We start from the raw sequence: 56,562 nt of genomic DNA on the forward strand, positions 1-56,562 counted from the left end.
AGATCAGCTGCGACTGCGTAGACCTCGTTGGCGTTGTCGACGAAATGGCAGGTGCCGCCGTAGAACTCGATGAGTGAGATCTTCTGGGCGCTCGTCGATCGCGCCATGACTGCGATGAACGGGACGCCGATGAGCTGGGCGAAATACGCCTCGGAGACCGCGGTCGATCCGCTGGAGGCCTCGACGACCGGCCGGCCGGGGCGAATCCAGCCATTGCACAGTGCGTGGAGGAAGAGCGAGCGGGCCAAGCGGTGTTTGAGCGACCCGGTGGGATGGCTCGACTCGTCTTTGAGATAGAGGTCGATTCGCCACGCAGAAGGCAGCGGCACGTGCAGCAGGTGCGTGTCCGAGGATCTGTTGGCATCTGACTTCACCGCTCCGATGGCTCCAGCCAGCCACTGGCGGGCCTCGGAATCGTAGCGGTCGATATCCTCTTCGGCAGGCGCGCTCGTGTGAGCGTGTGAGTCGGTCATGACCTCGAGCTTATGGGATACCTCAGACGATGCGACAGCGCCGGCGCTGAATGGGCCGGCGCTGTCAGCGCTCACTGAATCCCGGCGAGCATCCTCTCGAGCTTGTCGTAACCTTCGCGAATGCCGTGCTCCATACCGGAGGCGACCATGCCGTCGCGAGATTCGAGGGAGTCGAAGACCGACGTCGACTGCAGGCGGGTCCGCCCATCGCCCAAGTCAGTGAGCGTGAGGATCTCGAGGTTCACGGCATCCGGAAAGCCTTCGAAGGTGAAGGTCTGGACGATGCGCTCGTTCTCCCGCACCTCGTGGAAGGATCCGAAGAAGCCGTACTCACCGTTGTCATCGGTCGAGATGTAGCTCCATTTCCCGCCGGTCTTCGCGTCCCATTCGCGGATCGTGTTCGTGATCGTGTCGGGTCCACACCATTTGACGAAGAGTTCTGGGTCGGTGTGGGCGCGGAACACCTTGTTCGGGGTGGCCGCGAAGTCACGAGTGATCGAGACAGTCTGGACGCCATCCGGGACGTCGAGTTTCAGAGTCGAGTAGTCAGTGTCGTTCGTGGTGGTCATGTCATGCTCCCTTGCGTGATGTGGTGGTGGAGATGGTGTCTTCTGTGTCTTCGTCCGCCTTCATCTCATCCAGAACTGCGTCGAGACGTCGGTAGCGGTCTTCGGCCTGACGTTGATATCTCTCGATCCATTTCGTCATCAGATCGAACACATTGTCTTCGAGGTGGACTGGTCTGCGCTGGGCGTCCCGGGTGCGAGTGACCAGTCCTGAATCCTCGAGCACCTTGAGATGTTTCGACACGGCCTGGACGCTGACCTCATAGGGCTCGGCGAGTTCGTTGACCGTGGCGTCGGCGATGGACAGCCTGGCCACCATGTCTCGTCGTGTCGGGTCTGCCAGGGCTGCGAAGACCTTTGTCAGTTGGTCTGCCACTGAACCTCCATCCTGTATTCAACCATAGGGTTGATTAACAAGTTAGCCCTCCGCATCCTCGTTGTCAACCTTATGATTGAATAACATTTCTCCGGGTGCCGGAGCGGCCGCCTCGTCCATGCGAGACCTGAGTGTGGGCATTCTGATGGCGAACCAGGTGGAGATCCCTGCCGCGAGCGCGCTCTCGATCCAAAACATCGAGGTCAGCCCCAAGGGTCCGACTCCCATCGCGGCAAGTGTGGCACCCAGGGGGAGTGCTCCCCAGCTGATGACGCGGGAAGCAGAGTAGACCCTGCCGATGAGGTGCAGTGGAGTCGACTTTTGGCGGACGACGGCGACGATGATCCGCCACACGGTCGAACCACTGCCGGCGAGCACGATTCCGGCTGCCACGACTGCCACGGGTGCATTGAGTGCAGCCGGAAGAACGAGGCCGATCGTGCCGATCGTGTCGATGAAGAGCAGCGACGTGGGCGAGATTCTGGTCTGAAGTCGTTCGGTGAACATCGACGCGATGATGCCTCCGAGTGCCATTGTGGTCAGCAGCAGCCCGTAGCCGGCCGGATCGAGGCCGAGGGGGCCTGGAGCGACGGCGTGCAACACGAAGGTCGCCGTCCAAGCGCCCCAGATTACGCTCATTGCTGCCGTCATGAGCGTCAACTCTCGCTGGAGACGATGTCGCCAGAGGAACAGGATGCCGTCGCGAACTCGAATCTCTGCACCGCCCTCTCCGGTCGAGTTGTCGATTGCGGGTGCGGTGGAGTCTGCTGTTGTGAGGTACTCGGAGTGGGAGCGTCGCATTGAATGCATGAGGCCGAGTGCCGCGACTCCGGCCAGGAGGTAAAGTGCCGCACCGGTGGTGGCGGCAAGTAGACCGGCACTTCCGACGAGTAGTCCGGCGAGCGGCGGTCCGGCGAGTTGATTGTTGATGTTGACAGTGGCCTCGATCCTTGCGTTGGCGCCGACGAGGCGATTGCGACTGACCGTGCGGGGGATGCCTGCGATGAGTGCGGTGTCGACCAGGGTCTCGGCGAACCCGAAGATGAGAGCTGAGGCGAGCGTCACGACAAGCACCCCGGTCTCGAATGCGATGGACAGGGTCAGTCCGATCAGCGCTAGCGTCCTCGCGCTGTTGACGAGCGCGAGCAGGCGGTGAGGAGGAATCTTGTCGACGACCCACCCGGCATGAAGGCCCGCTATCGGCCACCCGATGGTCGCAGCGGTGGTGACCAGGGCAACCTCGCTCGGCTGGCCACCTGCGGCGATTGCGATGAGAGGGAGTGCGGTGATGATGATTCCATCGCCGAGGTTGGCCAAGCCCGCACTGGCCCACAGCCACCGGAACATCGCATTCATTATAACCACCTAAATAGTTGTTGCTGGTAAAGTCTTACCCTGAGGACTTGACCTGTCAAGAGTCATTAGGTGGTAAAATCAGAATATGGAGTTCGAACATGTGGGCAACGCACTGTGCCTTGAGCTGAGCAATTCGGTCCCCAACCGGAGCGAAGATTCAGGGGAACGTGACTGGTTGCGCTCGTCGAATGTTGCTGCAGAGTGGGCGGAGTCTCTGGGGCTGACAATGGTGCGGGGGGCGTCGGCTGATGACCGTGCCGCGTTGAAGGGCTTGCGGGAATCCATCTTCACGGTGTTCACTGCTTTGGCCGATGGTTCACAACCGGACGACCGTGAGCTGCAGTCGATCACGGAAGCGCACGCCGAGGGTCTGAGGCGATACGGTTACACATCGCTGGGAGATCGGATTGTGAGGAAATGGCCTCAACAATGGGACAGTTCGGCACTGCTTGCTGTCTTCGCGGACTCCGCAATAACGGAACTGACTGGTCAGCGCTTGGATCGAATCAGGTCATGCCCGAGCTGTGAATGGCTGTTCTTTGACACGTCGCGCAACCGGAGTCGGCGATGGTGTTCGATGCAGACCTGCGGTGGCAGAGACAAAGCGCTCAGGCACTATCGGAAACAGCGAAGCTGACGCGAACACGAGGCCGATCTTTGTTGTGCGTATGACATCATGCGAGCCGCGATTGTCTTGCGCAGGGGACACAGCGCGCATCTCGAAGTCTCGGCAACGGTGTCGGTCTTGTCGTAAAGTCGCCACTAGCAATGAGTGCAGTGTTGCGAGCGGGGTCTTCGCGCTCGTGGTATTGCCTGCACCACGACAACGACGTCTGGGGAACGACAATGGCAAGTCTGCGACAACAGCTGTTCCGAGTGAAACCCGTGCCACAGCAGGGTGAGGAGGCGGACAGTGATCTCAAGCGCACAATCGGTCTGTTCTCGCTGACCATGATCGGCGTCGGGTCGACCATCGGCACCGGCATCTTCTTCATTCTGTCGGAATCCGTGCCCGTCGCGGGACCGGCTGTCATCTGGTCCTTCGTCATCGCCGGCCTCGTCGCCGGCCTCGCGGTGATCTGCTATGCGGAGCTGGCCGGCAGCGTGCCCGTCTCCGGTTCCTCCTATTCCTACGCCTATGCGACGCTCGGCGAGCTGCCGGCCATGGGGGTCGCGGCGTGTCTGCTCCTCGAATACGGTGTGGCAGGGGCTGCCGTCGCCGTGGGCTGGTCGCAGTACGTCAATCAGCTGCTGTTCAACCTCTTCGGATTCGAGATCCCGCACGCCCTGGCCTACGCCCCGGAGGAGGGAGGAATCGTCAACCTTCCGGCGATCGCGCTGTTGGCCATGTGCTGCTTCCTGTTGGTCCGCGGCACCGGCGAATCGGTCGTCATCAACACCATCATGGTCTGCACGAAGATCGGAGTTCTCCTCTTCTTCGTGCTTGTCGGAGTCACCGGCTGGAATGTCGATAACTTCGCCGATTTCGCACCCTTCGGCTTTTCCGGGGTGGTGGCCGGCTCCGGTCTGATCTTCTTCAGCTACGTCGGCATGGACGCCGTGGCTACGGCCGGCGATGAGACGAAGAACCCGAAGAAGACCATGCCGAAAGCCCTCATCGCGGCACTCCTCATCGTCACCTCGGTCTACGTGCTGGTGGCCGTCGCCGCCCTGTCTGCTCAGCCCTGGCAGGAGTTCGAAGGGCAGAGCGCTGGGCTGTCGGCGATTCTCGAGAACATCGTCGGCGCCCAGTGGCCCGGCACCGTTGTCGCCGCCGGAGCCGTGATCTCGATCTTCTCCGTCACCCTCGTCTCGATCTACGGCCAGACCCGCATCCTATTCACGATGTCGCGCGATGGGATGATGCCCAAGCTCTTCGGCGAGGTCAATCCCCGAACGCTCACCCCAGTCAAGGGCACGATCGTCGTGACCGTGGTCATCGCCATCCTGGCCGGCTTCATCCCACTGAACTTCCTCGCCGAGATGACGAGCATCGGCACCCTCGTCGCCTTCGTCGTCGTGTCCCTGGCCGTCATCATCCTGCGTGTGCGCGAACCCAACCTCGAGCGCGGCTTCAAAGTTCCCTTCTACCCGGTCCTGCCGGTGCTCGCGATCATCGGCTGCCTCTGGATCATCAGCAACCTGCAGGGCATCACGATCGTCGTCTTCCTCATCTGGACCGCGGTCATCCTCGGCCTTTACATCGTCTTCGGCCGCAGATCCTCGGTGCTCGGCAAGCAGCGAGCAGCACAAGACAGCATTGACGGAACTGGTTCCACAGGAGGGAAACAATGAGCATCGTCGTCGGCATCGCACCAGGTCAGGACAACCGACCGGCGGTTGAGCTGGGCATCGTGCTCGCCCGGTCCTACGGGCATCGGCTCGTCGCGGCGGCCATCGATTCCGCCGCCTGGCCGATGAGTCCCGTGCTTTTCGACAGCGAGTATCAGAAGAAGCTTCGCAGCGTCGCCGAGGCTGCCCTGGACGAGGTTCGGGTGTCCCTTCCCGATGACATCGAGTCCGAATGCGTCATCCACGGCGCTCGTTCATCGCGACGTGGACTGCTTGAGGTGTGCCAGAAGGAGAACGCCTACCGCCTCGTCGTCGGCCCCGCTGCCGATGGGACGCCGAGGCGGATCGCGCTGGGGTCCGTCTCCACCGGCCTGCTGCACAGCGCCAGCCTGCCGGTGGCACTGGCCCCAGTCGGATACCGAGCAGCACCGGGCGCTCGGCTGCGGAGGATCACTGCCGCATACAGCGGTTCGTCCACCTCGGCGGATCTCATCCTCGGGGCCGCAGTGGTCTCGGCCGAGTCCGGCGTACCCTTCCGCATCGCCTCGTTCGCTCCACGGTCGAGGGTGATCTCGGCGGCCGGAGTGGGACTCGACGTCGAATCCAGCGTCATCGACGAATGGGCCAACGTGATCCGGAGAGACACCGACGAGATACTGTGCTCGATCGACAACCTCCACATCAAGCCCGGCGAGACCGACGTGGCCATCGGGACAGGACCCGACTGGGCCAGTGCGCTGACTGCGGTCCAGTGGGAAGATCCCGAAGTCATGATGCTCGGCTCTTCCGGTCTCGGGGCGATCAAGCGCGTATCACTGGGCAGTCACGCCATGCGGATCCTGCAGCACTCCCCGGTGCCCATCGTCGTCGTCCCCCGGCGGGCCAAATCCGACTACACGGCAGCGGCGTTCGAGGAATAGAGCAGCTCTCCACTTCTTGCGGGTCCTTCATAGCACCTACATACTTAACGTTGCTTAACGTCGTTGAGTGGGAGTCCAATTGCAGTGTTCAGGCTGCACAGGGACGTGGAGGGTACGGGTGGCAATAATGCAAGAGGAAAAATACGATGAGGCGTCACGCCCTCGTGTCTCTGCCGCCCACGTCGCACGCGCCTGTGGAGTCTCGACTGCAACAGTCAGCTATGTATTCAACGGCAAGACAGGAGTGTCTTCCGTCGTCCGACGCCAGGTGATCGAAAAGGCCAATGAACTCGGATACAGGTCGCCGCTGACCTCCGCGATGCACAATCGCTCCCTGACCCGGGTGATCGGCCTGATCGTGCCTTCAATGGTCAACTACATGCACATGCATTGGGCACAGGCCATCATCGAAGCGGCAGGCGAGGAAGGCTTCGATGTGTTCGTCTCCACCACAGGCGACGATCCGGAACGGCTGAATCATGTGGCTTCGACATTGTCAGCACGCAATGTCGACGGGGTCATCTCCACTGGTGGGATGCGACTCGACGCACGATCATACGGGACTTTGAATAGCGCTCGGATCCCGGTCGTCAATCTCTCCCGCAAGGTCGAGCATGCCAGCGCCAGCTTCATCGGCATTGACGACACTTTGGCGGCACGCGAACTCATGACTCATGTCCTCGGACACGGGGTTACGAAGATCGCGACCGTCATCGGTCCCAGGTTCTCCACCGCCTCGGCTGACCGTGAAAGGGCCTTCATCGACACGGCGGCTGAACACGGAATCACTATCCCAGGTAATTGGAAGGTGAGCACTCGGTTGCACCGGAACGGAGGAAGAATCGCGGCAGAAGAACTCCTTGGCGATGCGGACAACCGGCCAGAAGCCATTGTTTGCGGTTCCGACGAGGTGGCGCTTGGCATCATCGAACACTCTGTTGTCAACGGAATCAGCATTCCAGATGATCTCATCGTCGTAGGAAGCGATGGCCTTGCCCGCTCCCGATCGCCGCTTATGGGAATGACGACGATCGTTCAGCCAGTCGTCGAGATGGCGAAGGCAGCGTTCTCTGTTTTGCTCGACCATATCGAGGACCCCGGTACGCCAGCTCGTGAAGTGATCTGTCGCCACCAAATTCACACCGGAACAAGCTGCGGTTGCCATCCCGATTCGTTCAATGCACTGAATACAACCAGAGTTTGAGCGGCTCGACCATCGAACTGCCAGTTTGCTCACTCTCGAAAAATTAAGGATAACCATGTCGAAATCAGCGACGCTGCGGTCGCCGGAAGTGTTGAATCGAGTGATCTTCGTTCGGCTCATGCCACTGCTCATCGCCGCTTACATCCTGGCTTTTCTCGATCGAAGCAATATCGGAATGGCCAAGGAAAGACTAGAGATTGACCTGGGCATCTCCGCCACCGCATACGGTGTTGGAGCCGGACTCTTCTTCCTGACCTACGCGGTATGCGAGATTCCTTCAAACATGATCATGCACAAGGTCGGTGCTCGGTGGTGGATCATGCGCATTATGATCACCTGGGGCCTGATTTCAGCGGCGATGATGTTTGTTCAAGGTGAGTGGTCTTTCTACATTTTGCGAATGTTGCTTGGCATCGCCGAGGCTGGCCTGTTTCCCGGTGTCATGTATTACCTGACTAAGTGGTTCACCGTCAAAGACCGGGCCAAAGCCAATGGTATGTTCCTCTTGGGAGTCTCGATTGCCAACATTATCGGGGCTCCGATCGGTGGTGTGCTTCTGACGATGGACGGATTCCTCGGCTTGCACGGCTGGCAATGGATGTTCCTTATTGAAGGCGTGCCCGCTTGCTTCTTGGCGCTCCTGGTGTGGAAATTCTTACCCGACAGTCCGAGGCAGGCCAAGTTCCTCAGCCCAGAAGAAGCCGAATGGCTCGAAACGACTATTGACGAGGAGGAACAAGCCGGCGCCTCTGGGGCGTCCAACCACCGTCTCGCCGATATCGTTCGCGACCCGCAGATACTTCTGGTCGTCGGCATCTATTTCGGACACCAGCTCGCAGTGTATGCACTCAACTTCTTCCTTCCGTCGATCATCGGCAGCTGGGGCGAGATGGGCTCGGTCCAGATAGGGTTGCTGACTGCAATTCCATGGGTGTTCTCTGCGGTCGGTGCACTGCTGTTGCCGCGTTTCGCCAAAACTGCAAGCGCTTCAAAGAAGATAGCTCTGGGTTCCATGATCGGAATCATTGTGGGTTTCATCATCGGTGCGCTGGGCGGGCCAGCGCTCGGTCTCATCGGTTTCTGCTTGGCTGCATTCAACTTCTTCGCGCTCCAGCCCATTCTGTTCACGTACCCTGCGACCAGACTCTCCGGAGTCGGGCTGGCAGCCGGGCTTGCTCTCGTCAATACGGTCGGGCTCCTCGGAGGTTTTCTTGGGCCATACATTATGGGCTTGATGGAAGACCTCACCGGATCGGGCGTTTCAGGGCTGTGGCTTATTGTCGCAATCTGTGTGATCGGTGCCTTCCTCATCCCATTCCTCAAGCAAGGGCAAGAGTCCAAGGCCCAGGCAACACGGAGCTCAGGCTCCACTCAAATTCCCACAATCTCGGAAAAATGAAATGAAGGGCGGAAGCATGAGCATTCTCGGTGTCGAAGGTAAACGCGTTCTCATCACTGCAGGGGCAGCCGGAATTGGTCGGGCCATCGCCCAGCAATTCACCGAGGCTGGTGCCGAGGTCTGGGTGACCGACATTGCGGAAGCCGCAGTCGAGTCCGCCCGAAGTGATGGTATGAAAGCCTCCGTGTCGAATGCGTCTGACGAGGGGCAGGTTGCAGACCTCGCCACCGAGGTCGCAGCGGAGTGGGGGACTCTCGACGTGTTGGTGAATAACGCGGGGATCGCAGGTCCGACCGGCGCCATCGAAAACCTCGAGTCGACCGCATGGCTGGCAACTTTCGATGTGAACATCCACAGCCAGTTCTATTGCGTCAAATTTTTTCTGCCATTGCTGCGAACCAGCCACTCTGCCGCGATCGTCAACCTGTCCTCGGCTGCAGGGCGACTCGGCATGGCCGGCCGCAGCCCCTATTCGGCGACTAAGTGGGCAGTGGTCGGGCTGACGAAGACCCTCGCTATCGAACTCGGCGGGGAGAACATCCGCTGCAACGCAATCTGCCCCGGAGCAGTCGGTGGACCTCGGATCGAAGCGGTTATCGAGTCCAAAGCAGAAATGCTGGGGAAGACCGTCGACGAAGTTAACGGTCTCTACACGGGACAGTCTTCGCTGAACAAGCTAGCCGACGCTAACGACATCGGAAACATGGCTGTCTTTCTGGCTTCCGACATGGCCTCTCATGTCAACGGACAAGCCATGGCAGTCGACGGCAATACAGAAAAGCTCTACTGAGAACTAAGGACACATTTATGGCACATGCACGAAAAGTCATCATCACTTCGGCTGTTACGGGAGCCATCCACACGCCAACGATGTCGCCTCATCTGCCGGTAACTCAGGACGAAATCGCCGATGCGGCGATCGGTGCTGCAGAGGCAGGTGCAGCGATCCTTCACCTGCATACCAGAGACCCGAAAGACGGGCGGCCTTCCCAGGACCCGGAGCATTTTGAACCGGTTCTGCAGAAAGTTGCGAGCAACACTGATGCCGTCGTCAATATCACCACTGGTGGTTCGCCACATATGAGTGTCGAAGAGCGTATGCAGCCGGTCACAACTTTCAAGCCGGAACTCGCAAGTCTCAACATGGGCTCGATGAACTTCGGCCTCTTCCCGATGCTCGATAAGTACTCAACGTTTCAGAACGACTGGGAACGGGAGCACCTTGAAAATTCCCGGGACCTAGTTTTCAAGAACACATTCGCTGATATCGAACGCATCCTCGAGATAGGGAATTCGAACGGCACCCGCTTCGAATTCGAGTGCTACGACATCTCGCATCTTTACAACCTGGCGCACTTCCAGGAACGTGGGCTGGCCAAAGGCCCTCTCTTCGTGCAGTCGGTGTTTGGTCTGCTCGGCGGAATCGGCGGACATCCGGAGGATCTTATGCACATGCACCGCACTTCAGAACGACTCCTCGAAGACTTCGAGTGGTCAATCCTCGGTGCCGGGAAGAACCAGCAGCCCTTGGCAACCATGGGAGCAACGATGGGGTCACACATTCGCGTCGGGCTGGAAGATTCCCTGTGGATCGGCCCGGGAAGGCTTGCCGAATCGAATGCGGCGCAAGTGACCAAAATGCGCACGATCGTCGAAGCACTGGGGATGGAGGTTGCCACTCCGGACGAGGCTCGGGCGATGCTCGACCTGAAAGGTGCAGATCGCGTGGCGTTCTGAGAGCCGACCGAATCGGGCCTACGGCTGAGGGCCTTACCTGATTGGGTAAGGCCCTCAGCCGTACCTGCCATCTGACGTTCAGGCCAAGACGCGGGCCGCAATTCCGCAGTGCGGAAGAGATTGTGCGATGTTCCACAAAACAGCCGTCCAATACTTGAACGATTCCAACCTAGGGTGTGAGATGCCGCTAGCGTGGTTCCACCGACTCACCTAGCGCATCCGTCCAACGACGGCCGGACGCGGGAGTCTGTCGAACATGGAAGGAACCGCATGGAATTGTTGCGTTTGGGCCCCATCGGCCACGAGATCCCGGTCGTGCGTGACGACGACGTCCACTACGATCTGCGCCCCCTGACCACCGACATCACCCCAGAGTTCTTCGCCGAGGATGGCATCGGCAGGGTCCGTACCGCACTGGACGAAGGCAGCCTCGATCCCCTCGACGGAGCGGAGGACCTGCGCATCGGAGCGCCAATCTCGCGCCCCTCGGCAGTGGTGTGCGTGGGCATGAACTACGCGGCGCATGCTCGAGAGACGGGAGCCGAACCGCCCAAGGCGCCCGTCGTCTTCTTCAAGATGCCCTCGACGATTGCCGGCCCCTACGACCGACTCGAATTGCCGCCCTATGCCACGAAGGCCGACTGGGAGGTCGAGCTGGGGCTGGTCATCGGCACCCGGGCCTTCAGAGTCGCCTCGACTGAGGAGGCATATTCGCACGTGGCCGGCTATGTGCTGGCCAACGACCTGTCCGAACGCAGGTTCCAGATCGAGGAATCCGGCGGCCAGTGGTCGAAAGGGAAGAACCTTCCCGGCTTCACTCCACTGGGTCCCTGGATCAGGCCCGCCGCCGAGGTGGACCCCGGGTCCCTGCAGCTGCGCAGCTGGGTCAATGGCGAGGTGCGGCAGGATTCGTCGACGAGCGACCTGATCTTCGACGTCGGGCAGATCATCTATCAGCTCAGCCAGACGATGCCCTTCGAGCCCGGAGACGTGATCCTGACCGGCACACCTCAGGGCGTGGCGATGTCGGGGAAGTTCCCGTTCCTGACCGATGGCGATGTCGTTGAGATGGAGATCGACGGCCTCGGTCGCCACCGCCAGGCGGTGGCCGTCACCGGGTGACGACAGCCTAGAAGCATGAAAGAGGGGCGGTACTCCCGATCGGGAGTACCGCCCCTCTTCAGTTACTGCGTGAGGCTGAGGGAATCAGCGCTGCTGGTCGAAGCCGCCCTGTTCCTGGCCGCCTTCGTTTCCGCCACCGAAGCCGCCCTGCTGCTGGCCGCCCTGCTCGTTGTCGCCGCCGAAGCCGCCACCCTGCTGGTCGCTGCCACCCTGGTTGCCTTCGTTGCCGCCGAAGCCGCCCTGTTCCTGGCCACCGGACTGCTGTCCGCCCTGGCCGCCTTCGCTGCGCTCGTTGTCGCCGCCGCCGAAGCCGCCGGATTCCTGGCCGCCGGACTGCTGGCCTCCCTGGGGCTGGCCGCTCTGCTCGTTGCCGCCGCCGAAGCCGCCCTGCTCGGACTGCTGTCCGCCCTGGCCACCTTCGCCGCGCTCGTTGTCGCCGCCGCCGAAGCCGCCCTGGTCGCCACCCTGCTGCTGGTTACCCTGCTGCTGGCCGCCCTGTTCCTGGCCGCCACCGAAGCCGCCGCCCTGCTGCTCCTGGTCGCCGCCGCCGAAGTTCTCGTTGTCCTGTCCAAAGTTTTCCGACATGTTTAGCTCCTTGGTTGATGGCATACGGCCGCGTCTTGCGGCTTGGTTGCCAGTCTTAAACATCAACAGTCCTGCCACAAGGGGGAACAAGGGAAATTGCGTGAAATTGGCTCAAGTCTCAGAGGCTGTTCATTTCCCGCCGATCTTCACAGGAAGCTCGGAGATAACCGTCGCGGTGAATGACGTTTCAACAAGATAGGGTCATCGATTCCACCTCCCGTCAGTCCTCCCGTCACTACTCCCCGTCAGTGGATGGACGCTGGATTCGTCGACCCGAGGACGTCCTGAATTTCGAAATGTCGCTGTTGATCTTGCTGACCTGGCACCATTGCAGAAAGACAGAAACCGGAACAGACCGGTACGGCATCGACCGGCGCAGTCCGGTAGACAGATCCGAGCCCGATCGACGAACAGGAGCATCGACATGACAGCACGTCGTCTTCCACTCAGCGGTGTGCGAGTCCTCGAACTCGGCAACTACATCGCGGCACCCACCACCGGGCGCATGCTTGCCGACTTCGGTGCAGAGGTCATCAAGATCGAGCGCCCCGGCACGGGTGACGAGCTCCGCAACTGGCGCCTCAAGCAGGGCACCACCTCAATGCTCTACCGGACCATCAACCGCAACAAGAAGTCCGTCGTCCTCGACCTTCGCTCAGAGGAAGGCAGGGCCTCGGCTCTCGAGCTCGTGCGTCGCAGCGACATCGTGCTGGAGAACTTCCGCCCCGGAACCATCGAGAAGTGGGGTCTCGGACCCGATGTCCTCGAAGAGGCCAACCCCGACATCATCCTCGTGCGCATCTCTGCCTTCGGCCAGACAGGGCCCATGTCCGAGCGTCCCGGATTCGCCGCCGTCGCCGAAGGCTATTCCGGATTCCGCGAACTCGTCGGCGACCCCGACCGGCCGCCGGTGCGCGTGGGCATCTCGATCGGCGACTCCATCGCCGGTATGCAGGCCGCATTCGGTGCGGTGATGATGCTCTTCGATCGACAGCGCCAGAAGATCGCCGGTGCCGCCGAGGCTGTTACCGGCTCCGATCACAGCTTCGAAGGCAGGGCGTCCCTGGCCGATCGCACCGTCGACGTCGCACTGAACGAAGCCATGTTCTCCGTCATGGAATCCCTCGTCCCCGACTACTCCGCATTCGGTGAGACGCGCACTCGCACCGGCGGCCGGATGGAGGGCATCGCCCCGTCGAACGGCTACCTCTGCGCCGGCGGAAAATCCGTGGTCATCGCCGGCAACGGCGACGGAATCTACAAGCGACTCATGGAGGCCGTTGACCGTCCGGACCTGGGCGAGGATCCCGATCTGCAGACCAACGCCGGTCGCTGGGATCGGCGTGAGGAACTCGACGAAGCCATCGGCGACTGGTGTGAGAAGCGCGATGTCACCGAGGTTGTCGACACTTTGGAGACCGCCGGAGTTCCCGCCGGGCCGATCTACACCGCAGAGGATCTTGTGGCCGACGAGCAGCTCGCCGCACGCGGCATGATCCAACATCTCGATGTCTCGACCGGTGAAGAGACGCTGCCCGACGTGGCCTTCCCGGGAATCACCCCGGTCATCGGCGGCTCCTCGATCCCGATCGACCACCTCGGCCCGGACCTGGGTGAGCACACCGACGAGGTGCTCGAGCAGCTCGGCGGACAGCTGCCCGAGCGCGACTGAACAAACACAACAGCATTGGGCGGCGCCTCAAGCCGGAACCGAACACCCACGTCCGAACTGTCGAGATCCTTCGTCCCATTTAATGGGAGTGATTGTCTTCACTTCTTTGCCGCTTCTCATATAGCGAGCATTTCGCGTCCGCGCTCACCGCAGGGATGTGGGGAACGGCTATGTTGGGTGCAGACGGCAACACGCAAAGGAGCGTGGTGCCGCTCTCGTCCCGGTCTCCGGGAATGAGGCAGATCAATGAAGGAGCTCTCACCATGGTTCGTCCAACATCGGTCACGATTCTCGACACCACGCTGCGTGACGGTCTGCAGATCGAAGACGCCATCGTGCCCACCGACGCCAAGGTCGCTCTGGGCCAGCAGCTCATCGCCGCGGGGCTGAAGGAGATCGAGGTCGGATCGTTCGTCAATCCGAAGAAGGTCCCGCAGATGGCCGACACCGGCGAGGTCCTGCAGCGCCTCCAGCCGTATGAGGCCGAGGGCATCGACTTCTTCACCCTGGTGTTCAACCTCAAGGGCGCCCAACGCGCCGTCGACGCCGGAGCGAAGAACATCAAGCTCGTCCTCTCCGCCTCCGAGGGCCATTCCCAGGCGAACTCCGATGCCCCGATCGTCCAGGCCACGCAGCGTCTCCTCGAGGCCGCGACCTTCGCCCGTGACAACGGTGTGCGCTTCGACATCACCACCGCGGTCAGCTTCATCTGCCCCTTCGACGGCATCACCGACGCCGGCCACCTCGTCGAGGTTCTGCGTCCCTTCGTCGAAGCCGGGGCACACGGCATCGGGGTCGCCGACACGATCGGAAACGCCAACCCATCGTTGGTGTCCAGGAACACCTCGGCGGTCTTGGAGGCCTTCCCGGACAGACCGGTGAGCCTGCATCTGCACGACACGTACAACTTCGGAATGGCCAATGTCATCGCGGCCCTCGACCTGGGAATCTCGAATTTCGATGCGGCCATGGGCGGCCTGGGCGGCTGTCCCTTTGCCCCGGGTGCGGCCGGCAACATCGGCACCGACGACCTTGTTCACCTCCTGCACCGTGAAGGCGTGGCCACCGGAGTCGACGTTGACGCTCTCTCGGCAGTCAGGGAACCGCTGACGGCAGCGGTCGGCCACGAGCTGACGTCGAGTCTGTCTGCTATCCCCGCTGTTCCGGCGGCCTACCATGCTTGAGCAGGGCGAATCCTCGATCGTCGGCGCAGAGGAACTACCGCTGGCTGGCATCCGCGTCATCGAGTTCTCCCATATGGTCATGGGTCCCAGCTGTGGGATGATCCTCGCCGATCTGGGCGCCGAGGTGATCAAGGTCGAACCGCGCGGTGCCGGGGACAAGACCCGCTATCTGCCCGGCTCGGGGTCCGGGCTGTTCCCCGCCTTCAATCGCAACAAGCAGTCCGTCCAGCTCGACATCGCCGAGGCGACCGACCGTGACGTCGCTCTGTCCCTCATCGATTCCGCCGATGTTCTCCTCGAGAACTTTCGGGTCGGGAAGATGGAATCCATGGGCTATGGCTACGAGGAACTCGCCGAGCGCAATCCGCGCCTCATCTACTGTTCCCTCAAGGGGTTCCTGGCCGGACCCTACGGTCAGCGCACCGCCCTCGACGAGGTCGTGCAGATGCTCGGCGGCCTTGCCTATATGACCGGCCCGCCCGGACAGCCGCTGCGCGCCGGAGCCAGCGTCAACGACATCATGGGCGGAATGTTCGGGGTCATCGGCGTGCTCTCGGCACTGCGCGTGCGCGAACGTACCGGTGAGGGGCAGGTCATCAATTCCGCCCTGTTCGAGAACAACGCCTTCCTCGTCGGCACGCACATGGCACAGGCGCAGCTCAGCGGGGAGCCGCTGCGTCCGATGCCCACTCGTCGAGCCACCTGGGCCGTCTACGACATCTTCCGCGACAAGCACGATGACCAGATCTTCGTCGCAGCCGTCAGCGACGGGCAATGGCATGACCTCTGCGACGAGTTCGACCTGACACAGCTGGCCGGTGATCAGGACCTCGAGACGAACCAGGGACGCGTCGATCAACGCGATCGCATCCACCGCGAACTGCAGGCCGCCCTGTCCCTGCTCGATCTCGCTCAGATCGAGGAGAAATGCACCCGCCGCGGACTGCCGGTTGCCCCGGTGAACACCCCGGCCGACCTCACCACCGACGCCCACCTCGTCGCATCTGGTGCTCTGGCCAGCACCGGCCTGCCCAGCGGTGACCAGGTTGATGTTCCCCTGCTGCCGCTGACCTTCGGTGGACGTCGGCTGGGTCTGCGCAGCGACGTGCCCGAACCCGGTGAGCACAATGTCCGCTACAGGGATGGTCCAGCCGATGCCTCGGCGCGGGAGGCCGGCCTCGAGTCGGATTCGAGAGCCGAACCCGTCGACGCCGATGTCGGCGAATCGAAGACACAGTCTCAGTAACACTCCGGTGCCCGGGCTCGCCCCAGGCCTCACCAGCACTCTCGCTGCCACCAGCACAGACATTCCACAACAGCACATATCAGTTGCATTCGAAGGAGAAGCAATGCGGTCAACGGCGATCACAGGACAAGGACGGGCCACCTCGGCGAGCCGGAGGAACAGGGCGGTGAAGCCCGCACTCAAGGTCGGTGCAGTGCTTGCCTCACTGGCACTCGTCGCCACAGGCTGCGGCAACAAGGCACAGGCGCCGGGGGAGGGCAGCGACTACCCGAAGGGCCCGGTGACGGTCAACGTCCCATCTGAACCCGGCTCCGGTTGGGACACCACCGCGCGTGCCCTCGTCGAAGCTCTGCAGAAGGAGGAGATCGTCTCCTCCCCGCTGCCGGTCCAGAACAAGCCCGGCGGTACGGGCTGCATGTGGATGACATCGATGATGCAGCAGGAGAAGGGCAAGGACGACCAGATCGCGATCACCTCGCTGGCCAGCCAGACGATGAAGGCTCGCGGACTCTGCGAATTCGGCCCTGAGGACACTACCCTCATCGCCACGATGTACGTTGAGGACTTCATGGTCGTCTCCCCGGACAAGGGTGACATCAAATCGGTCGAGGACCTGGTCAAAGCGCTGAAGAAGGACCCGCAGAAGGTCACTGTGGCCGCATCCGGCGATGACACGCTGCCGTTCGCACTGTTCGCCAAGGAAGCCGGAGTCGACCCGGCTGACATCAACTTCGTCAACTACGAAGGCGGCGGCGAGCAGACCACCGCCATGCTCAATGGTGATGCGAAGGTCGCCATCGCCGGGCTGAGCGAGTTCCGCTCCGTGCTGGAATCCGGTGACATCAAACCACTCGTGACCTTCGCAAAGGAGCCGCTGCAGGCCCCATACGACTCGGTTCCCACAGCTGCGGATTCCGGTTACGACGTGACCCTTGGCAACTGGCGCGGAGTCTACGGACCGGCCGAAATGCCACAGGAAGCTGTCGACTACTGGGCCAAGACCCTTGAAGAGGTCAGCGAGACGAAGACCTGGAAGGACACCTTGGACAAGAATCAGTGGGCACCCGAATTCCTCACCGGCGACGAAGCTGAGAAGTATGCCAAAGACACAGCCGCCACCGTTGAGGAGGGCGTCAAAGAGACCGAACTGGGCAACAGCAAATGAGGACGCTCACTCCGGCGCTCAGGGGTGATGTCATCACCGGCATCGCCGTCACGCTCGTGGGCGCGGTCTACTACGTTGCGACTTTCTGGATCCAGGAGACGAAGAACATCGTCACCCCGGCGACCTTCCCTGCGATCGTGGGCATCGCGCTCCTCGTGCTCGGCCTCTTCCTCGTCGGACAGGCCCTGTACCGGAGCCAGAAAATCGCCGAGGTGGTCCCCAGCGGAACCACCTCGGCGGGCAGTGCCTCGGCGAGCGGCGGCGCTGACGCGTCCGAGGATGTGGTGGACGTCGAGCCTGCGGGCGTCGTTCTTGATGCTCCCGAGGAACCGAAGTCGAAGCAGGTCGTGCTGCAGTTCGCGCTCTTCTTCATCTACCTCGGAATCCTCATCCCGGTCGGCTTCCTGCTCTCCACGGCGGCCTTCCTGATGACGATGACCAGCATCTATGCCCCGCACCGGTGGGTGCGCAACCTCATCTTCTCGGTGCTCTTCGCCGTCGTCATCTACGTCGCATTCGTCTACGGGCTGGCCGTGTACCTGCCCGTCGGGATCCTGGGATAGGGGGCGGGCATGGATACACTCATCGATCTGGGCGGCGGCTTCGCCTCGGCACTCGAACCTTTGAGCCTCGCTTTCGCACTCCTCGGCGTCTTGTTGGGCACCGTCGTCGGCGTGCTGCCGGGCATCGGCCCGATCTCTGCGATCGCCATTCTCATCCCGGTGTCCTTCGGGATGGAGCCGGTGCACGGACTCATCCTGCTCTGCGGCATCTACTACGGGTCCATGTACGGCGGCTCGATCACCGCCACACTCATCAAAACCCCTGGTGAGGTCGCCAGTGCGGTGACCGCCATCGAAGGCTACGAAATGGCTCGCCGAGGTCGGGGCAAGGCCGCGCTTGCGACCGCAGCAATCGGATCCTTCCTCGCCGGGACCCTGGCGATCATCGGGCTGACGTTCCTGTCTCCCGTGCTCGTGAGACTGGCGAACGTCTTCGGCTCCACCGAATACTTCCTGCTCATGGCCACAGCACTCCTGCTGGCCTCGACGATGTCGTCCGGCTCGCGGGCGAAGGCTCTGATCTCGATCTTCATCGGCCTGGCAGTCGGCCTCGTCGGTCTCGACTTCCAGACGGGCCTGCCGCGCCAGACCTTCGGCATGAGCCTGCTCTCAGACGGCATCGACTTCACGATCTTCGCTATGGCCCTCTTCGCCATCCCCGAAGCGATCCGCAACCTCGCATTGGGGCGCGGAGCCAAAGATGTGATTCAGAGCTTCGGAGACGACAAATGGATGACGAAGCAGGACTGGCAGCGCTCGGCAATGCCCTGGGCCCGCGGCTCGGTGCTCGGGTTCATCATCGGCATCCTGCCCGGAGTCGGCCCGTCCCTGGCCTCGTTCATGTCCTACATCATGGAGAAGCGGATCTCGAAGCGGAAGTCCGAGTTCGGCCACGGTGCCATCGAAGGCGTCGCCGGACCCGAGGCCGCGAACAACGCCGGAGTCGGCGGAGCCATGATTCCGCTCTTCAGCCTCGGCATCCCGGGATCGGCGACGACGGCCTTGCTGCTCTTCGTCTTCACCATGTACGGACTGCAGCCGGGACCGCTGATCTTCCGCGACGAATCGGGCCTGATCTGGACGATCATCGCGAGCATGTACATCGGCAACGTGGCCCTGATCATCCTCAACCTGCCGCTCGTAGGTGTCTTCGTCAAACTGCTGAAGATGCCCAAGGAGATCCTGTTCTCCTCCATCCTCGTCCTCGTGGCCATCGGTGCCTACGCGATCGAATTCAGCCTGTTCGGACTGATGCTGCTCGGCATCTTCGGCGTCATCGGATACCTCATGGATAAGGGCGGAATTCCACTGGCTCCGTCCATCCTGGCCCTCGTCCTGGTGCCGCTGTTGGAGAACAACTTCCGGCGCATGCTCCAGATCTCGGGCGGATCGTTCATGCCGTTGCTGACCCGCCCGGTGTCACTGTCGATCATCGTGCTCATGGTCCTGGGTATCGTCGGACCCATCATCTTCCGCTGGTGGGTGCGCCGCCGCCAGCTGTTGGCCGATGTGAGCGTGGCATGAGAGAGAACACCATGACTGATAGCTCCGCAGCCACTGGCGGCTCCGAGTCCTCTGGCCGCTCCGACGTCTCGGCCGCCTCGGCCAAGGAGATCGGCGTCATCGACCGCAGTGCCGCGATCCTCACGGCACTGCAGGACTCGCCGATGACCGCCGCCGAGGTGTGCCGTCGTCTGGGCTACTCCAAGTCAACGACCTACCGGCTGCTGGCGGATCTGCGCACTCACCGCTTCATCGTCCGTGACAGCAACGGGCTGCTGCGCCTGGGGCCGTTCCCGGGCAGACGCAGCATCGCAACAACGAACTCGGTGCTCGAGCATCTGCGAACCCTGACCAGTGAGTCGGTGCAACTGTGGGTCCGTGTCGGGGAGGATAGGGTGTGCGTGCGCAATGTCGAAGCCGACCACGAACTCCGCGTCTCCCGCAGCGTCGGCACCGTCCTCCCGCTCGTCGACGGCGGATCTGCCGCGCTGGCGCTGTGCGGGCCGGGCAACCCGCAGGAGTTCTACGCCACGAAGCAGGCACGGGTGAAGGGAACCGCCTCGGCGAGTGTGGCCTTCACAGTCGGCGGAGCCATCCTTGCCTTGTGCGTGTCCTACCCACTGACTCGGGAGCCGGACAATGTCGCCGGCGCCTACCGGGCCGTGCTGGGTCAGGCCGCGGTCGAGCTCAAAGGGCTGCTCGAGGACAGCGAAGAGTTCGCAGTGCTCAGGGATATCGCGCGGTTGGCGCTGGGAGCACGTCGGTCTGAATGAGGCGTGGGACGGGCATGAGGTGGTGCTCGGCCCTTCGCCCATTCAGCCCAACGGAATGAGAGCGAAACGCCCCCAGGCCACGAAGATCAGACCGGTCAGGAACAGCAGGTCCCCGAGCAGCTCCCTGTATTCGAGCCTGCGGATCCGCTCGGTTGCGGCCCCCGCCATGTAGAGTGCCATGCCCGATGCGGCGATGGGTACGAGTACGGGTGCGATACCCAGCAGTCCGGGCAGGACCAGTCCGAGCCCGCCGGCGATTTCGATGACCCCCATAAACTTCACGGTGCCGGGGGTGAAGTCCTCCGGCCAGTGCAGTCTGGCGGCATATCTCTCGTGCGTCCAGGTCAGTTTGATGATTCCGCCGGCGATGTAGCCGACGGCCAGGGCGCCTGCGACGATCCACAGTGCGATGTTCATGATTGCTCACTCTCATCATTGAGGTGCTTGGCGGCGAAGGGACAGCGACGGGTTCATGCTGTCGGCATCCCTAACGACACGATGTGTGCCGATGCTGGACCAGTGTAGTCGGCACGGAATCAGACGTCAACGGCACATATCGTGCCGTTAGTGATACCGTGAAGCTATGTCCCCGTCATCGACGCCTCGCCGCCGCGGTTCGGAGCGCACGCTCGAGCTCCTGGATGTCACGCTGTCTCTCGCCGAGGAGGTGGGCTATCGCGGCTTGACGGTCGAGGCCATCGCTCGCCGTGCGGGCGTGGGCAAGCACACGATCTATCGGCGGTGGCCCACGATTGCTGATCTTCTCCTCGATGCTCTCAGCCACGTATGGTCCAGCGAGCTGGACTACCGGTCGCAGGGCGCGATCAGAGCTGACCTGCGCGAGCAGTTCCTGCGCTCGAGCTATGCGCTCTCGCACGCGCCGCTGGGCCCGATCTACCGTGCTGTCATCGCCGCTGCGCAGTCGGATGAGTCTCTGCGAGCGGCCATCCACTCGCGGTTCCTCAAGACAGTCGAGGAGAGCACCTTGGAACGCATCAATCTCGCCCAGCAACAGGGTCAGCTGAAGAGCGACGCCGATCTGGCTGCCGTCGTCGAGGTGCTCGTCGGCTCGCTGTACTATCGATGGCTGCTCACGGACCGTGCTATCGACGAGGGGGCCGTTGACGGGCTGATCGGCATGTTCATGGACGCCTATGGCGAGTCCGGCGTCTGAGGTTGCGCGGCGTTTTCAGGCCGGAGGTTGGCCGAGGTAGAAGCCGGTGGTGCGCTCGGCCGCCGCGGTGGCATCGGCCTCAGGCGTTCCCTCTTTAGCCGATGCTTCACCCCAGCGCCTGCTGGATTCGCGGACGAACGTCTCTCCCGCCTTCGACTGGATGAAGGCCTCTTCGTCTTCGGGTCTGCCCGTTCCTGCCATCAGGTGCAGAGCGAGGCCGAGGAACGCTAGGTCCCAACCCACGCCCGTGGCACCGGGGCCGAACTGGGTCCAGAAATCTGAACCGGCCTCGGCCGAATGGGAGTGCTCCAGCGTCATCCGGGCGCGGTCGCCATCCTCGTCGACTCTCACGGTGACCTGACTCGAGTCTCCACCGAACTCCCAGGTGATGCTGTAGGACCGAGGTGGCTCGCAGGCGGTCACCGTGCCGGAGGCGTTGCCCTCGATGTTGTAGCGGCCGCCGAGGTCGAGGTCCCCGCTGACGGGTGCGAACCAGCGTTCCAGCCGCTCGGGATTCGTACACGCGTCCCAGAGGTCGTCGACCGTGGTCGGATATGACTGGCTGATCGACTGGACCGTGTGCTGGGTGCCGTTGTCGAGTTCGATGGACAGGTCCCGATCGACGTTCTCGGCCTGTGCTGCGATGATCTCATTCTGGTCGGTCATGATCTCTCCTCGGGAGTGGCGGGTGGAGTCGTCGAGTCGGTGGATCGAGTCGGTGGATCGGTCAGTCGTTTCTGCCTCTTGCCGCGCGCGATCTCGGTCGACAATGCGTCGAGCTTCGGTGTCCAGAATCGTTTGAAAGGATCCATCCATTGGTCGACGGCCTTGAGCGGCGTCGGATCTAAGGAATACAGGCGTCTCGTGCCTTCGGCTCGCTGAGTTGCGAACCCGGCTTCGCGGAGCAGCTTGAGATGCTGCGACACGGCCGGCTGGCTGATGCCGAATTCCTCTCCGACCGCGCTGACGACATCGCCTGCGCTCAGTTCGCCCTCCCTGAGGAGCTCGATGATTCTCCTCCGGACGGGATCGCCGAGGATGTCGAAAGCGTGCATATCTGAATTATAAGCATCTATCAATATAAGTCAATGGTGATTTATGGTGTCGAGGGCCTCTTTGGGGGCGATTGTTACCCCCGGTTCGACGGCTTCCTGCAGGAGCTTGAGATGTTGGAAGACCGCTGGCTGGCTGGCTGGTGGTGAGTTCCTCGCTGTTTGCTTCGACGATCTCACCTGGGGGCATCTCTCGTCCGGCAGGATGCTTGAGGAGCCGCCTGCGGATGGGATCCTCGGGGCATCGAAAGCGTGCAAGTTTTGAGTATAGGAACTCTGCAACCAGTTCGAGTCCATGTGGCTATTCGAGGCTCCGATAATAGTCAGATACGGAATCAAGATGCCTGCGCATCAGATTCATCGCAGCCATGGAATCTCGGTCGACGATGGCTTCGAAGAGCCTCGAATGGTCGTGGCTCACGCTCGAACCGATATTGGAGGCAGCGTTGGCATCACCGACGATGTTCTGCAGCGCGTTGAAGAGGGGAATAGTGACGATCTCCAGCAGCGGATTGTGAGCCGCTTCGACGATCTGCTGATGAAAGGTCGAATGGCTGGTGAACGAGGATGCCTCGCTGTGCAGACTCGGGTCGGAATTCCTCAGCTTCTCCAGATCCGCGTCTGTTCGACGGGACGCCGCATATCCGACGGCTGGAACCTCGGTGATATGACGAATCTCCATGAGGTCATCGATGGAGATCGACTCGGATGACGCGAGCAGGGTTACCCCGACTTCGAGCTGGGATCCCAGGTGCCCGACGGTGGGGATCGTGACGAACGTTCCCCCGTTGACTCCGCGAACACTCCTGACCAGATGTTCACTCGACAGAGTTCGTAGGGCCTCACGGATCGTGCTCTGACCCACGGCATACGTTTCTCGGAGCTCAGCGTCTGTGGGCAATCGGGATCCGGCAGCGAACGTTCCATCAAGGATCTGGCGGCGCAGCTTCTCTGCAACGACGGCATAAGCCGTTTTGGATTCGACCATCTCAGACTCCGCCGACTCTCGTCTGGACGACGATTGTATCGATGGTTCCGTGTGCTTCGTACACCTTTTCAGCTCCTCGGTTCAACAGACTTCGACCCAAGACGAGTCGCTGCGCCTGGTTGGTTCCTTCGCAGATCTGGATGATCTTGGCGTTGTGCATCATCCGCTCGACGGGATGATCGATGACGTAGCCCGCACCACCTAGCAGTTGGACCGCATCTGTGGCGATCGCTTTGGCCGCATCTGAGGTAAAAGTCTTCGCCGCCGCGCTGAAGAATCCGAGGTCATGGTCTTTCCGTTGGCTCTTGGACGCTGTGACGTATATCAACTGCCGTGCGGCCCCCATTTTCATCCCTATGTCTGCGAGCATGAAATGGATCCTTTGGAACTCGGCGATTCGATGACCAAATTGCTCCGCTCCTTGACGAGTCCGATTGCGTAGTCCGACGTGCCGTGGGCTACGCCGACGGCCTGTGTTGCAATCGTAATGCGAGCATGGCCGTGAGTGTGCAAAGCGACTTCTAGGCCGTGTCCCTTTTGCCCGACGATCCGATCAGCGGAAATGCGGCAGTCGTCGAAGATGAGTTCTCTTGTCGGGCTGCCCTTGATGCCGAGTTTGCGTTCCTTCGCCCCGAGGCTGAGTTCGGGATACCCGTGCTCGGCGGCAAAGGCCGTGATGTCTCTGCCGCTCTGTCCGCGGGGACCGGTCACCGCCATGACCGTGTAGAACGATGACTCCCCAGCGTTTGAGATCCACGACTTTTCTCCGTTGTGCATCCATTTGTCTCTTCAGAGCAGGAGAGGATCAGCGACAGCGAGCCGAGTTGGTTCACCGCGGGACTGAGAGCGGATGACACGCATGCCCGGGGTGACCTCTTCGATCGTGATCGCTGCGGCCAGTGCCTCGCGTTTTCGAGACAGAGGCGCTGTTGATATGAACGGCAATGAGACTCAGGGAGAGAGCTTCAGCAGCCTTTCCGCCCGTCGGATGACGACGTCGTCGATGAGCTCGCCGTCGAGCATGAAAGCTCCCACTTGCCGCGATCCAGCTTCGGAGGTCACATTCTGAGCCCAGCGCAGTTCTCGCTCGTCGGGAGCGAACACGGAGCGGATGGTCTCGATCTGCCGGGGATGAATACCCATCTTTCCGTCGAATCCGTATGCGGCCGCAGCGGCCGCCGCTTCGCGCAGACCTGGTTCGTCCGTAACGGTCGGATGCACAGAATCGATCACTGCAGTCTTGTGTGCCCGACCGGCGAAGAGGACTGTCATCCTGGCGAAGACGAGCAGATTGTCGAACAGCGCCGCCGAACCCCGTGCCCCCAGGTCAAGCTGCAGGTCAACTGAACCGAGAGCCAGGCCCTCCACACAGGTGTGCGCCGCGATTTGATCGGCTTCGAGAACACCCTTGGCGGTCTCGATGAGGGCGATCACGTGGAACCCTGTCAATGAGGCGAAGGGCTGGCCCGCTTCAGCCATCGGCACCATGACCCTCGTGATTCCGAGATCGCGGACCATTTTGAGGTCCTCGTCGATGTGGTCGGTGCCGAAGCCGTTGACGCGGATGCAGACATCCACCGGGTCGAGCTCTGCGGAACGCAGCACCTCTCGGGCCCGGGCCTTGTCGTCGTGTCGAACCGCATCCTCGAGGTCGATGACTGTCATGTCCGCAGCTGCGATGGCCTTGGCGAATCGCTCTGGTCGGTCGGCCGGGACGAAGAGCCAACCAGGGCCCACAGCTGACATCGCGCGAGTGGCCCCACCCACAGTGTCGTCATGGTCGCGGTGAGGATCAGCCACTGAATTCGCCGATGATCTCGCTCGCCGTGCGCTCGAGAGGCGCGTCGGTGATCGTGCTGCGAATGGACTCCGCACGCTGTGCTCCGAGGATCGGATCGGCACAATCTGAGAACTTCGCGACCACCTCGGAGTTGGTCAGTGGTCGGGACTCATGTCCGCGGTTGATCTGTTCGGACTCATGCAGGACCGTGCCGTCCTTGAGCGTGATGGCAAGGTCGCCGGAGAACGCCTTCGGATACAGGCTGGCCGGATCGTGTTCGACAGTCACCAGCGCCGCCGCCGCGAGCACCTGATCATCCGACCGTGCCGACTCCTCGAGCTCCGAGAAGGTGATCTTCCCGTGTTTCAGGGCCGCGGTGGTGAGGTAAGGCAGGCTGAACTTCGCATCATATTCTCCCCGGGGCCGCAGCTTGTCCTCGACTGGCTCGCAGACGACCTTGCCCGGTACCTCGTGGATCTTCGCCGTGATCGTCTCGATCTTGTCGTAGTCGAACGACGGGTCTTCTCGCAAACGCAGCGCGATGTCGATGAAGGAATGGGTGAAATGGCAGGTCGGGAACGGCTTGACTGCGACATTATCGACCTCCCACACTTCGCCGAGGTTGTCGAAGAGTTCGGTATCCGGTGCCTCGGCGTCTTGGATGTGTGTTCGGTAGAGACCGAAACGACCTTCGTAGATCTCGGTGGGCCCGTCGAATCCGGACGCAGCCAATGCTGCCGCGTGCAGACCCGAGTTCGCTGCCCAACCGGGGTGAAGCCGCTTGGTCGGTGTCCCCTCATCGAGGAACTGCAGAACTCCAGAGGAGAACGATCCCGCGATGCCCTGGGCAGCGACGAGCTGCCTGGCGTTGAGGTCGTGGAGCTTGCCGACGCCGATGGCTGAGCCGAAGGCTCCGAGGACTCCCGTCGGGTGGAATCCTTTGTCGTGGAAGCGTCCGTCGACGGCCATGCCCAGCCGAGCATTGACCTCAATGGCGAGGATGTACCCGAGGAGGAGGTCGCCGAAGCTGATCGACTCGTTCCCGGCGCCGGCACTGATGACCGCAGCCAGCGACGATGCGCTCACATGGGAGACCGCGGCGATGTGTGTGTCGTCGAAGTCGTGGCCGTGGATCATCAGACCATTGGCGATCGCTGCACCGGATTTCGACAGCGTCGAGGCACTGCCGATGACGGGCACATCGCCAGAACCGAGCGTCGACAGTCCCTCAAGGGCAACCTCGGCGAAAGCACTGGTGCTCGCGGCGATGCCGACCCCCACAGAGTCGAGCATGAGATGTCGGGCGCGCAGCTGCACGGTCTCGGGGACGTCGTCGAGACTGATCGAGGAGATCGCGGCGGCGATGGTTTCGGAAATGCTTGTCATGAGTTCTCCTGAGTTCAGATCTTGGTGCGACCGGCGAAGATGGATTTGGCGATCACGGTGTTGAGGACGTCGTTGGTGCCCTCGCCGATGCTCATGAGCGGTGCGTCGCGGTAAAGCCGTTCGATCTCGTATTCCTTCGAATAGCCGTACCCGCCATGGATGGACATGGCTTCGATCGCTGATTCCAGCGCGACTTCGGAACAAAAGACCTTGGCCATTCCCGTCTCACCGTCGGCGCGGCCCTGAAGCAGGGTCTGAGCCGACCAGTACATCAGTTGGCGAGCCGCCTGTACCCGTGTCGCCATGCGACCGACGCGGAGCTGAATGGCCTGGAATTCTGATATCGGCCGCCCGAACGATTCTCGTTCCTGGGCATAGGAGACCGATTCTTCGAGCGCCCGCTGTGCGATACCGACGGATCGTCCGGCGATGTTGATTCGTCCCCACTGCAGTGCCGAAAGGACCTGCTGCATCCCACGTCCTTCGACACCGCCCAGCAGTGCTTTCTCCCCGACCTCGCAGTGGTCGAAGACGATCTCACAGCTCTCGGGACCCTTGTAGCCGAGTTTCTGGATGTCCTTGGTGACCTCGAATCCGGGAGTGCCAGCCTCGACGAGCAGGATGCTCATCCCCTTGTGTGCGGGAGTGGTTGTGGAGTCGGTCTTGACGAGAACGGGCAGCGGATCGGCGTGACGCGCATTTGTGATCCACATCTTCGCCCCGTTGATGACATACCTGTCGCCGACCTTCTTGGCGGTGGTCTTGATGCCCTGCAGATCCGTTCCGGCATCCGGTTCGGTCAGTGCCAGGCCCGTCCTTCGCTCACCTCGTGCCAGTTCGGCGAGGTACGTGGCTTTCTGTTCGTGTGTCCCGTGCTCGGTGATCATCTTTGACGCCATCGTGTGGCTGCCGAGGACTCCGGCGATGCCCATCCACCCTCGGGCCAGCTCCTCGAAGACGATCCCGAACGAGATCGGATCGATGTCCAGCCCGTCATATTCTTCAGGGATCGTCAGTCCGAAAAGTCCCATCTCCTTGAGCTTGTCGATGATGTCCCCTGGGTACTCGCCGTCGGCTTCCATCTGCCGTGCGACCGGGACGATCTCTTTGTCCACGAAGCTGCGCAGTGATGCTTTGAAGTCGTTCTGCTCTTCGCTGAGTTCGAACATGAGCTCATGCTCCTTTGCTTGTCGTCGGAATGTCGAGCTCGGCCAGGAGCTCGGCGCGGTGTTCGTCGATCTGGGGTGCTGCGCGGTTGGTCTGCATTCGTGCTCCGACCCGGGGAGCCGTGGCGATGTTGCGTATCGTTCCCCATCGGCTGTGAGTGGTGTCGAAGATGAGACCGCGCTCTTCCACGAGAGGGTCGGCGAGTGCTTCCGACACGCTCTTGACTTTGGCGACCGGTACGCCTGCCGCTTCGAGCCGTCCGACCCAGTCGTCAGCAGTGCCTTGGGCGAAGATCTCGTCGAGAATCGCCAGCAGTTCGGTCTTGTTCTCGATGCGCCTGTCGAAGTCGGAGAACTTCTCAGCGGTCAATCGCGGGTCACCTGTCACCTCGGCGAGGCGGACGTAGAACTTCTCCTTGGCGCAGCCGACGGTAAGCCAGCCGTCGCTGGCTTCGAATGCCTGGAACGGGACGAGGGATGGGTGGGAGGATTTCGGGGTCCGGGTTGGTTCGAAGCCTTCATTGAGATGCCAGTTGCCGACATAGGTGAGCATAGAGATCGCGGTGTCGAAGAGACTGAGGTCACAGTCGGTGCCGACGCCGTCACGTCGAGCCGCGTGGACCGCAGCGAGCATGGAGATCGCGGCGACCAGCCCTCCGCTGAAGTCGACGAGCGACAGTCCCGATTTCGTCGGCGGTCCGTCGGGCTCACCAGTGATGTCCATCCATCCGGCGGCCGACTGGAGCATGTAGTCGTACCCTGGCCGTTTCGCCGCCTGCCCCTCGCCGCCGTATCCCGAGATGTTGCAGCACACAATCTGCTCGTTGATGTGTCTGAGCGACTCGTAGCTGATGCCGAGTTTGGCGGGGACGTCACCGCGCAGATTCGAGTACACGATGTCCGCGTCGGCGATGAGGCGGTCGAATACCTTTCGGTCCTCGTCGTCATTCAGGCTCAGGGCGATGCTGCGTTTGTTGCGATTGAATGATTCGTAGAACAGTGAGTCCGTTTCCTCGCGGTAGGGAGGCACATAGCGTCCGATGTCGCCGCCGGTGGTCGGATCTTCGATCTTGATCACATCTGCGCCGAGGTCGGCGAGCTGCATCGATCCCCAGGGACCTGCGCCGTACTGTTCGACGGCGATGATGCGGATGTCCTCGAGGGGCTTCATCTTGTCTCCTCCTGCGCTCTTGCTATGGGTGGCCGTGTGCGGCTGCGCTCCGGCGTTGGATCTGGTCATCAGTGCCTCAGCTGTAGTCGGTTACGGTGTCGGCGGACTCCGGAAAGTAGCCCTGACCGATGCCGCTGTCGCGAGTGGCGATCATGACCGAGCGCTTCCAGGTGACCACTGTCGTCCCTTCCTGGTTGAGGCCCCTGGTGGTCATCGAGATAATGCCGGCGTACTCCCGTGACTTCGAACGACGCGCTTCGGTGCAGACGCTCTCCGCATACAGCGTGTCGCCGACATAGACCGGGTGGCGGAACAGAATGTCGGTGAACGCGAGATTCGAGATCGCGTTCTGGCTCATGTCGTACACGCTCAGTCCCAGCACCAGGGCAACAGTGAGGCCCGAGTTGACGATGACCTTGCCGTCGGTGATCGGGTTCTGGGCGGCGAAGTGATCATTGAAGTGGTTCTGATTCGTGTTCATCGTCAGGTTCGTCAGCCAGACGTTGTCCGCCTCGGTGATCGTGCGGCCGAAAGGATGCTGATACACGTCTCCGACGGTGTAGTCGTCGAAGAATCGGCCGACGGTGGCGTCATGGGTGGTCATATCTCTTCTCATTTCTCAGTGGTGTGCGGAACGGATGGCGGTGGGATGGTCAGGAGATCTGCTCGAGGCTGCGGCCACGGGTCTCGACCGGGATGACGAAGACGACGATGATCATGCACAGTGCCATGACGCAGACGAATCCGATGGGGCCGAAGATCCCGAAGCTGACGAACAGACCCGACATCACGAAGGGGACGACGATCGAAGCGCCTCGGGCGAACGTGTAGGAAATGCCCGTGCCGCGCAGTCGGTACCGAGTCGGATAGAGCTCAGGCATGTAGGAATAGAGCACAAAGGTCACGAGAGTGTAGATCACTGTCACGAGCAGAATGCCGATGAGTACGATGACGACGATCGATTGCGCCGCCGCATAGGCCAGGCCGAGTGGAATGACGATAATCGAGAACACAACGATTGCGGTCCGGCGATTGAGCTTGTTGACGAGCAGGAGGCAGACCAGGCCGCCACCTGGAGCACCCAATGCCATTGCTGTCGTGTAGGCGAGGGACTGGGAGACCTCGATTCCCTGTTCGACGAAGAAGGTTGGCATCCAGGAGATGAAACCGTAGACGAACATATTCACACCGACGGCGACCACCGTTCCGAGGATCGCGAGCTGCCAGAACGGGCGCTTGGTTGTCTCTTTGGACTCGGTTGACTCTGCTGTGGGAGCATCGGGCAGATTGTTCGCAATGGTGGTGGCCGAGTGCTTCTCGAACTTCTCGACGATTTCCTGAGCTTCGGCTAGTCGACCTCGCACGACAAGCCAACGAGGTGACTCCGGGCAACGGGTCCTGGCCAGCCATACGATGACGGCGAGGACAGCGCCGATGACGAACATCCAGCGCCAGCCGAAGTTCGAAATCACCACTGCGCCGATCGCCGAGGCGAAGAGCAGCCCTGAATTGACAAGGATTCCAAGGAACGCGGTCCACCGTCCTCTGCTCTTCGGAGGCACGAACTCGCCGAGGATGGCGGCTGCAAGCACAAGCTCGGCCCCGAGACCGATGCCCATGATGAACCGAGTGCCGACGAGGAACTCAAAATTCGGTGCCAATGCAGCGGCGAATCCTGCTACTGCGAAGATGAGGAGATTGATCTGGTAACTCATGCGGCGGCCGAACTTGTCACCGACGAATCCGGCAGTTGCGGCCCCGAGGAGCATCCCGAAGAACGTCATTGACATGAAGACTGCGACTTCGCTGACTCCCGCGAATCCTGTCGAAACAAGCGCAGCGGACACACCGGCTGCCACGTAGACGTCGTAGGCGTCGATCATTGCGCCGGCACCGATATATGCGAATAGTTTCTTGTGTTCCTTGTTCGTCGTGAGCGCATCCATGCGCGCTCCGATCTTCATTTCTTCTGTGCTGGTATCCACGGACATCGTTGTCGTGCCTTTCTCCAGGAGTTTCTTCGGCCGGGTCATTGTTGAGTACGGGTCAATGCTTCGGACTCGGTGGCGGAGCCGCTTCAGACGAGCATCTTCGACAAGGACACCGCGCTGTCGAGGAGTGCACGGTCGTCGTAGGGTCTGCCGATGATCTGGAGTCCTGGTGAGGTCGCATCGTCGGTCGCCGGCAGCGGGATGCTGATGGCTGGTAGTCCGAGGTAGTTGATGGTTCGGGCGTAGGCGCTGGCGCGCATGTAGTCACTGCGCTGTTCGGGATCTGCCGAGTTGAGAGAGGAGGGTGACTTCGGTGCCGGGATCGGGCTGGTCGGAGTGAGTAGGAACCGGGATTTTCCCATCACCGATTCGATGAATTCCGATTGCAAGGCACGGCGTTCGGCGATGGCGTCGGCGTATTCGATTGCGGACACAGATGTACCGCGACTGACTCGTGAGAGCACTTGGTCCCCGAGTCGATCCCAGTTCCAATCGAGCATTCTGCCGACATTGCGGGCCGCCTCGACGCTGACGACGATGACTGCTCGCCGGTTGAGATCAGAATCGTCATAGTCCACCTCCGGAGAGGCGCCAGGCGTGCCGTGTTCTTTGGAATCGATGAGACCGATCTGGGTGAGCGCTGCTATGAACGCTGCCGCGACCGCTGTGTCGCACGTGCGTCTCACCGCGGAGACCGAGAGATGAACGAACCCGGTGAGGGTCGCAGCCGCGGGACGGTCGAGACGGTCGCGGACATCGGTTGGGACCACTTCGTCGTCGGAGAACAGAACGTCAGCGACAGTTCGGACTGAGACGGCGTTTGAGGCGATCAGTCCGATCGTGTCGAGTGACTCCGACAATGGGATGAGACCGGTGGTCGAGAAGACATCGTTACTCGGTTTATAGCCGACCACACCGCAGAACGAGGCAGGAAGGCGGACCGAACCGCCGGTATCGGTTCCCAAGGAAACGTCACATGCGCCGGACGCGACTGCGATGGCAGAGCCGCTTGACGAACCACCTGACAGATATGCTTCATTGCGCGGATTCACACCGTCACCAAGCCAGTGGTTGTGGCCGGTGGGACTCAGGGCGAACTCCGCCATATGATTGGCTCCGACGATGGCCCCACCGGCGGATTCGATCGCCGTCAGCAGGGGTGAGGTGAGCCGTGGACGAAGGTTGTGCAGAGAGGGATTTCCTGCAGTGAGCGGATAGTCCTTGACCGCAATGTTGTCCTTGTGCGTGAAGCGGAAGCCAGCCAACTTGTCAGAGCGGGCGCGCGCTTGGGTCACTCGCTGTTCGGAATAGCGGCGGACGATTCCCGTCCGGGATGAGTCTGCTTCGGAACCGATCCACCGTGGCTGGTCGTTGCGGCTGGTGTCGTCAGTGCGCGTCTGAGATGCTCGCAACCAGGAGAGCGGGGTCGGAGCGACGAACGTTGAGTCGTTCGTTCGGGCGTCTGCAGTCACGAGTGCATCGGAGCGAACGGTGCCTGTCGAATCGAGAAGCTCATTGACCGCTCTGCTGATACGCAGAGAAGGGCTCTCGTCGACCTTCATGTCCTCATAGGCGCTCATGATTTGCCGTTCTGTCGGAATGAGCAGCATCACGCAACATTGCGCGTACTGGACCCGAGCCGGAACTCTGCGTCGAGTTCGTGGCTTGGTGACAGAATTGATCCTAAACCTATGATGTATTCACGTCAATAGCCAATAATGAAGAGAGTTCATGCGGTAATCAACTGTAATGATCTGATTAATATGACCGCGTGCGGTCTAGGCGAGTGCTTCGCGCCGAGCAGATTCCTTCGGACACAGCGGTGGGCCTGCGGTATCTCCGCAGGCCCACGATTCGCTGGTTCCGTCTGCATGAGGCGGTGCCGCCGGCATGAGGCGGTGACAACGCTGCGGCACCGGATCAGTCGATGGAGAGTTCTCCCATCTCGTCCCAGCCCTCACCGTCGATCTGGCGAGAGATGATCTTCGGAGTGGACACGAGGGCGCTGTTCATCGGTCCGCCATCTGCGGTCGCCTTCTGGAAGTGGTCGGACTTCACGTGCGCTTCGGCAGCGTCGTCATCGAAGGCTTCGACGAGCACGTACTCATTGGGATCGTCGAGGCTGCGTGACCAGTCGAACCATTTGTTTCCCGGTTCGGCTCGCGTCGCCTCGGTGAACTCCTTGGTGATCTGCGGCCATTCCTCGGCCTTCTCGGGCTTGACCTGGAACTTGACGACGATGAAGATCATAGGATCCTGCTTTCTCTCTGGTGGTGAACAGCCTTGGTCGACTGCGATTGAAAATGCTGTGGGTGGACGTGGTGCTGGTGTAGGCGCGGTGTGTCTCAGGAGAACTGCATGCCGCCGTCGACGAGCATGGTCTGGCCGGTGATGTAGTCCGAGTCCTCGCTGGATAGGAACGACACGAGGTTCGCGACATCCTCGGGAACCGATACACGTCCGAGAAGGATGTCTCCCGCGTACTTCTTGATTGCTTCCCCTTTGGCCAATCCCTCCTGTTCTCCGAGCTTCTCATCGATGAGATCCCACATCGAGGTTCCCACGATGCCCGGACCGTAGGCGTTGACGGTGATCCCGTGTTTCGCCCATTCCATCGCGGCGCCCTGCGTCAGTCCGCGCACGGCCCATTTGGTGGCCGAATAGGGTGAGAGCAGCGCGAACGGGCGGAAGGCGACGATCGATGCGGCGCCGATGATCTTTCCGCCGTTGCCCTGTTCGATCATCTGCTTGGCAGCGGCCTGGTAGGACAGGAACACGCCGGTGATGTTGACGTTGAGGATCTTTTCGAAATCCTCTTTCGAGTAGTCGATGAGGGGTTCGACCTGAGCGATGCCGGCATTGGCCACGAAGACGTCGAGCTTTCCGCCCACCTCGACGGCGGTGGCCACGAGTGCTTCCACCGAGGCCTGATCGGTGACGTCGACCTCGGCTCCGGTGGCTTTGCCGCCGGCGGCTTTGATGGTCGCCGCCGTCTCCTGTACTCCCTCCTGCATGGTGGGAAGGTCTGCCACGATGACGTGGTGTCCATCGGCGCCGAGGCGTTGTGCGATGCCCTGTCCGATTCCTCGTGCTGATCCAGTGACGACAGCGACGCTGGTGGTCGTGCTCATTGTTGTGCTCCTTCGTGTCTCGTCGTTGAGTAAGCACGATCATTCTGTGCACGAGCGTGTCCAGGAGAATACGGTCCTTCTCATGTGGCGAGAAACTTAGGTCGCCGAGGTGGCGAGTCGGCTTCTCAGCGGGCACCGCCGCGCAGATATCGCGAGCACATCCCCGCGTGCTCGCGCAGTGCGGTGTCGAACGTCTTCGCGCGTCCCGTCGCCTTGCTCGAAGGAGTGCTGATCGCGATGGCTCCGACCTGCATGCCTGTGCCGTTGTGGACGGGCACCGCAGCGCAGGTCTGGCGCGGCAGGAACTCGTCGTGTTCCCAGGCGATGCCGCGTGTGGCCACCTCATTGAGATGGGTGTCGAGCAGGTCCCTGCGTACGATCGTGTGCGGCGTGAGCACGGGCATCCCGCGGGCATCGAGATACTCGGTGCGCTGCGTCTCCGGCATGGCTGAGAGCAGGATCTTGCCGAAGGCGGTGGCATGCGCGGCCTCGTTGAAGCCGAAGCGAAGCGGGCGGAGGCGGGGATGCTTCTCGCAGTCGGAAGAGTAGGTCAGCAGGATGTCCGACCCCCGGTAGATCGCAAAATAGGCGGCCGTGCCCAAGCTGCGATGCAGCTCATCGGTGATCTGACGGATGGGCTGAGGAGCTATGAGGCGCTGTTGGAATGACAATCCGAGTTCAAAGCACTTCGGTCCGAGTTCGAAGCTCTTGTCTTCCTTCAGGTAGACGAGGTAGCTGCAGTCTTCGAGTTCATGGAGCAGGCGATAGACGGTGGGCAGAGGGATCTCGAGACGGTCGGCCACGGTCTTCGCTGAGGCGCTTCCAGAGGAGGACACTGCCTCGAGTACGGAGAAGACCCTGTTGATGACGGTGCTGTTCGACATTCGCGCTCCAATGTTTATCGTCTCGTGAGAATAAGGATAGTGCTCGGTGGTCCAGTTCACATAAGTTGCTTCTGACCGGTTCGGCAAAGGTGCCCGGATCCCCCGGGGCACCAGCAGAGGAGCAAAGGAGCACCCACATGGCATTCCCTGCCAAATTTCCGTCGCTGAACGCGATGGAGATGACCGATGAGGCCCGACAGACTCTTGTCAGAGTGCTGAGAGTGGCATTTCCACATGAGAATTTTCCTGATGGCCCGTACGAACGGACTGCCGACAAGATCCTTGTCGAAGCCGACGCCGAGACCTGGTTTCGGGTGGCTCTCATCCAAGGACTGCAGTCACTTGACCAGCTCTCCGACAAGAGCTTCTGCTCACTGGGTGACGATGAAGCACTGCGGGTGCTGCGCCGGGTCGAAGGCACGGAGTTCTTCGGGTTCGTCCGCCGCACCGCAGCGCTCGGTCTCTACGACGATGAAGAGGTGTGGGAGATCCTGGGATACCAAGGACCGTCGTTCGACCTGGGCGGCTATGTCCATCGAGGATTCAACGATCTGGACTGGCTGCCCGAACCGCGCATCATCTATCCGGAGGGCGAGGACCTGCCGGAACTCGGTCCAGGTGCACACCTGGGACCGCAGACGGTCAACGTGGCAGACGAATCGACGAATCAGCCGAGCGCTGAGCAGGCCGAAATGGGCGAGGTGAAGAAATGATGGCAGCGAAACCAGCGTCCGGTGGCAGTGTCACCGGCTACAGCATCGACAAGAACGACGAAGCAGTCGTCATCATCGGATCCGGTGCCGGAGGTGGCACGCTCGCGTATGAGCTGACGGCCAAGGGAATTCCCGTCGTCGTCCTCGAAGCAGGTCCCCATCTGGGACATGACGATTACGTCAACAACGAATGGGAAGCGTTCAACCAGATGGCCTGGCTGGATCCGCGGACGACGACCGGATCGTGGCGAATCGCGCAGGACTTCCCCAACCTGCCGGCATGGATCGTCAAAGCCGTCGGAGGCACGACGACCCACTGGTCCGGAGCCACCCCGCGTTTCAAGAATCATGAGTTCCGTGCCCGCAGCGTCTATGGACGCATCGAAGGAGCCAATCTCCTCGACTGGCCGATCACACTCGAAGAAATGGCGCCGTACTACGACCGAGCCGAGAAATCGATGGGCTCGACACACGTCCACGGACGTCCGCCCCTGCCGGCGAACAACAACTACAAGGTCTTCGCCAACGGCGCCAAGGAGGTCGGGTACCGTTACTACGCCACTGGCCCCTATGCGACCAATGCCGAGGAATACGATGGTCGTCCCGCTTCGATCCAGGATGGCTTCAACTTCCAGGGAGACAAGAACAAGTCGAAATGGTCGACCCTGGTCAGAGAGATCCCACGAGCAGCGGAGACGGGCCTGCTCGATCTCCGTCCCGATTCTCAGGCCGTCCAGATCACCCATGATTCAGGAGGGAAGGCCGACGCCGTCCTCTACCTCGACGGGGAAGGAAATCTGCAGCGTCAGGCCGCCAAGCTGGTGTGCGTGGCCGGAAACTCGATCGAAACGTCCAGGCTGCTGCTCCTCTCCGGCACACCGAGCTTCCCCGACGGGCTCGCGAACTCCTCGGGACAGGTGGGGCGAAACTACATGCGCCACCTCACCGGGACAGTGTGGGGGCACTTCGACAAGCCCGTGCGAATGTACCGGGGTGAGACCATGGCCGGCGTCATCGCCGACGAGTCGATCCACGATCCCGACCGTGGATTCGCAGGGGGCTACTACATGGAGACGATCTCACTGGGCCCGGCCTTCATGTCGGCATTCGTCGAGCCCGGCGCCTGGGGTCCTGACTTCGCCGCGCTCATGGATCGCTACCTCAACACGGCTGGCATGTGGATCGTCGGAGAGGACCTGCCGCAGGAGTCCAACCGGATCACACTGAACACCACAGTCAAGGATCAGCACGGTCTTCCCGTACCGAACGTCCACTACGACGATCACGCGAACGACCTGGCAATGCGCGAGCACGGCTACGCTGCAGGCGAGAGCGTCTACAGGGCGGTCGGGGCGCAGACCTCGCATCGGACACCGCCGTATCCGTCGACGCACAATCTGGGCACCGCGAGAATGAGCGAACGACCTGAGGACGGCGTGGTCGACAAATGGGGTCGCTCCCATGATGTGAAGAACCTCTTCATCTCCGACGGTTCGGTCTTCACCTCAAGCGCGGCGGCCAATCCGACTCTGACCATCGTCGCACTGGCGATCCGGCAGGCGGAATACATCGCCGAACAGCTGCGGACCCAGCAGCTTTAGGAAGGAACCACATGTCCCTGCTTTCTCCCGCCGACACGGGACTCATCGATCATCTGCGGGCCGCAGCTGATGAGGTCGGCACCCGCGCCAGCGACCGGCTGGCCGCCGCACACGACGCTTCCCACTACCTGTTGACACCGCAGGCCGTGGTGAAGCCGAGGAGCCGTGAGGAGGTGGCGGCACTGTTCTCGGCCTCATGGCAGAGCAGAGTGCCGATGACCTTCCGCTCCGGTGGGACCAGCCTGTCCGGGCAGTCCGTCTCGGACGGGGTGCTCGTCGACACGAGAAGGCATTTCAGGGACATCGACGTCCTCGACGACGGTGCCCGGGTCCGCTGCGGACCCGGGGCCGTGGTCAGGGCTGTGAACGCGCGGCTGCTGCGGCATGGGCGGAAACTGGGGCCGGACCCGGCCAGCGAGATTGCCTGCACCATCGGAGGAGTCGTCGCTAACAACTCCTCCGGCATGGCCTGCGGGATCGAAGCGAACACCTATCGGACGCTTGACTCGCTCGTGCTCGTCCTTCCCAGCGGAACCGTTCTCGACACCTCGGCGGCAGACGCTGATGAGCAGCTGCGGAGACGGGAACCAGCTATCCACGCGGGTCTGCTCGAACTCCGCGATCGGGTCCGGACCGACACCGAGGCGGTCGCGCGGATCACGCAGCTCCACTCCATCAAGAACACCATGGGCTACGGCCTCAACTCGTTCCTCGACCACGACGATCCGGTGCGCATCCTCGAACATCTGGTCATCGGCAGCGAGGGCACACTCGCCTTCGTCGCCGAGGCGACCTTCCGCACGGTGCCGCTGATGGCCCACGCCTCGACAGGTCTGCTCGTCTTCGACGATCTGCCCACGGCCACCTCGGTGCTCCCGGAGATCATCGCCACCGGTGCTGCCACCGTTGAGCTCCTCGACGCTACGAGTCTGCGGGTCGCCCAACGAGACGAGAAATGTCCGGAGGAGATCCGTGGCCTCGACGTGGGCTCGCACTGCGCGCTGCTCGTCGAATTCCAGGAGAAGACTGAGGCAGGCCTCGGCCGGGTCGTGTCTGCGGCGCTGCCGGTCTTCGAAGCATTCTCACTGAGCCGACCAGCCGAGCTCACGATCGATCCGCGACGGCGATCGGCGCTGTGGCACACCCGCAAAGGGCTGTTCACAGCCGTCGCCGGCAACCGTCCCTCTGGGACCGCGGCACTGCTCGAGGACATCGCTGTCCCGGTCGACCGCCTCGGCGAGACCTGCACTGATCTGAGCGAGTTGTTCGAGCAATACGACTACGCCGATGCCGTGATCTTCGGGCACGCGAAAGACGGCAACATCCACTTCATGATCACCGAGGAATTCGGGAGCGGGACCGGCGGCGAGGACTTCGACCTCGACCGGTACGCGGCATTCACCGAGGAGATGGTCGACCTTGTCCTCTCACGTGGGGGAACGCTCAAGGCCGAACACGGCACGGGGCGGATCATGGCACCGTTCGTCAGGCGCCAGGTCGGTGACGACCTCTACGCAGTGATGACACGGGTCAAGGAGCTGGTCGATCCGCAGTCCCTGCTCAACCCGGGTGTCCTGCTCAGCGACGACCCGAAGGCGCATCTGCGCGATCTCAAGACCACCCCGACCACAGAAGCGGAGGTCGATCGCTGCGTCGAATGCGGGTACTGCGAACCGGTGTGTCCGAGTCGCGATCTCACCCTGACCCCGCGTGAACGCATCGTTCTGCGACGCGAGATCACCCGCGCCGAGGCGGCAGGGGACGAGGAGCTGACCCGGACGCTGCGCAGCGAGTACGACTACGACGGGATCGACACCTGCGCCGTCGACGGCATGTGCCAGACGGCGTGCCCGGTCTTCATCAACACCGGGGATCTTGTGCGCAGACTGCGGCAGGAGAACACGAACGCGATCGAAGAGACCGGCTGGAACGCCGCCGCCAAGGCGTGGGGGCTGGTCAGCTCGGTGGGGGGAGTGGCATTAAGCTCCGCGAAGGCGATGCCTGTACCGCTGCCAGCGGCGGCCACGGGCATTGCTCGCAGGCTTCTGGGTGATGACACTGTGCCCAGCTATTCTGCTGATCTTCCGGCCGGAGGCACTAAGCGTGTGGCCGTCTCGGCGTCGAATCCGGACGTCGTGTGGTTCTCCAGCTGTACGAACACGATGTTCGGGCCCGAAGACGGCGGCAGCGGTGATGGGGTTGCCGGTGCCTTCCGTCGCCTGTGCGAACGCGCCGGGATCTCGCTGCGCACGCCACGGGGCATTCCCTCCTTGTGCTGCGGCACCCCGTGGAAGTCGAAGGGGATGGCCGAGGGGTATGCCACGATGGGCAAGTATGTCCGCAGAGAACTGTGGGAGGCCACCGATGGCGGCCGAATCGCCGTCGTCTGCGATGCGTCCTCATGCACAGAGGGGTTGCGGGTGCTTCTCAGTGACGCGAGGGACGGGGCCGAGGCGGCGGAGGAATTCGAGATCATCGATGCAGTGGCCTTCGCCAAGCAGACGCTGCTCCCTGCACTGCAGGACCGAGGTGTGCTCTCGACCGAGCATCGTCTGCCGTCGATCACTCTCCACCCGACATGCTCCTCGACCCAACTGGGAATCAACGAGGACCTGACAGCGCTCGCCGGATCCATCGCCGATGAGGTCAGCGTGCCCGATTCCTGGGGGTGCTGTGCCTTCGCTGGGGACCGGGGGATGCTCCATCCCGAACTCACCGCCTCGGCGACGAAGGACGAGGCGGCCGAGGTCGAATCGATCGGCGCGGACGTTCACGCTTCGACGAATCGGACGTGTGAGATCGGGATGACACGGGCGACGGGGAAGCCGTATCGCCACATCCTCGAAGCACTCGACGATCTTGTGGAAGCAAGCAGTGCATGACACTGTGCGGGTTCCATGCGGATCTGGTTCTGCTGTTGATCCGACCAGACGCCAGGTATGATCCGGATGCCGGTCATACCTGGCGTCAGAGTGGTCGGTGTGATTCGATGCACATATGACTGAAGCATTGAAAACACATCGCGCTCGCCTCGCCGCTGGAGAGGTCTACAACGGACTGTGGATGATGTCGACGAGTCAGGAGCTCGCGAAGATCGGATCGGCCGCAGGGTATGACTATGTGTGCCTCGACATGCAGCACGGCTTCACCCGTCCCACAGATATCCTGCGGCTCACAGATGCCATCCGTGCCAGCGGATCCGCCCTGGTCACTGCCCGGGTTGCGGCGAACCGCTTCACAGAGATCGGGATGCTCGCCGATGCCGGAGTTGAAGCCGTCATCGTTCCGTTGGTCTCCTCCGTCGCTGACGCCGAGGCGGCAGCTGCTGCACTCGACTACCCGAGCCGAGGCGGCGACCGCTCCTGGGGCCCGACCGCCGAGCTCATGCATGATGCGGTGCAGGACACTCGTGACGAGCGCCCACTGCTCTTCGTCATGATCGAGAACAGGGAGGGCCTGGCCAACGTCGAGAAGATCTGTGAGGTTCCCGGAATCGACGGTGTCTACATCGGACCGGCCGACCTCGCCTTCGCAGTCGACTCGCTCCCCGGGCAGTCAAACGACGCCCACGCCGAGGCCGTCGCTCGGATCCGCACAGCAGTTGATGCAGCCGGTGTCATCCCAGGCATCCACTGCGGTGATGGTGCGGAGGCCAGGACTCGCAAGGAACAGGGCTTCCGGTTCATCACCTCGGCGGGGGACATCGGTGCTGCCGGACGTGCCTTCCGGGAGGACTTGGCGACAGCGCGGGGCTGAGCGTCCGTGCTTCTTGCGTAACACATGTTGGAGGTCGGGGATTTCGGATTTGCGATCCGGGGCCCCGACCTCCTTCTGTCATCTCTGAAATGCGTGATGAGCCATGCAAAAGCGACGCCACGAGACTCAATGCTCAATCATTCCTTCAGGGTATTGAAAAATGCGAAAACAATCTTGGACATGCATCGTTACGTCACGAATACTGGAATGCATCACAGTAGTTCCACGTCAAAAATGCACTGCCAATGTCGTTCATGGACCAGGACCCAATGGAGGGATCGCCGATGACAACCACACCTCGCATCGAAGCCGATGCAGTTCAACACGTGGAAGCCGGCCCACCACCGGTGAGTCCGCCGAAACCGCCGAAGCAGTCCCTGATCAAGTCTGAGTCAGTCTCTGCAGGCATCAAAGCAGTCGTGGGGCTCGCTGCGCTGTTCGCGCTCTGGGAACTTGTGGTTGTCATCTTCGACTTCCCGAAGTATCTGCTGGTCGGTCCGATCTCTGCATTCGAGGAGCTTTTCACCAATCCTGGCTATTTCGCGGTCAATGCTCTGACTACCCTGCAAGAAGGCCTCGCGGGCTTCGCCCTCGGTACAGCGCTGGGTGTTCTGTGCGGGGCGCTGCTCTACTATGCCTCGTTCCTTCGGCCCTTCCTCTACCCGGCGCTCATCGCCATCGATACGATTCCGAAGGTCGCGCTGGCGCCCCTATTCATCGTGTGGTTCGGCTTCGGCTTCGAATCGAAGGCTTTTGTGGCCATGGCCATCGCATTCTTCCCGCTCGTCATCAATACATTCGACGGGCTGAATTCGGTGCCCAACGAACTTCAGGATCTGGCGCGTATCAACCGTGCATCGAAGTTGAAGAAGATGATGAAGATCGACTTCATCTATGCGCTCCCTTCGATCTTCACCGGCGCGAAGATCTCAATCTCGCTTGCCGTCGGCGGTGCGGTCGTCGGTGAGTTCATTGCGGGTTCCAAGGGACTCGGTTACGTCATTCTGCTGGCCAACGCCCAGGTGGACCTGCCGTCGATGTTCGCAGCCTTCATTGTTCTTGCAGCCATTGCTCTTCTGCTCTTCTTCATCATCGACCTCGTGTCGAAGAAGTTGCTGCCATGGAAGAACTACACGAAATGAGGCACGGAACGATGCATATCATGAAGAAGCTTCTTGTTGCTCCGCTCCTCCTTTCCGTCGTGGGTCTGGCAGCTTGTGCACCCGAGGACGGCCTCGACGACTTCAACCTCATGGTCGACGTCGCCTATCTGCCCAAGCACGCACCGTTCTTCGCCGCCGAGGCGCAGGGATTCTTTGAAGAAGAAGGTTTCGACGTCTCGCTCATGCCCGGGTCGGGTTCGACGAACACGGTGACCTCGGTCGAGACGGGTCGAGTCGACGCCGGTTGGGCCGATTTCGGCGCCACGATCCTCAGCCAGGGCAAAGGGGCACACGTCAAACAGGTGAACCTGCTCCAGGCGCGCTCGGCCTATGCGACGATTGCCCTCGAAAGCTCAGGTATCAAATCCTGGGAGGACATGAAGGGCAAAACCGTCGCCACAGAAGGTGCCGGAGCCATGACGGCCATGTGGCCACTCGCAATCGAGCGGAGCGGACTCAAAGAGGAAGACGTCAACGTCGTCCACGCGACAGGTGAGTCGAAGATACCCGGCCTTCTGGCAGACCGGTGGGATGCCAACCTTGCCCTCTACGTGTCGGATGAGCCAGCGCTCATGGCGCTGGGCGAGAAGGCGGCCATACTCAAATGGTCCGATGTGGGAATCGACCTCTACGGCAACGGAATCGTGGTCTCAGACGACGCTCTCGCCAACGAGCCTGAACGAGTCAAGAAGTTCAACAGGGCCATGCAGAAGGGGTTCCTCTGGGCATGTGAGAATCCAGAGCAGACCGCCGAAGACTTCACAAAGGAAGTCCAGGGCTATGAAGCAGACACTGTGACCTATGCGCTCAAGTCTCAGTGCGGACTCAACTGGGCCACCGGAGAGGCCGATGATCAGTTCGGCACGATGAGTGACGACGGCGTCCAGCAGATGCTCACCGTGGCCACCGACTTCCTGGGCCTCGAAGATTCTACCGAGCTCACGGTCGATGACATCTATTCCAATGACTACATCGATCCGATTCGCCACGACGAAGACGTAGCGGCCCCCACCAAGTGAATGGAGAACCACCATGACCGCTGATTACGCGATCTCAGTCAATAACGTCGGTAAGACCTACACCTCTCGAGACGGTCAGGAGAACGTGGTCCTCAAAGATCTCGATTTCCACGTCAACCCCGGAGAGTTCGTCTCGATCGTCGGGCAGTCAGGCAGTGGAAAGACCACACTGCTCAATACCATCTCCGGACTTCAAGAGGCCACGGAGGGAGAGATCCTCATCCGTGGTCGCGAGATCAGCGAGGCTCTCAAGGATATTGGCATGGTGTTTCAGAGCCCGGTGCTCCTGCCATGGCGCAACAACCTCGATAACGTGCTGTTGCCGTTGGAGTTTCGTGATGCCGTCACCCCGGAGTCCAAGGACTATGCCATGGAACTGCTGCACATGGTCGGACTTGGGGAGAAGGCGACCCGATACTCCTACGAACTCAGCGGCGGCATGCAGCAGCGAGTCGCCATCTGTCGGGCATTGGTTTCGCGTCCGGAGATCCTGCTCATGGATGAGCCCTTCGGTGCCCTCGACGCCATGACACGCGATTCGATGAATTTCGAGATCCAACGCATTTGGCGCCGTACGGGCTGCAGTGTCCTCTTCGTCACCCACAGCATCTCCGAAGCGGTGTGGTTGGGGGACCGCGTTGTGGTTGTCGGTGACCGTCCCGGACGCATCATCGCCGATGTCAAGATCGACATCGAGCGTCCGCGCGCGAAGGAGCACAAGTTCTCGGAGGACTTCGCCCACTATGTTGCGGAAATCGAATCCCACATCGGAGTGACGGCAGGAATCAGCTGAGCGGGCTGCCCGCCCAGCCTTCTCGGCCCGACGAACACACCTGACGGATGGCCGACCGTCCGAAATCCATTCGACTTCGGATGCCATTCGCACCGCAAGAGACGAACGAGTCTCACGAAACACATATGGAGTTGGATACACAATGATCAAACTGACAACAGACAAGACGCGCCTGGCGGATTCCTTCGGACTCGACGCCCAGAAGAGTCTGCTGTTCTCTGCGATTCGGCTTGATTCGAGCCCTCTGGTCGCCCCGATCGTCGCTGATACCTCCGAAGGTGAGGTTCTGCTCGTACGTCAGCAGGAACAGGGAAACGCGCTGTCCGCCGGAGTTCCGAAGGACCGAATGAGGTTCTATGCGCCATGGGTGACGATCGACCCGCGGATCGTTGCCGACACCCCCGCATCTGCGTCACTGACAACTCTGGTGGGCGAGCTGGCTGATGGCGAACAGGTCGGTCTTGCGTCCGACGTCGTCATGAAGCACTACTCGGCTCTATCGAAGAGCCTCGACGTCGTTGCCGATAAGCAGCCGACCACTCCGGTCGTGGCCTACGAGGTTGACACCGAGGCTGTGCTCGAACGGTTCGCACAGTGGCGCAGGCTCGGAGCCGACACGGCCAAGAGGCTCATTCAGGACGTCGACCATCTTTCAGGTCTCGCCAAGGAGATCCAGTCAGAGACCGATACCCGTTATGAGGCATTGCAGTCTCTGGCGACGAACGAGAGTCTCGACGCCGTCCTCATCTCCGCGCCCCCGAACTTCAGCGAAGTCGTCGGGGCTCGGCAGGGCGGGGACCAGCTGGCCCTATGGTCTGCACACGATGAAAAGCTCTATGTGCTCGCACCCGAAACCGCTCATGGCGTGGGAGGCACTCCGGTTGGTCGGTTCGCCGGGTACGGCGCCGGCGTCGTGGCACTTGCACACGGCACTCAGATCGGCGTCGAGGAAGAATGGATCCCGACCGGGCTGGTGCTGGAGCTGGAATCCGAAGGTGCCAACGTGAGCGAACTGTCGACTCCGCTCGGACACTGGCGAGACATCCGCGATCACGAAGATCTGGGATTCCAGGTCGTCGCTGCCAGGTGCAGCGTCTTCGCCATCGAGGAAGCGCTGAGCTGGGCCAAAGACTCTTTGGCAGCAGGCGAGGAATTCACCGAGCTGGATATCTATTCGCGTTACGTCGATAAGATCGTCGAGTTCCGGACGGACAATGCGATTCCCTTCGCGATCGAGCCCTATTTCACGAATCTGCATTCATCGAACCGGATGCTCTTCCCCGGGCCTCCGGTCGATTTCCCGATCAACAACGACACCAAGTGCATTCAGCTCGACGCCGGTGTGCGCATCACCTTCGACGGTGTCACCGTTGCGACATCTGACATGGCACGTTCCCTGCCGCGCACCGAGGGTGCGATACAGGCCTATGAGTTCTTCTTCGATGTCGTCCGTGAGGGCATCATCGGTCAGCTGAAGCCCGGGGTAGTCTGCGAGGACGTCCACGAAGGGACCTTGGACTACCTGGCACCTCACCTTGAGCGCATGGTTGAAATCGGAATGCTCGGAGAGGACGTGGACTTCAACACGGAGTACCGCAAGCGCAATGTCGGACACCTCATGGGCAAGCAGGAATCGTTCGCCAATGAACTGCGGCCCGGGTACAAGCACGTGCTGCAGGTCGGATCCTTCGGCGCAGCGGAGATTCCATGGCGCTATGGCGATGTCGCAATCGGCACGGAGGATCTCTGGTACGTCGGCAACGATCGCACGTATATCCTCTCGAAGCGCTGAGACAGGCTCCTCGCAGGCACAATAAGGCGGGCACTTCCGAATAGGAAGTGCCCGCCCATTGCGTTGAAAGTATGCGGGGCAGAATCTGTCACCAGGCAGCAAGGCACAAATGAAGCGGCCCGGCCGTGATATCGACCGGGCCGTTGTGCTGTTGTGCTCTCAGCCTTTGAGTTTGATGACTGCTTCGATCTCGACCGGTGAGTTCGCAGGGAGGCGGGGAACTCCCAGTGCGGTCCTTGCATGCCGGCCGGCTTCACCGAGTGCGTCGACGAGGAGCTTCGACGCACCCTCCGCGACGATCGGATGCTTGCTGAAGTCGGCGGGGCTGGCCACATAGACGTTGAGTTTGGCGATGCTCTCGACGTTCTCAAGACCGAGGTTCGTCTCCAGTTGAGCGATGAGGTTGACCGCGCACAGCTGAGCCGCTGCGATACCGTCCTCGACGCTCAGGTCGTCACCGACGACACCTTGGACCGGGACCTCACCGCCCTGCTTGGCGATCTGTCCCGAAACGAAGGCGAGATCCCCCGCGACGGTGACCGTCTTGTAGCTGTAACTGGCTGGGTTCGCCTCGGGAAGGTCGAACCCGAGATCGCCGAGGCGACGACGGACTCCCTCGGAGACGGACTCCCTCGCCGCGTTCGCCGGAGAGTCCCCTTGTTGGTCCCCACCCTGCCCGGGGGTGTACCTGCCATCGACGGCGCGACCGATTCTCCAGGGATTCGACTGCTGGAGAACTGACGGCAGAATCGCATCGGGAATGTTCTGATAGGCAACAGGCCGAAGGAAGCGCTCGATCGCGGTGGCACCCACCGAGGTGGTCTGGGGCGCCGAAGTCGCAGGGAACGGTCCGCCGTGGATCATCGCATGACCCACATCGACGCCGGTCGGCCAGCCGTTGACGATGATCCGACCGACTTTGAGCTCGAGCTCTGACACCAATGCGTTCGCAGTTGTGCTGTCCTGTTCGCTCATCTGCAGCGTCGCAGTCAGCTGTCCTTCGAGTTCCGTGACGACAGGTGCCAACTGGTCGGTGGTCTCGTAGCGCACGATGAGAGCGGCCGAACCGAAGATCTCATTCTGCAGCTGTGCGTTCGAGGTGAAGTCCTTGACCGAGACGGTGAAGACGGCGGGACCCGGGGCGTTGAGAGTCTTGCCGTCGGCTCCCTGTGCTAGTGCCGTGACGCCGGGTTGAGCCGCAAGCTGATCGACACCTCGCTGCCAAGCTTCGGCGATGGACGGGGTGAGCATCGTCTGCCCCGATGCTTCCGAGAACTCCTTCGCAATGTGCGTGGTCAGCGCGTCTCCTCGAGTGCCAGTGGGGACGAAGAGAATCCCTGGGGAGGTGCACAACTGACCCGAAGAACCGGTCACGGCCGTGAAGAACCCTCGGGCCACTTCGGCGACGTCATCTGCGATCGCACCGGGGAGCACGAAGACGGGGTTGATCGAGCTCATCTCCGCATACACGGGGACCGGCACTGGCCGCGCGGCGGCGGTGGCGGACAGAGCCAGACCCGCCGTCCTGGAGCCGGTGAATCCCACTGCAGCGATCCGAGGATCGGCTGCCAGCTGCTGGCCGACCTGCGCGCCGGAACCGTAGACAAGCGAGAAGACACCGGGGTTGAGATCATTGTCGGCAACGGCGCGGGAGATCGCTGCTCCGACCAGTTCGTTGGTGCCGGGGTGAGCGTTGTGCGCCTTGACGATGACTGGGCAGCCGGCGGCCAGTGCTGAAGCGGTGTCACCGCCTGCCGTGGAGAACGCGAGTGGGAAGTTGCTGGCTCCGAAGACGGCAACCGGCCCCAGCGGCACCTGACGCTGACGAATATCGGGTCGAGGCAGCGGTGCGCGATCCGGAAGCGCAGGATCAATGCGCACACCGTGGGCATCGCCGAGGAGGACGACCGATGCGAAGAGGCGCAGCTGATTGGCCGTCCTGGTGATTTCTCCGTTCAATCGTCCGGCGGGAAGTCCGGTCTCCTGGCCTGCCCGTTCGACGATGGCGTCTGCGGCGGCTTCGATGTTCACCGCAATGTCTGTGAGGAACTTCGCTCGGAGTGTGGGGGAGATGTTCCGGTAGGAGGCGAAGGCTGCGTGTGCCGTGGCGATGGCGGCAGAGACCTGCTCCTCGCTCAGAAGCGTGAACGCGGGTTCCAGTTCCTCACCGGTCGCAGGGTTTATCGCGCGTGCGGTCCCGCCCTCTCCAGGAGTCTTCGTGCCGGCGACGATCGAGGAGCCGGAGATCGACGGGGTTGAGATTGGCGCATCGGTGTTCGTTGTGGTCTTCGTGTCGGTGAGCTGAGTCGTCATGAGTGACCTCTTTTCGGTTGAGCGATATCGGCGCCGACCGGCTCAAGCCGATCGGCGCCGATGTGTGGTTGTGCAGCTGTATCGGTGGTTCTGGTGCGGTGGTGCCTGCAGTCTGGCGCAGGTCAGGCGACTGCGGAGGTGGTGCGGTCGAGTTGAATTCCGGCAGCAGCCATCACCTGTTCAAGATCCCGTAGGTCGGTCTGTGTGAGGTTCTGCAGGGGAGGCCGGACCGGGCCGCAGTCTCGACCGATGACCTTGAGGCCGCCCTTGACGATGGAGACGCCGTAGCCCGCGACACGATCTCGGATCTTCGAGTAGGGAAGCACGAATGAATTGAGCTTCTCCGTGACTGCAGCACGATCCTGGTGGCGGACCGCGGAGTAGAAGTCAAGCGCGAACTCAGGCGCGAAGTTGAACATCGCCGACGAGTAGGTGCTCATCCCGAGCTGGAGCAGAGGCAAGGCGTAGACCTCGGCTGTGGGCAGGCCGCCGAGGTAGAAGAGACGGTCGCCGGTACGGGCGTAGACCTTGGTCAGCTGTTCGATGTCACCGATGGCGTCCTTGAAGCCGATGAAGTTCTCATGGGTGTCGGCGAGTCGTTCGACGGTCTCAGGTGAGTAGACGGCGTTGGCTCGGTTGTAGACGATGACGCCGATTTTCGTGGCCGCACAGATGGCTGACACATGTTCGAAGAGGCCGTCTTGACTGCACTCGGTGAGGTAGGGCGGGAGGACGAGGAGGCCTTCGGCACCAACCGTCTCAGCGTCGATCGCATTCTGCACTGCTTGAGCGGTGGCCCCGCCGGCAGAGGCGAGCACCGGCACCTCCTGGCGGGAGGTCGAGACGGCCAAGCTGACGACTTCCTTGGCTTCAGCAGGGGTGAGACTGAAGCCCTCGCCGGTGCCGCCGGCCGCGAAGAGCCCAGCGACGTCGAAACTTGACTGCCAGGCGATGTGGTCGGTGTAGGCTTCGGCATCGATCGACAGCTCGGAGGTGAAGGCGGTTGCGGGGAAGGAGAGGAGGCCGTCCTTGAGGTGGTCGGCGAGTTCTTGAGGCAGGTAGTTGGCCACGGAATGACGTCCTTGTTAGTCGGGATGATGATCCCACTGTAGGAACGCCGAGTGATTCCTGTCCAAGATTATTTATATATGCATTGATGCCCTAAGGGTATTGCGTTTATTCGTCGCGGATGAGGCTGAGGACTTCCTTCAGTGCGGGGTTGCGCGACTCGGGATTCCAGATCGCGTGCAGCTCCACGACATCGCGCGGGGCGCCTCGCAGCGGCACGTATGTCACGCCTTCCACGCCGAGGCGAGCAGCAGATTCGGAGACGACGGCGATACCTCGGCCAGCGGCCACGAGGTTGACGATGGTGAGAATCTGGCTGAGGGAATGGGCGACCTCATTGGCCTCGACATCGATGTAGCGAACGGTGAGGTCGTAGAAGTATCGAGCTTTCGTGGCATCATGCATGAGCAGCTTCTGCCCGGAGATGTCCTTCGTCGCAATCGACTCCCGTGCGGCGAATTCGTGGTCCGACGGGACGGCGAGGACCAACTGTTCCGAGAGTACGAGGGCGGCGTTGATGGTCTCCGGTATTCTGCCCACCCGGCCCAGGCCGATGTCGATCCGCCCTTCCGACAGCGCCTTGATCTGCTCAGCCGTGACCATTTCGGCGATCTCGACGCTGACGCCTGGAAGTCGCTGCGCCAGAGTCGACACCAAACTTCCGAGGACGCCGAAGGTCGAGACCGCCGTACAGCCGATGGTGATCTGCCCCCACGATCCCTCGGCGATCTTCTGTGCACGCCGCGGCGCGCGTTCGACAGAGGCAAGCAGGCCGTAGGCCTCCGCGAGAAAGGCCTCGCCCGCTGGCGTCAGGGTCACCGTGCGGTTGTTGCGTTCGAAGAGATGGACACCGATGGATTTCTCGAGCTTCTGTATCTGCCGACTCAGCGGCGGCTGAGTCATATTGAGTTCCTCAGCGGCGCGTCCGAAGTGGAGATTTTCGGCCACAGCGATGAAGCCGGTGACCTGGGCTAGGGTGAACTGCATTGCTCGCTCGATTTCTTTCGGGGTCTCGTGCCGCTGCTGTTCTGCAGTGTATCCGCCGACCCCACCTCTCACCCGTCGATGTGCACCACGGTTCGCGGCCCCGGACTCGGCTCTGCAAACTCCTGAGCCAGTTCGGCCAACTCGATCGGGCCGCCAAGGATGTTCTCCCACGGCATATCACCGCCGTCAGTCGCCAGGAAGTCGACGGCTTCCTGCAGGTGGTGGGGTTCGAAGTTGTGCACACCCGTGACGGTGCGCCAACCTCGCACGAGCTGTTCGGGGCTGATCTCGATGTTCGGTCCCGGGCTCACGCTTCCGGCGAGAACTGCGGTACCGCCGATTCCCAGGCTGGCCACACAGCTCTCTACGCCCGAGGTGGTGCCGGAGAGTTCGAGTGCAACATCGACATCCGCGGGCATTTCGTCTTCCATGATCGTGCTCGCCCCGGCGAATAGGGCAAGATCCTGGCGCCGCGGCGTAGGGTCGAAGGCGAGCACCTCGGCGGCGCCGCGAGACTGGGCTGCGGCCACTGCGGTGAGCCCCAGCATTCCGAGTCCGTTGACGAAGACCCGGCGGCCTCGCAGATCCCCGGCGGCTTCCAGCATCGCCATGACGGTGGCCACGGCACACCCTGCTGTGGAGGCCACGGCGTCGGGCACCGAATCCGGCACCGCGACGGCTGCCACGCCGGCGGGCAGGTGGATGTGTGAGGCGTAGGTGCCGGACAGTGCCCAGCCGCCGTCGGTGGATTCGTGACCGACCTTGGCCACCGACTCGCATTTTGCGCTGAGTCCGCGCCTGCAGTTCTCGCATTCCCCGCACACCGAGGTGACAGAGAAGACCACGCGTTGGCCGAGCGGGAGGCCCGCCCGCGAATCTTCGACCACGCCGACGCCCTCGTGGCCGAGCACGGAGGGGCATGCTCCGGGGCGACGCCCGCGCACGGTGTGCCGGTCTGAGCCGCAGACGGTGGCAGTGGTCAGGCGGATGAGGCTCTCGCCCGCAGCAAGGTCGGGGCGGTCGAATGACCGAGTCTCGAATTGATCCCCGCCGAGCCAGACGACGGCCTGGACCGTGTCCGCGACGACCTCAACATTCGCAGGGGCCTTCGTCTTCGCTGAGGTGTCGGCCGGGGAAGACTGAACCGGGGACAGTGGCTGGACCTGCGATTGAACCTGCGCCGTCATTGGTTCGCCCCGGCTGAGATTGCGGCTGAAGACGGCAGGTCGGCCAGAGCGTCGGGAAGCTCCGCAGCGGAATCGAGAACGAGGTGGGCACCTTCGATGGCGAAGTACTTCCGGCTCAGGTGGCCGGTGAGCACGCCGACCGACGTGACTCCGGCGCGCAGGGCCGACTGCACATCCGCCGAGGTGTCGCCGACGCTGACGACCGCTGCCGTGTCCTCCACGCCGAGGTCCTTCATGACCTTCTCGATCATGTCGGGCGCCGGTCGACCGGCCTCGACCTCGTCGCCGCAGGCAGAAGCATCGAAGGTCGCGCCCTGTTCCCATCCCATGGAGGCGAAGATGAGATCGGCGATCTCTCGGGCGAACCCGGTCGTCAGGGCGACCTTGATGCCTTGTTCGCGCAGAGTCGTCAGTGCTTCCTCGATCCCGGGCAGAGGCTTCGGCGGATTGTCGGTATAGGTGCGGCGCAGCTCCTGCCGGAACCATTCCCAGGTCTTCTCGTGGAGTTCGTCATCGACGTCGACCCCTCCGAGGCGGAGCAGGTTTTCGATCGCCCACCTCTTCTCAGTGCCCATCCACTTCTGGAACACCTCGTCCGTGTAATTCGCACCTTCGCGTTCCGTGGCCTCCCGCAGAACGCGGTAGACCTCGTCTCGGTCGTCGATGGTGGTGCCGGCCATGTCGAATACGGCGAGTTCAATCATGGTGTTTCTCCTTCTGTGGTGGATCGATGCGTGTCTGTGGTGGATCAATGCGTGCAGGTGGGATGTGTGAGATGACGGGACTGTCAGCGGACGGCCTGGCGCAGCCACATCGACAGTGCTTCGACTGCGAGGACAACAGCGACCATGAGGATGAGCACCATGGTGACCACGTCGAACTGGTTGACCCGCGAAGCGTTGAGCAGCAGGAATCCGATGCCCCCGGCTCCGACGACTCCGAGGAGTGTGGCCGAGCGGATGTTGTTGTCGAGGAGGTACATCGTGTGAGCGACGAAAGCCGGTGCCGCCTGGCGCAGTGTGGCCGAGAAGAACACCTGTGCCTCACTGGCACCAGTCGCGCGCATTGCCTCTTGCACCTGGGTGTCCGTCTCCTCAAGCGAATCGGCGATGAGCTTCGAGAGCAGGCCGATCGCGCCGATGGACAGAGCCAGGGTGCCGGCGACCTCACCCAGGCCGGAGATGACGACGAAGATGATCGCGAGAATGAGCTCGGGAATGCCGCGCACTATCACGATGATCACCCTGAACGTCTGGTGCACATAGGCATTCGCCACGGCGTTGCGGGCGGCGAGGATGCCGATCGGTAGCGCGAGGACAGCGCCGATGAGTGTTGCCGCGAGCGAGATCTGGATAGTCACCAGCAGCGCCTCGACGAGGTTGGACATGGTCCCGCCGGTTGATGGCGGGAAGAACAGCGCCAGGGTCTTCGGTAGGTCGAGAAGCCCCTGCAGGAGTGCTGACCAGGACATATCCACGCGCCACAGGGCCGCAACAGTGACGATCAGGATCAGCGCAATCGAGAGGAAGCGCTTGAACCGGGCCGAACTCCACGGTGGTGTCAGATGGAGATCGTTGACACCCGATTCGCGACCGCGGTTGAACAGGCGATCGACCCAGGTGCCGCCGGTGATCCTCTGTCCGGCCGATCTCATCAGCGCTGCCCGGATCGCTCCCGAGAGCAGCTCGATGCCGATGCACAGCAGCAGGACCAGCACGGCCAGGGCCATGCCTCGCTGATAGTCAAGCGTGCGCAGGGAATCGGCGATCGCCAACCCGATTCCGCCCACGCCGACGTAGCCCAGAAGCACCGAGGTGCGCAGGTTGATGTCGAATCGGTGCAGCGCCGTCGCGATGAGCTGCGGCATCAGCGTCTGTGGAATGGCCGCCATGATCTGCTGCGCACGGCCGGCGCCGAGGGACTCCATGGACTCACGGGGGCCATCGTCGAGTTCCTCGATCGCATCGGCGTAGAGCTTGGCGATCATGCCGACTGAGTGGATGCCCATGGCGATGATTCCGGCGGTGGCTCCGAGGCCGAACATGCGCAGGAAGATGATCGCGAGCACCAGATCGGGGATGGCCCGAGCCAGCACGGTCAGAGCGCGCGCGACCCACTGCGAGGTGATTCCCCAGCGGGTCGGCCCGGCGGCGGCCAGAGACACCGGAATGGAGAGCGCGACAGAGAGCAGCGTGGCGAGGAAGACGATGGCCAAGGTCTCGAACACCAGCGAGAGAGTCTCTGGCACAGGCGGGAAGTCGAGAGGGAAGACGCGGGCAAGGAAGCGTCCCGCATTGTCGACGGAGTCGACGATGGTGCCCAGATCGATGCCGAGAGAACCGATCGACCACACGCCTCCGATGACCAGGACGATCATCACGAGCGCGGCGGAGATGCTTTGTCCGGTCGGACGCGGACGCGCCGGCGGCGTCGGAGCCTCGCGCGGGGTCTCGACGAGCGTGGGCATCAGCGAGTCACACCTGACGCGGCCGCGGGGCGCAATGCGCTGACATGATGTGAGGCGCTGACCCTGGGTGATGTGATCGTCGGGTCTGACGAATCGGAAGAGGACTCGGCGTCTGCTCGGGAACCGACCGCAGCCTCGGCGAGGTCCATTCCGGAGACGCTCGAATAGATCGTCGACGCCTCGTCGGCACTCAGGCCCTCAGTCGCGCGATCGAGGACCGCCTGCCCGGTGCGCAGACCGATGATCCGATCGGCGAACTCGATGGCCAGCTGGACCTGGTGGAGTGAGGCGATGACGGTGAGTTTGTCCTCTTCGGCGATCTGCCGCAGCAGGTTGATCACGTCGAGGGCCGAGACCGGATCCAGTGAGGCCACCGGTTCATCGGCCAACAGCACTGTGGGATGCTGCATGAGTGCGCGGGCGATGGCCACGCGCTGCTGCTGACCTCCGGAGAGAGTGTCCGCGCGCTGGTAGGCCCGATCGGCAAGACCGACACGGTCGAGCTTCTCGATGGCCTCTCTGCGCACGGACTTCGGGTACATCATCAGCGAGATGCGCGGCCCTTGAGCGAGCCGAGCTGTCCGGCGCAGACGTTCTCCAGCACAGACATCGGACCGACGAGGTTGAAGGACTGGAAGATCACGCCGATGTTCCGGCGCAGCTCCCGCAGTCCGCGTTTTCCTGTCGAATTCAGGTCGTGGCCCAGGACGCGCACCGTTCCCGAGGTGGGGGTGTGCAGGCCGTTGATGTGACGCAGGAGCGTCGACTTCCCCGATCCCGACAGCCCGAGCAGGACTGTGACCCTGCCGGCACGGAATCCGATGTTGACGTCGTCGAGCCCGAGGACTCCGCCGCCGAAGTCCTTGGTCACGTGGTCGAGCTGGACGGCGTAGATATCGTCGATCTCTCGCTGAAGTTCAGCGGTCTGAGTGGTGTTGGCATGTCGATGATTGCTCATGGGTGTCTCTCCTAGCCGACGTTCTTGCAGGCGTCTGCCTGGGTGGCGTCGCAGATGTCTCGGATGGAGTCGAAGTCGGAGTCATCGACAGGCTTATAGCCGTATTCGATCTCCTCGGGCAGGACGCAGTCGTCCTCGGAGGAGCAGACGCCGGCATCAACCATGGCCGGAATGTTCGCCTTCTCGCGCAGGACGGTCGTGATCTGCTGAGCCAGTTCAGGATCGAGGGATTCGTTGTTGACGGCGATCGGGTCCTCAGTGATGGGATCGGACTCCCACACCGGCTCCAGGCTGCCCGCCTTCACCTGCTCGGACTCTTCGAGGGTGCCCAACATGGTGTCGTGGGCGAAGGCCGCATCGCATTCTCCGGAGTCCAAGGACAGCAGCGAGGCGTCATGACCGCCGGTCAGTATCTGCTTCATGTCCTGCTCCATGTCGAGGCCCTCGTCCATGATCCCCTTCATCGGGACGAGGTAGCCGGAGGTGGAGGCCTTGTCGACGAAGCAGACGTTCTTGCCCTTGAGGTCCTTCAGGCTCGTGATGTCCGAGCCCTTCTTGACGTAGGCCAGAGACGTGTAGGCCGGGGCCGTGTCTGCGTCGTGAGTCGGAGCGGCTGCCGGTTCCATGTCGATGCCGGAGTCCTTGGCGATGACATAGGCGAACGGGCCGAATGAGGCGGCATCGATCTGGCCTGCGCGCATCCCCTCGATCACGGCCGCGTAGTCGGAGGCATTCTGGAACTCGACCTTCTTGCCGGTCTCCTCCTCGAGCAGAGCGGTGACGTTTTCGAAGGTCGACTCCAGCGTGGAGGAGGACTCGGCAGGGACGGCGGCGAAGGTGATGGTGTCGCCGTCGTCGCCGGAGGAGCCGCAGGCGGCCAGGAGCGGGAGGGCGAGTGCTGCGGCCGTGAGAGAGCGGACGGTGCGGGATCTGAAACGTGGGAACAGGGCCATGTGCGGCCTGCCTTTCGAGTGGTCGGGATGATCGCTTGGTGCCATTCTTCGACAACTCGAAACAACATGTCTATACAATTCGTGCCTGTTCACCGGTCGGACATGACAGCTTCACCGGCGGTTGGGGTGAGGGGAGATGAATGCGGTGCAGGTCTCGTTCCCGTCGCGGCTGTATCCCCGCCGAGGATGCGGTCCGCGATCCCGAAGGACAGTGTCATCCCGATGCCCGAGGTGACCACGGCGACCGTCGTCTGCTCATCGGGGCGCTCGAGGATCAGGTTGGTCTCGGTGCTGTCCGCATACTGGCCGAGCCACCGTTGGCGAACGACGGGTTCGGCGATGCCGAGCATGCTGGTGGCGCGCTCGAGCAGCAGGTTGCCGACGTGTTCGTCGATGAAGGGCTCAGGGCTGAGGGCATAGGCGTGGGAGTCGCCGATGAGCAGTCCGTCGGTGATGTCGGTGACCATGAGGTTGGCGATGACATCGACGAGCTCGGGTTGCCGCTGGGCGAGATCCTCGCGCAGAGCCGATGCCCCGGGCATTGCGGCGAAACCGTCGTAGCGGGCCAGTGAGGTGCCGGTGAGCATGGCGAACCCTGCGGGGGTCTGCGGCGGTCGCTCGATCAGGGACATGACGAGCGTGCAGATGCGCACCCCATGTGACTCGGCGATCCTGGGGAACAGGGAGGTGAGCTGGTAGCCGGGGCAGACGACGACCTGCTCACCGTGGACATCGCCCCGGTTGGTGGACACGGTGCCGCCGGCCACCTCGGTGACGGTGGTGTTCCAGGTGAAATCGACACCTTCACCGGCCAGCCAGTCGGCAATTGCGGGGGCAGCCCCACGCGGGTCGACCCGCATATCCAGGGGCAGGTGGGCCCCGCCGATCGCGCCCAGGCTCGGGTTCCCGATGGCCGCGGCCACCTCCTCGGCG

At 62.0% G+C, this 56,562-nt stretch carries 55 protein-coding genes (2 of these 55 cut by a window edge); 25 read left to right on the plus strand and 30 right to left on the minus strand.

Going from position 1 to position 56,562, the window contains the following annotated elements; genetic code table 11:
• From JTF07_RS17680 to JTF07_RS17695, 4 genes are all read right to left on the minus strand, one after another.
• Positions 1-473 carry the beginning of a PLP-dependent cysteine synthase family protein gene (locus JTF07_RS17680; RefSeq protein WP_204235510.1) on the minus strand. The gene continues 652 nt to the left of window position 1, outside the view, so the window shows 473 of its 1,125 coding nt (coding positions 1-473); it begins with the start codon at positions 471-473; the stop codon falls past the left edge of the window.
• Between the two features lie 71 nt (positions 474-544).
• Positions 545-1,042, minus strand: coding sequence for an SRPBCC family protein (locus JTF07_RS17685; RefSeq protein WP_204235511.1), 498 nt, complete (start codon positions 1,040-1,042; stop codon positions 545-547).
• Position 1,043: 1 nt separating this feature from the next.
• Positions 1,044-1,415, minus strand: a complete 372-nt coding sequence (locus tag JTF07_RS17690; RefSeq protein ID WP_204235512.1) for an ArsR/SmtB family transcription factor — start codon at positions 1,413-1,415, stop codon at positions 1,044-1,046.
• Positions 1,416-1,457: 42 nt separating this feature from the next.
• A complete protein-coding gene (locus JTF07_RS17695; RefSeq protein WP_252199901.1) occupies positions 1,458-2,762 on the minus strand; it encodes an MFS transporter in 1,305 nt (434 codons plus the stop codon).
• 94 nt (positions 2,763-2,856) lie between these two features.
• Between JTF07_RS17695 and JTF07_RS20965 the strand changes: the two genes are divergently transcribed.
• From JTF07_RS20965 to JTF07_RS17775, 16 genes are all read left to right on the plus strand, one after another.
• Positions 2,857-3,408: a CGNR zinc finger domain-containing protein gene (locus JTF07_RS20965; RefSeq protein ID WP_204235514.1), complete on the plus strand. Its 552-nt coding sequence runs from the start codon at positions 2,857-2,859 to the stop codon at positions 3,406-3,408.
• Positions 3,409-3,617: 209 nt separating this feature from the next.
• Positions 3,618-5,066 carry an APC family permease gene (locus tag JTF07_RS17705; RefSeq protein WP_204235515.1) on the plus strand — a complete coding sequence of 483 codons (1,449 nt, stop codon included), beginning with the start codon at positions 3,618-3,620 and terminating at the stop codon, positions 5,064-5,066.
• Positions 5,063-5,983, plus strand: coding sequence for a universal stress protein (locus JTF07_RS17710; RefSeq protein WP_204235516.1), 921 nt, complete (start codon positions 5,063-5,065; stop codon positions 5,981-5,983). The genes JTF07_RS17705 and JTF07_RS17710 overlap by 4 nt, the downstream gene beginning before the upstream one ends.
• Before the next feature lie 127 nt (positions 5,984-6,110).
• On the plus strand, positions 6,111-7,187 hold the full coding sequence (locus tag JTF07_RS17715) for a LacI family DNA-binding transcriptional regulator (protein WP_204235603.1): 1,077 nt from the start codon (positions 6,111-6,113) through the stop codon (positions 7,185-7,187).
• A gap of 55 nt (positions 7,188-7,242) precedes the next feature.
• Positions 7,243-8,586, plus strand: a complete 1,344-nt coding sequence (locus JTF07_RS17720) for an MFS transporter (protein ID WP_204235517.1) — start codon at positions 7,243-7,245, stop codon at positions 8,584-8,586.
• Between the two features lie 16 nt (positions 8,587-8,602).
• A complete protein-coding gene (locus JTF07_RS17725; protein WP_204235518.1) occupies positions 8,603-9,376 on the plus strand; it encodes an SDR family oxidoreductase in 774 nt (257 codons plus the stop codon).
• Between the two features lie 17 nt (positions 9,377-9,393).
• Positions 9,394-10,323, plus strand: coding sequence for a 3,5-dioxohexanoate:acetyl-CoA acetone transferase (gene kce / locus JTF07_RS17730; RefSeq protein WP_204235519.1), 930 nt, complete (start codon positions 9,394-9,396; stop codon positions 10,321-10,323).
• A 270-nt stretch (positions 10,324-10,593) separates the two neighbouring features.
• The gene (locus tag JTF07_RS17735; protein WP_204235520.1) at positions 10,594-11,445 is read left to right on the plus strand and encodes a fumarylacetoacetate hydrolase family protein; all 852 of its coding nucleotides are present in this window, start codon (positions 10,594-10,596) and stop codon (positions 11,443-11,445) included.
• A 15-nt stretch (positions 11,446-11,460) separates the two neighbouring features.
• Positions 11,461-12,036, plus strand: coding sequence for a hypothetical protein (locus JTF07_RS17740; RefSeq protein ID WP_204235521.1), 576 nt, complete (start codon positions 11,461-11,463; stop codon positions 12,034-12,036).
• Between the two features lie 418 nt (positions 12,037-12,454).
• Positions 12,455-13,702: a CaiB/BaiF CoA transferase family protein gene (locus JTF07_RS17745; protein WP_204235522.1), complete on the plus strand. Its 1,248-nt coding sequence runs from the start codon at positions 12,455-12,457 to the stop codon at positions 13,700-13,702.
• Between the two features lie 263 nt (positions 13,703-13,965).
• Positions 13,966-14,886, plus strand: coding sequence for a hydroxymethylglutaryl-CoA lyase (locus tag JTF07_RS17750; RefSeq protein WP_204235523.1), 921 nt, complete (start codon positions 13,966-13,968; stop codon positions 14,884-14,886).
• The gene (locus JTF07_RS17755) at positions 14,879-16,132 is read left to right on the plus strand and encodes a CaiB/BaiF CoA transferase family protein (RefSeq protein WP_204235524.1); all 1,254 of its coding nucleotides are present in this window, start codon (positions 14,879-14,881) and stop codon (positions 16,130-16,132) included. The genes JTF07_RS17750 and JTF07_RS17755 overlap by 8 nt, the downstream gene beginning before the upstream one ends.
• A 103-nt stretch (positions 16,133-16,235) precedes the next feature.
• On the plus strand, positions 16,236-17,297 hold the full coding sequence (locus tag JTF07_RS17760) for a Bug family tripartite tricarboxylate transporter substrate binding protein (RefSeq protein ID WP_204235525.1): 1,062 nt from the start codon (positions 16,236-16,238) through the stop codon (positions 17,295-17,297).
• Positions 17,294-17,860, plus strand: a complete 567-nt coding sequence (locus tag JTF07_RS17765) for a tripartite tricarboxylate transporter TctB family protein (RefSeq protein ID WP_204235526.1) — start codon at positions 17,294-17,296, stop codon at positions 17,858-17,860. Before JTF07_RS17760 ends, JTF07_RS17765 begins: the two co-directional genes overlap by 4 nt.
• 9 nt (positions 17,861-17,869) lie before the next feature.
• Positions 17,870-19,384 (plus strand): tripartite tricarboxylate transporter permease, encoded by a 1,515-nt coding sequence (locus JTF07_RS17770; RefSeq protein ID WP_204235527.1) that lies wholly within the window; start codon positions 17,870-17,872, stop codon positions 19,382-19,384.
• An 11-nt stretch (positions 19,385-19,395) separates the two neighbouring features.
• Entirely contained in the window at positions 19,396-20,136 is a 741-nt protein-coding gene (locus tag JTF07_RS17775) for a helix-turn-helix domain-containing protein (protein WP_252199902.1), read from the plus strand.
• A gap of 42 nt (positions 20,137-20,178) precedes the next feature.
• Here the strand turns inward: JTF07_RS17775 and JTF07_RS17780 are convergent, their stop codons facing one another.
• Entirely contained in the window at positions 20,179-20,553 is a 375-nt protein-coding gene (locus JTF07_RS17780; protein ID WP_204235529.1) for a DoxX family protein, read from the minus strand.
• Between the two features lie 166 nt (positions 20,554-20,719).
• Between JTF07_RS17780 and JTF07_RS17785 the strand changes: the two genes are divergently transcribed.
• A complete protein-coding gene (locus JTF07_RS17785; RefSeq protein WP_204235530.1) occupies positions 20,720-21,310 on the plus strand; it encodes a TetR/AcrR family transcriptional regulator in 591 nt (196 codons plus the stop codon).
• A 15-nt stretch (positions 21,311-21,325) separates the two neighbouring features.
• Here the strand turns inward: JTF07_RS17785 and JTF07_RS17790 are convergent, their stop codons facing one another.
• From JTF07_RS17790 to JTF07_RS17855, 15 genes are all read right to left on the minus strand, one after another.
• A complete protein-coding gene (locus JTF07_RS17790) occupies positions 21,326-21,976 on the minus strand; it encodes an SRPBCC family protein (RefSeq protein ID WP_204235531.1) in 651 nt (216 codons plus the stop codon).
• Positions 21,973-22,365 carry an ArsR/SmtB family transcription factor gene (locus tag JTF07_RS17795; RefSeq protein ID WP_204235532.1) on the minus strand — a complete coding sequence of 131 codons (393 nt, stop codon included), beginning with the start codon at positions 22,363-22,365 and terminating at the stop codon, positions 21,973-21,975. The genes JTF07_RS17790 and JTF07_RS17795 overlap by 4 nt, the downstream gene beginning before the upstream one ends.
• Before the next feature lie 298 nt (positions 22,366-22,663).
• Complete coding sequence (locus JTF07_RS17800) at positions 22,664-23,350, minus strand: FadR/GntR family transcriptional regulator (RefSeq protein ID WP_204235533.1); 687 nt, start codon at positions 23,348-23,350, stop codon at positions 22,664-22,666.
• A gap of 1 nt (position 23,351) precedes the next feature.
• The gene (locus JTF07_RS21050; protein ID WP_502710970.1) at positions 23,352-23,747 is read right to left on the minus strand and encodes an acyl-CoA dehydrogenase family protein; all 396 of its coding nucleotides are present in this window, start codon (positions 23,745-23,747) and stop codon (positions 23,352-23,354) included.
• The gene (locus JTF07_RS21055; RefSeq protein WP_252199903.1) at positions 23,705-24,127 is read right to left on the minus strand and encodes an acyl-CoA dehydrogenase family protein; all 423 of its coding nucleotides are present in this window, start codon (positions 24,125-24,127) and stop codon (positions 23,705-23,707) included. Before JTF07_RS21055 ends, JTF07_RS21050 begins: the two co-directional genes overlap by 43 nt.
• Positions 24,128-24,301: 174 nt before the next feature.
• Positions 24,302-25,150, minus strand: a complete 849-nt coding sequence (locus tag JTF07_RS17810) for an HpcH/HpaI aldolase/citrate lyase family protein (RefSeq protein ID WP_204235534.1) — start codon at positions 25,148-25,150, stop codon at positions 24,302-24,304.
• On the minus strand, positions 25,143-26,516 hold the full coding sequence (locus JTF07_RS17815; protein ID WP_204235535.1) for an MmgE/PrpD family protein: 1,374 nt from the start codon (positions 26,514-26,516) through the stop codon (positions 25,143-25,145). Before JTF07_RS17815 ends, JTF07_RS17810 begins: the two co-directional genes overlap by 8 nt.
• Positions 26,517-26,530: 14 nt before the next feature.
• Positions 26,531-27,685, minus strand: a complete 1,155-nt coding sequence (locus tag JTF07_RS17820; RefSeq protein ID WP_204235536.1) for an acyl-CoA dehydrogenase family protein — start codon at positions 27,683-27,685, stop codon at positions 26,531-26,533.
• A gap of 4 nt (positions 27,686-27,689) precedes the next feature.
• Positions 27,690-28,853, minus strand: a complete 1,164-nt coding sequence (locus JTF07_RS17825; RefSeq protein WP_204235537.1) for a CaiB/BaiF CoA transferase family protein — start codon at positions 28,851-28,853, stop codon at positions 27,690-27,692.
• 76 nt (positions 28,854-28,929) lie between these two features.
• Complete coding sequence (locus JTF07_RS17830; protein ID WP_204235538.1) at positions 28,930-29,457, minus strand: MaoC family dehydratase; 528 nt, start codon at positions 29,455-29,457, stop codon at positions 28,930-28,932.
• A gap of 49 nt (positions 29,458-29,506) precedes the next feature.
• Positions 29,507-30,838: an MFS transporter gene (locus JTF07_RS17835; protein ID WP_204235539.1), complete on the minus strand. Its 1,332-nt coding sequence runs from the start codon at positions 30,836-30,838 to the stop codon at positions 29,507-29,509.
• A 92-nt stretch (positions 30,839-30,930) separates the two neighbouring features.
• Positions 30,931-32,424: an amidase gene (locus JTF07_RS17840; RefSeq protein ID WP_204235540.1), complete on the minus strand. Its 1,494-nt coding sequence runs from the start codon at positions 32,422-32,424 to the stop codon at positions 30,931-30,933.
• 340 nt (positions 32,425-32,764) lie between these two features.
• Positions 32,765-33,094: a putative quinol monooxygenase gene (locus tag JTF07_RS17845; RefSeq protein ID WP_204235541.1), complete on the minus strand. Its 330-nt coding sequence runs from the start codon at positions 33,092-33,094 to the stop codon at positions 32,765-32,767.
• A gap of 95 nt (positions 33,095-33,189) precedes the next feature.
• Positions 33,190-33,975 carry an acetoin reductase gene (locus JTF07_RS17850; protein ID WP_143924451.1) on the minus strand — a complete coding sequence of 262 codons (786 nt, stop codon included), beginning with the start codon at positions 33,973-33,975 and terminating at the stop codon, positions 33,190-33,192.
• A gap of 125 nt (positions 33,976-34,100) precedes the next feature.
• The gene (locus tag JTF07_RS17855; RefSeq protein WP_204235542.1) at positions 34,101-34,859 is read right to left on the minus strand and encodes an IclR family transcriptional regulator; all 759 of its coding nucleotides are present in this window, start codon (positions 34,857-34,859) and stop codon (positions 34,101-34,103) included.
• Positions 34,860-34,996: 137 nt separating this feature from the next.
• On the opposite strand from JTF07_RS17855, the gene JTF07_RS17860 reads away from it, so the two are divergent.
• The 8 genes from JTF07_RS17860 to JTF07_RS17895 all read left to right on the plus strand — a co-directional run bounded on the left by JTF07_RS17860 (position 34,997) and on the right by JTF07_RS17895 (position 45,696).
• Entirely contained in the window at positions 34,997-35,572 is a 576-nt protein-coding gene (locus tag JTF07_RS17860; RefSeq protein ID WP_204235543.1) for a hypothetical protein, read from the plus strand.
• Positions 35,572-37,173: a GMC family oxidoreductase gene (locus JTF07_RS17865; protein ID WP_204235604.1), complete on the plus strand. Its 1,602-nt coding sequence runs from the start codon at positions 35,572-35,574 to the stop codon at positions 37,171-37,173. The genes JTF07_RS17860 and JTF07_RS17865 overlap by 1 nt, the downstream gene beginning before the upstream one ends.
• A gap of 11 nt (positions 37,174-37,184) precedes the next feature.
• On the plus strand, positions 37,185-40,055 hold the full coding sequence (locus tag JTF07_RS17870; RefSeq protein ID WP_204235544.1) for an FAD-binding and (Fe-S)-binding domain-containing protein: 2,871 nt from the start codon (positions 37,185-37,187) through the stop codon (positions 40,053-40,055).
• Positions 40,056-40,170: 115 nt separating this feature from the next.
• On the plus strand, positions 40,171-40,929 hold the full coding sequence (locus JTF07_RS17875) for an HpcH/HpaI aldolase family protein (protein ID WP_204235545.1): 759 nt from the start codon (positions 40,171-40,173) through the stop codon (positions 40,927-40,929).
• Between the two features lie 284 nt (positions 40,930-41,213).
• Positions 41,214-42,071: an ABC transporter permease gene (locus tag JTF07_RS17880; protein ID WP_143924456.1), complete on the plus strand. Its 858-nt coding sequence runs from the start codon at positions 41,214-41,216 to the stop codon at positions 42,069-42,071.
• 20 nt (positions 42,072-42,091) lie between these two features.
• Complete coding sequence (locus tag JTF07_RS17885) at positions 42,092-43,111, plus strand: ABC transporter substrate-binding protein (RefSeq protein ID WP_204235546.1); 1,020 nt, start codon at positions 42,092-42,094, stop codon at positions 43,109-43,111.
• A gap of 13 nt (positions 43,112-43,124) precedes the next feature.
• Positions 43,125-43,904 (plus strand): ABC transporter ATP-binding protein, encoded by a 780-nt coding sequence (locus JTF07_RS17890; RefSeq protein WP_143924458.1) that lies wholly within the window; start codon positions 43,125-43,127, stop codon positions 43,902-43,904.
• A 142-nt stretch (positions 43,905-44,046) separates the two neighbouring features.
• Positions 44,047-45,696: a M24 family metallopeptidase gene (locus tag JTF07_RS17895; RefSeq protein WP_204235547.1), complete on the plus strand. Its 1,650-nt coding sequence runs from the start codon at positions 44,047-44,049 to the stop codon at positions 45,694-45,696.
• A gap of 159 nt (positions 45,697-45,855) precedes the next feature.
• Here JTF07_RS17895 and JTF07_RS17900 read toward each other — a convergent pair whose 3' ends face one another.
• The 10 genes from JTF07_RS17900 to JTF07_RS17940 all read right to left on the minus strand — a co-directional run.
• Positions 45,856-48,009 (minus strand): aldehyde dehydrogenase family protein, encoded by a 2,154-nt coding sequence (locus JTF07_RS17900; RefSeq protein ID WP_204235548.1) that lies wholly within the window; start codon positions 48,007-48,009, stop codon positions 45,856-45,858.
• Between the two features lie 122 nt (positions 48,010-48,131).
• A complete protein-coding gene (gene kdgD / locus JTF07_RS17905) occupies positions 48,132-49,079 on the minus strand; it encodes a 5-dehydro-4-deoxyglucarate dehydratase (protein WP_204235549.1) in 948 nt (315 codons plus the stop codon).
• Between the two features lie 106 nt (positions 49,080-49,185).
• Positions 49,186-50,064, minus strand: a complete 879-nt coding sequence (locus JTF07_RS17910) for a LysR family transcriptional regulator (protein ID WP_204235550.1) — start codon at positions 50,062-50,064, stop codon at positions 49,186-49,188.
• Positions 50,065-50,132: 68 nt separating this feature from the next.
• Positions 50,133-51,251, minus strand: coding sequence for an alcohol dehydrogenase catalytic domain-containing protein (locus tag JTF07_RS17915; protein WP_204235551.1), 1,119 nt, complete (start codon positions 51,249-51,251; stop codon positions 50,133-50,135).
• Positions 51,248-51,955 carry a phosphonatase-like hydrolase gene (locus JTF07_RS17920; RefSeq protein WP_204235552.1) on the minus strand — a complete coding sequence of 236 codons (708 nt, stop codon included), beginning with the start codon at positions 51,953-51,955 and terminating at the stop codon, positions 51,248-51,250. Before JTF07_RS17920 ends, JTF07_RS17915 begins: the two co-directional genes overlap by 4 nt.
• An 83-nt stretch (positions 51,956-52,038) precedes the next feature.
• Positions 52,039-53,718: a phosphonate ABC transporter, permease protein PhnE gene (gene phnE / locus JTF07_RS17925; protein WP_204235553.1), complete on the minus strand. Its 1,680-nt coding sequence runs from the start codon at positions 53,716-53,718 to the stop codon at positions 52,039-52,041.
• Positions 53,718-54,263 carry an ATP-binding cassette domain-containing protein gene (locus JTF07_RS20975; RefSeq protein ID WP_353844009.1) on the minus strand — a complete coding sequence of 182 codons (546 nt, stop codon included), beginning with the start codon at positions 54,261-54,263 and terminating at the stop codon, positions 53,718-53,720. The genes phnE and JTF07_RS20975 overlap by 1 nt, the downstream gene beginning before the upstream one ends.
• Entirely contained in the window at positions 54,263-54,676 is a 414-nt protein-coding gene (locus JTF07_RS20980; protein ID WP_353844010.1) for an ATP-binding cassette domain-containing protein, read from the minus strand. Before JTF07_RS20980 ends, JTF07_RS20975 begins: the two co-directional genes overlap by 1 nt.
• A gap of 11 nt (positions 54,677-54,687) precedes the next feature.
• On the minus strand, positions 54,688-55,629 hold the full coding sequence (locus JTF07_RS17935; protein WP_204235554.1) for a phosphate/phosphite/phosphonate ABC transporter substrate-binding protein: 942 nt from the start codon (positions 55,627-55,629) through the stop codon (positions 54,688-54,690).
• 89 nt (positions 55,630-55,718) lie between these two features.
• A protein-coding gene (locus JTF07_RS17940; RefSeq protein ID WP_204235555.1) for a TIGR03364 family FAD-dependent oxidoreductase crosses the window boundary here: on the minus strand, positions 55,719-56,562 show its 3' portion. It continues 341 nt past the right edge of the window; only the last 844 of its 1,185 coding nucleotides appear in the window; its start codon lies beyond the right edge, outside the window; its stop codon occupies positions 55,719-55,721.

Origin of the sequence: Brevibacterium sp. RIT 803 (assembly GCF_016892625.1) — a bacterium.
In the GTDB taxonomy this organism is placed as follows: Bacteria; Actinomycetota; Actinomycetes; order Actinomycetales; family Brevibacteriaceae; genus Brevibacterium.

What these genes read in the sequence shown, in the direction of transcription:
- JTF07_RS17880 (WP_143924456.1), top strand. Translation starts at nt 41,214, where the DNA reads ATGACAACCACACCTCGCATCGAAGCCGATGCAGTTCAACACGTGGAA.
- JTF07_RS21055 (WP_252199903.1), bottom strand. Translation starts at nt 24,127, where the DNA reads ATGCACAACGGAGAAAAGTCGTGGATCTCAAACGCTGGGGAGTCATCG.
- JTF07_RS17845 (WP_204235541.1), bottom strand. Translation starts at nt 33,094, where the DNA reads ATGATCTTCATCGTCGTCAAGTTCCAGGTCAAGCCCGAGAAGGCCGAG.
- JTF07_RS17910 (WP_204235550.1), bottom strand. Translation starts at nt 50,064, where the DNA reads ATGCAGTTCACCCTAGCCCAGGTCACCGGCTTCATCGCTGTGGCCGAA.
- JTF07_RS17765 (WP_204235526.1), top strand. Translation starts at nt 17,294, where the DNA reads ATGAGGACGCTCACTCCGGCGCTCAGGGGTGATGTCATCACCGGCATC.
- JTF07_RS17710 (WP_204235516.1), top strand. Translation starts at nt 5,063, where the DNA reads ATGAGCATCGTCGTCGGCATCGCACCAGGTCAGGACAACCGACCGGCG.
- JTF07_RS17745 (WP_204235522.1), top strand. Translation starts at nt 12,455, where the DNA reads ATGACAGCACGTCGTCTTCCACTCAGCGGTGTGCGAGTCCTCGAACTC.
- JTF07_RS17885 (WP_204235546.1), top strand. Translation starts at nt 42,092, where the DNA reads ATGAAGAAGCTTCTTGTTGCTCCGCTCCTCCTTTCCGTCGTGGGTCTG.
- JTF07_RS17820 (WP_204235536.1), bottom strand. Translation starts at nt 27,685, where the DNA reads ATGTTCGAACTCAGCGAAGAGCAGAACGACTTCAAAGCATCACTGCGC.
- JTF07_RS17735 (WP_204235520.1), top strand. Translation starts at nt 10,594, where the DNA reads ATGGAATTGTTGCGTTTGGGCCCCATCGGCCACGAGATCCCGGTCGTG.
- JTF07_RS17840 (WP_204235540.1), bottom strand. Translation starts at nt 32,424, where the DNA reads ATGAGCGCCTATGAGGACATGAAGGTCGACGAGAGCCCTTCTCTGCGT.
- JTF07_RS17770 (WP_204235527.1), top strand. Translation starts at nt 17,870, where the DNA reads ATGGATACACTCATCGATCTGGGCGGCGGCTTCGCCTCGGCACTCGAA.
- JTF07_RS17850 (WP_143924451.1), bottom strand. Translation starts at nt 33,975, where the DNA reads ATGAGCACGACCACCAGCGTCGCTGTCGTCACTGGATCAGCACGAGGA.
- JTF07_RS17740 (WP_204235521.1), top strand. Translation starts at nt 11,461, where the DNA reads ATGAAAGAGGGGCGGTACTCCCGATCGGGAGTACCGCCCCTCTTCAGT.
- JTF07_RS17775 (WP_252199902.1), top strand. Translation starts at nt 19,396, where the DNA reads ATGACTGATAGCTCCGCAGCCACTGGCGGCTCCGAGTCCTCTGGCCGC.
- JTF07_RS17785 (WP_204235530.1), top strand. Translation starts at nt 20,720, where the DNA reads ATGTCCCCGTCATCGACGCCTCGCCGCCGCGGTTCGGAGCGCACGCTC.
- JTF07_RS20965 (WP_204235514.1), top strand. Translation starts at nt 2,857, where the DNA reads ATGGAGTTCGAACATGTGGGCAACGCACTGTGCCTTGAGCTGAGCAAT.
- kce (WP_204235519.1), top strand. Translation starts at nt 9,394, where the DNA reads ATGGCACATGCACGAAAAGTCATCATCACTTCGGCTGTTACGGGAGCC.
- JTF07_RS17825 (WP_204235537.1), bottom strand. Translation starts at nt 28,853, where the DNA reads ATGAAGCCCCTCGAGGACATCCGCATCATCGCCGTCGAACAGTACGGC.
- JTF07_RS17915 (WP_204235551.1), bottom strand. Translation starts at nt 51,251, where the DNA reads ATGACGGCGCAGGTTCAATCGCAGGTCCAGCCACTGTCCCCGGTTCAG.
- JTF07_RS17830 (WP_204235538.1), bottom strand. Translation starts at nt 29,457, where the DNA reads ATGACCACCCATGACGCCACCGTCGGCCGATTCTTCGACGACTACACC.
- JTF07_RS17790 (WP_204235531.1), bottom strand. Translation starts at nt 21,976, where the DNA reads ATGACCGACCAGAATGAGATCATCGCAGCACAGGCCGAGAACGTCGAT.
- JTF07_RS17900 (WP_204235548.1), bottom strand. Translation starts at nt 48,009, where the DNA reads ATGACGACTCAGCTCACCGACACGAAGACCACAACGAACACCGATGCG.
- JTF07_RS17705 (WP_204235515.1), top strand. Translation starts at nt 3,618, where the DNA reads ATGGCAAGTCTGCGACAACAGCTGTTCCGAGTGAAACCCGTGCCACAG.
- JTF07_RS17890 (WP_143924458.1), top strand. Translation starts at nt 43,125, where the DNA reads ATGACCGCTGATTACGCGATCTCAGTCAATAACGTCGGTAAGACCTAC.
- JTF07_RS17860 (WP_204235543.1), top strand. Translation starts at nt 34,997, where the DNA reads ATGGCATTCCCTGCCAAATTTCCGTCGCTGAACGCGATGGAGATGACC.
- phnE (WP_204235553.1), bottom strand. Translation starts at nt 53,718, where the DNA reads ATGCCCACGCTCGTCGAGACCCCGCGCGAGGCTCCGACGCCGCCGGCG.
- JTF07_RS17725 (WP_204235518.1), top strand. Translation starts at nt 8,603, where the DNA reads ATGAGCATTCTCGGTGTCGAAGGTAAACGCGTTCTCATCACTGCAGGG.
- JTF07_RS17895 (WP_204235547.1), top strand. Translation starts at nt 44,047, where the DNA reads ATGATCAAACTGACAACAGACAAGACGCGCCTGGCGGATTCCTTCGGA.
- JTF07_RS17715 (WP_204235603.1), top strand. Translation starts at nt 6,111, where the DNA reads ATGCAAGAGGAAAAATACGATGAGGCGTCACGCCCTCGTGTCTCTGCC.
- JTF07_RS17750 (WP_204235523.1), top strand. Translation starts at nt 13,966, where the DNA reads ATGGTTCGTCCAACATCGGTCACGATTCTCGACACCACGCTGCGTGAC.
- JTF07_RS17795 (WP_204235532.1), bottom strand. Translation starts at nt 22,365, where the DNA reads ATGCACGCTTTCGACATCCTCGGCGATCCCGTCCGGAGGAGAATCATC.
- JTF07_RS17935 (WP_204235554.1), bottom strand. Translation starts at nt 55,629, where the DNA reads ATGGCCCTGTTCCCACGTTTCAGATCCCGCACCGTCCGCTCTCTCACG.
- JTF07_RS17815 (WP_204235535.1), bottom strand. Translation starts at nt 26,516, where the DNA reads ATGACAAGCATTTCCGAAACCATCGCCGCCGCGATCTCCTCGATCAGT.
- JTF07_RS17780 (WP_204235529.1), bottom strand. Translation starts at nt 20,553, where the DNA reads ATGAACATCGCACTGTGGATCGTCGCAGGCGCCCTGGCCGTCGGCTAC.
- JTF07_RS17870 (WP_204235544.1), top strand. Translation starts at nt 37,185, where the DNA reads ATGTCCCTGCTTTCTCCCGCCGACACGGGACTCATCGATCATCTGCGG.
- JTF07_RS17755 (WP_204235524.1), top strand. Translation starts at nt 14,879, where the DNA reads ATGCTTGAGCAGGGCGAATCCTCGATCGTCGGCGCAGAGGAACTACCG.
- JTF07_RS17720 (WP_204235517.1), top strand. Translation starts at nt 7,243, where the DNA reads ATGTCGAAATCAGCGACGCTGCGGTCGCCGGAAGTGTTGAATCGAGTG.
- JTF07_RS17760 (WP_204235525.1), top strand. Translation starts at nt 16,236, where the DNA reads ATGCGGTCAACGGCGATCACAGGACAAGGACGGGCCACCTCGGCGAGC.
- JTF07_RS17695 (WP_252199901.1), bottom strand. Translation starts at nt 2,762, where the DNA reads ATGTTCCGGTGGCTGTGGGCCAGTGCGGGCTTGGCCAACCTCGGCGAT.
- JTF07_RS17800 (WP_204235533.1), bottom strand. Translation starts at nt 23,350, where the DNA reads ATGGTCGAATCCAAAACGGCTTATGCCGTCGTTGCAGAGAAGCTGCGC.
- JTF07_RS17920 (WP_204235552.1), bottom strand. Translation starts at nt 51,955, where the DNA reads ATGATTGAACTCGCCGTATTCGACATGGCCGGCACCACCATCGACGAC.
- JTF07_RS17865 (WP_204235604.1), top strand. Translation starts at nt 35,572, where the DNA reads ATGGCAGCGAAACCAGCGTCCGGTGGCAGTGTCACCGGCTACAGCATC.
- JTF07_RS17685 (WP_204235511.1), bottom strand. Translation starts at nt 1,042, where the DNA reads ATGACCACCACGAACGACACTGACTACTCGACTCTGAAACTCGACGTC.
- JTF07_RS17855 (WP_204235542.1), bottom strand. Translation starts at nt 34,859, where the DNA reads ATGTCGAACAGCACCGTCATCAACAGGGTCTTCTCCGTACTCGAGGCA.
- JTF07_RS17875 (WP_204235545.1), top strand. Translation starts at nt 40,171, where the DNA reads ATGACTGAAGCATTGAAAACACATCGCGCTCGCCTCGCCGCTGGAGAG.
- JTF07_RS20980 (WP_353844010.1), bottom strand. Translation starts at nt 54,676, where the DNA reads ATGAGCAATCATCGACATGCCAACACCACTCAGACCGCTGAACTTCAG.
- JTF07_RS20975 (WP_353844009.1), bottom strand. Translation starts at nt 54,263, where the DNA reads ATGATGTACCCGAAGTCCGTGCGCAGAGAGGCCATCGAGAAGCTCGAC.